This is a genomic window from Pseudomonas sp. NPDC099000 (assembly GCF_044759925.1).
In the GTDB taxonomy this organism is placed as follows: Bacteria; Pseudomonadota; Gammaproteobacteria; order Pseudomonadales; family Pseudomonadaceae; genus Aquipseudomonas.
In genome coordinates, this window is the sequence record NZ_JBIWAF010000020.1 from 55,437 (window position 1) to 107,154 (window position 51,718).

56 protein-coding genes (1 of these 56 running past the window's edge) are annotated in these 51,718 nt (G+C 59.2%); 22 read left to right on the top strand and 34 right to left on the bottom strand.

Features of this window, described 5'->3' with window-relative positions; all coding sequences use genetic code 11:
* Window positions 1–673, bottom strand: the 5' portion of a protein-coding gene (locus ACIQV9_RS20965) for a zinc ABC transporter substrate-binding protein (protein ID WP_403105265.1). Its footprint begins 248 nt before the window's first position; only the first 673 of its 921 coding nucleotides appear in the window; the start codon lies at window positions 671–673; its stop codon lies off the left edge, out of view.
* Between the two features lie 66 nt (window positions 674–739).
* Between ACIQV9_RS20965 and zur the strand changes: the two genes are divergently transcribed.
* The 4 genes from zur to ACIQV9_RS20985 are packed head-to-tail and all read left to right on the top strand — an operon-like array spanning window position 740 to window position 3,536.
* Complete coding sequence (gene zur, locus ACIQV9_RS20970; protein ID WP_403105268.1) at window positions 740–1,222, top strand: zinc uptake transcriptional repressor Zur; 483 nt, start codon at window positions 740–742, stop codon at window positions 1,220–1,222.
* Window positions 1,222–2,001 (top strand): zinc ABC transporter ATP-binding protein ZnuC, encoded by a 780-nt coding sequence (gene znuC, locus ACIQV9_RS20975; protein WP_403105271.1) that lies wholly within the window; start codon window positions 1,222–1,224, stop codon window positions 1,999–2,001. The genes zur and znuC overlap by 1 nt, the downstream gene beginning before the upstream one ends.
* On the top strand, window positions 1,994–2,782 hold the full coding sequence (znuB, locus tag ACIQV9_RS20980) for a zinc ABC transporter permease subunit ZnuB (protein WP_017341765.1): 789 nt from the start codon (window positions 1,994–1,996) through the stop codon (window positions 2,780–2,782). Before znuC ends, znuB begins: the two co-directional genes overlap by 8 nt.
* 37 nt (window positions 2,783–2,819) lie before the next feature.
* Window positions 2,820–3,536 carry a PA5502 family lipoprotein gene (locus ACIQV9_RS20985; RefSeq protein ID WP_403105275.1) on the top strand — a complete coding sequence of 239 codons (717 nt, stop codon included), beginning with the start codon at window positions 2,820–2,822 and terminating at the stop codon, window positions 3,534–3,536.
* Window positions 3,537–3,657: 121 nt separating this feature from the next.
* Here ACIQV9_RS20985 and katE read toward each other — a convergent pair whose 3' ends face one another.
* Complete coding sequence (gene katE / locus ACIQV9_RS20990; RefSeq protein ID WP_403105278.1) at window positions 3,658–5,796, bottom strand: catalase HPII; 2,139 nt, start codon at window positions 5,794–5,796, stop codon at window positions 3,658–3,660.
* Between the two features lie 260 nt (window positions 5,797–6,056).
* Between katE and ACIQV9_RS20995 the strand changes: the two genes are divergently transcribed.
* The 3 genes from ACIQV9_RS20995 to ACIQV9_RS21005 are packed head-to-tail and all read left to right on the top strand — an operon-like array spanning window position 6,057 to window position 8,571.
* Window positions 6,057–7,064, top strand: coding sequence for a methionine ABC transporter ATP-binding protein (locus ACIQV9_RS20995; RefSeq protein ID WP_403105281.1), 1,008 nt, complete (start codon window positions 6,057–6,059; stop codon window positions 7,062–7,064).
* Window positions 7,064–7,738 carry a methionine ABC transporter permease gene (locus ACIQV9_RS21000; protein WP_403105284.1) on the top strand — a complete coding sequence of 225 codons (675 nt, stop codon included), beginning with the start codon at window positions 7,064–7,066 and terminating at the stop codon, window positions 7,736–7,738. The genes ACIQV9_RS20995 and ACIQV9_RS21000 overlap by 1 nt, the downstream gene beginning before the upstream one ends.
* A gap of 59 nt (window positions 7,739–7,797) precedes the next feature.
* Window positions 7,798–8,571: a MetQ/NlpA family ABC transporter substrate-binding protein gene (locus ACIQV9_RS21005; protein WP_403105287.1), complete on the top strand. Its 774-nt coding sequence runs from the start codon at window positions 7,798–7,800 to the stop codon at window positions 8,569–8,571.
* A gap of 175 nt (window positions 8,572–8,746) precedes the next feature.
* Here ACIQV9_RS21005 and ACIQV9_RS21010 read toward each other — a convergent pair whose 3' ends face one another.
* The 5 genes from ACIQV9_RS21010 to ACIQV9_RS21030 are packed head-to-tail and all read right to left on the bottom strand — an operon-like array spanning window position 8,747 to window position 12,670.
* A complete protein-coding gene (locus ACIQV9_RS21010; protein ID WP_403105290.1) occupies window positions 8,747–9,382 on the bottom strand; it encodes an SCO family protein in 636 nt (211 codons plus the stop codon).
* Complete coding sequence (cyoE, locus tag ACIQV9_RS21015) at window positions 9,379–10,278, bottom strand: heme o synthase (RefSeq protein ID WP_403105293.1); 900 nt, start codon at window positions 10,276–10,278, stop codon at window positions 9,379–9,381. The genes ACIQV9_RS21010 and cyoE overlap by 4 nt, the downstream gene beginning before the upstream one ends.
* Window positions 10,266–11,345, bottom strand: a complete 1,080-nt coding sequence (locus ACIQV9_RS21020) for a heme A synthase (protein WP_403105296.1) — start codon at window positions 11,343–11,345, stop codon at window positions 10,266–10,268. The genes cyoE and ACIQV9_RS21020 overlap by 13 nt, the downstream gene beginning before the upstream one ends.
* Window positions 11,346–11,355: 10 nt before the next feature.
* On the bottom strand, window positions 11,356–11,964 hold the full coding sequence (locus ACIQV9_RS21025; protein ID WP_403105299.1) for a hypothetical protein: 609 nt from the start codon (window positions 11,962–11,964) through the stop codon (window positions 11,356–11,358).
* Window positions 11,930–12,670 (bottom strand): SURF1 family protein, encoded by a 741-nt coding sequence (locus ACIQV9_RS21030; protein WP_403105301.1) that lies wholly within the window; start codon window positions 12,668–12,670, stop codon window positions 11,930–11,932. Before ACIQV9_RS21030 ends, ACIQV9_RS21025 begins: the two co-directional genes overlap by 35 nt.
* 70 nt (window positions 12,671–12,740) lie before the next feature.
* Between ACIQV9_RS21030 and ACIQV9_RS21035 the strand changes: the two genes are divergently transcribed.
* Entirely contained in the window at window positions 12,741–12,944 is a 204-nt protein-coding gene (locus ACIQV9_RS21035; RefSeq protein WP_094469789.1) for a twin transmembrane helix small protein, read from the top strand.
* Between the two features lie 4 nt (window positions 12,945–12,948).
* On the opposite strand, the gene ACIQV9_RS21040 is transcribed toward ACIQV9_RS21035, so the two are convergent.
* The 4 genes from ACIQV9_RS21040 to coxB form a co-directional block, all read right to left on the bottom strand.
* Window positions 12,949–13,836 carry a cytochrome c oxidase subunit 3 gene (locus ACIQV9_RS21040; RefSeq protein ID WP_109627106.1) on the bottom strand — a complete coding sequence of 296 codons (888 nt, stop codon included), beginning with the start codon at window positions 13,834–13,836 and terminating at the stop codon, window positions 12,949–12,951.
* A gap of 25 nt (window positions 13,837–13,861) precedes the next feature.
* A complete protein-coding gene (locus tag ACIQV9_RS21045; protein WP_403105306.1) occupies window positions 13,862–14,413 on the bottom strand; it encodes a cytochrome c oxidase assembly protein in 552 nt (183 codons plus the stop codon).
* Between the two features lie 180 nt (window positions 14,414–14,593).
* Window positions 14,594–16,180 (bottom strand): cytochrome c oxidase subunit I, encoded by a 1,587-nt coding sequence (ctaD, locus tag ACIQV9_RS21050; protein ID WP_403105309.1) that lies wholly within the window; start codon window positions 16,178–16,180, stop codon window positions 14,594–14,596.
* Between the two features lie 82 nt (window positions 16,181–16,262).
* Window positions 16,263–17,390 carry a cytochrome c oxidase subunit II gene (gene coxB, locus ACIQV9_RS21055; protein WP_403105312.1) on the bottom strand — a complete coding sequence of 376 codons (1,128 nt, stop codon included), beginning with the start codon at window positions 17,388–17,390 and terminating at the stop codon, window positions 16,263–16,265.
* Between the two features lie 372 nt (window positions 17,391–17,762).
* Here coxB and ACIQV9_RS21060 point away from each other — a divergent pair, with 372 nt between their 5' ends.
* Window positions 17,763–18,413, top strand: a complete 651-nt coding sequence (locus ACIQV9_RS21060) for a hypothetical protein (protein WP_109627114.1) — start codon at window positions 17,763–17,765, stop codon at window positions 18,411–18,413.
* Between the two features lie 97 nt (window positions 18,414–18,510).
* On the opposite strand, the gene ACIQV9_RS21065 is transcribed toward ACIQV9_RS21060, so the two are convergent.
* From ACIQV9_RS21065 to ACIQV9_RS21075, 3 genes are all read right to left on the bottom strand, one after another.
* The gene (locus ACIQV9_RS21065; protein WP_403105316.1) at window positions 18,511–20,037 is read right to left on the bottom strand and encodes a SulP family inorganic anion transporter; all 1,527 of its coding nucleotides are present in this window, start codon (window positions 20,035–20,037) and stop codon (window positions 18,511–18,513) included.
* Window positions 20,038–20,121: 84 nt separating this feature from the next.
* Window positions 20,122–20,853, bottom strand: a complete 732-nt coding sequence (locus ACIQV9_RS21070; protein WP_403105319.1) for a carbonic anhydrase — start codon at window positions 20,851–20,853, stop codon at window positions 20,122–20,124.
* 243 nt (window positions 20,854–21,096) lie between these two features.
* Entirely contained in the window at window positions 21,097–22,155 is a 1,059-nt protein-coding gene (locus ACIQV9_RS21075) for a PA0069 family radical SAM protein (protein ID WP_403105322.1), read from the bottom strand.
* 184 nt (window positions 22,156–22,339) lie between these two features.
* On the opposite strand from ACIQV9_RS21075, the gene ACIQV9_RS21080 reads away from it, so the two are divergent.
* Window positions 22,340–22,984: a tyrosine-protein phosphatase gene (locus ACIQV9_RS21080; protein ID WP_403105325.1), complete on the top strand. Its 645-nt coding sequence runs from the start codon at window positions 22,340–22,342 to the stop codon at window positions 22,982–22,984.
* Between the two features lie 3 nt (window positions 22,985–22,987).
* Here ACIQV9_RS21080 and ACIQV9_RS21085 read toward each other — a convergent pair whose 3' ends face one another.
* From ACIQV9_RS21085 to prlC, 3 genes are all read right to left on the bottom strand, one after another.
* Window positions 22,988–25,036 (bottom strand): M3 family metallopeptidase, encoded by a 2,049-nt coding sequence (locus tag ACIQV9_RS21085; RefSeq protein ID WP_403105328.1) that lies wholly within the window; start codon window positions 25,034–25,036, stop codon window positions 22,988–22,990.
* 112 nt (window positions 25,037–25,148) lie between these two features.
* Window positions 25,149–25,436 (bottom strand): YheV family putative zinc ribbon protein, encoded by a 288-nt coding sequence (locus ACIQV9_RS21090; RefSeq protein WP_403105331.1) that lies wholly within the window; start codon window positions 25,434–25,436, stop codon window positions 25,149–25,151.
* Window positions 25,433–27,484: an oligopeptidase A gene (prlC, locus tag ACIQV9_RS21095; protein WP_403105341.1), complete on the bottom strand. Its 2,052-nt coding sequence runs from the start codon at window positions 27,482–27,484 to the stop codon at window positions 25,433–25,435. The genes ACIQV9_RS21090 and prlC overlap by 4 nt, the downstream gene beginning before the upstream one ends.
* An 89-nt stretch (window positions 27,485–27,573) precedes the next feature.
* Here prlC and ACIQV9_RS21100 point away from each other — a divergent pair, with 89 nt between their 5' ends.
* The 3 genes from ACIQV9_RS21100 to ACIQV9_RS21110 all read left to right on the top strand — a co-directional run bounded on the left by ACIQV9_RS21100 (window position 27,574) and on the right by ACIQV9_RS21110 (window position 29,444).
* Entirely contained in the window at window positions 27,574–28,119 is a 546-nt protein-coding gene (locus tag ACIQV9_RS21100) for a gamma carbonic anhydrase family protein (RefSeq protein ID WP_403105344.1), read from the top strand.
* 43 nt (window positions 28,120–28,162) lie between these two features.
* Window positions 28,163–28,813: an HAD family hydrolase gene (locus ACIQV9_RS21105; protein ID WP_403105347.1), complete on the top strand. Its 651-nt coding sequence runs from the start codon at window positions 28,163–28,165 to the stop codon at window positions 28,811–28,813.
* Between the two features lie 172 nt (window positions 28,814–28,985).
* Window positions 28,986–29,444, top strand: coding sequence for an REP-associated tyrosine transposase (locus tag ACIQV9_RS21110; RefSeq protein WP_403105349.1), 459 nt, complete (start codon window positions 28,986–28,988; stop codon window positions 29,442–29,444).
* A gap of 102 nt (window positions 29,445–29,546) precedes the next feature.
* Here the strand turns inward: ACIQV9_RS21110 and ACIQV9_RS21115 are convergent, their stop codons facing one another.
* A complete protein-coding gene (locus tag ACIQV9_RS21115) occupies window positions 29,547–30,623 on the bottom strand; it encodes an aminopeptidase (protein WP_403105351.1) in 1,077 nt (358 codons plus the stop codon).
* Window positions 30,624–30,683: 60 nt separating this feature from the next.
* Here ACIQV9_RS21115 and ACIQV9_RS21120 point away from each other — a divergent pair, with 60 nt between their 5' ends.
* Together ACIQV9_RS21120 and ACIQV9_RS21125 are read left to right on the top strand one after the other, a co-directional pair.
* A complete protein-coding gene (locus ACIQV9_RS21120) occupies window positions 30,684–31,106 on the top strand; it encodes a hypothetical protein (protein ID WP_403105354.1) in 423 nt (140 codons plus the stop codon).
* A gap of 40 nt (window positions 31,107–31,146) precedes the next feature.
* Complete coding sequence (locus ACIQV9_RS21125) at window positions 31,147–31,569, top strand: hypothetical protein (protein WP_403105357.1); 423 nt, start codon at window positions 31,147–31,149, stop codon at window positions 31,567–31,569.
* A 6-nt stretch (window positions 31,570–31,575) separates the two neighbouring features.
* Here the strand turns inward: ACIQV9_RS21125 and ACIQV9_RS21130 are convergent, their stop codons facing one another.
* Both ACIQV9_RS21130 and ACIQV9_RS21135 read right to left on the bottom strand, forming a co-directional pair.
* Window positions 31,576–31,809 (bottom strand): DUF1161 domain-containing protein, encoded by a 234-nt coding sequence (locus ACIQV9_RS21130; protein ID WP_403105360.1) that lies wholly within the window; start codon window positions 31,807–31,809, stop codon window positions 31,576–31,578.
* Between the two features lie 237 nt (window positions 31,810–32,046).
* A complete protein-coding gene (locus ACIQV9_RS21135; protein ID WP_008152515.1) occupies window positions 32,047–32,478 on the bottom strand; it encodes an OsmC family protein in 432 nt (143 codons plus the stop codon).
* 242 nt (window positions 32,479–32,720) lie between these two features.
* Here ACIQV9_RS21135 and ACIQV9_RS21140 point away from each other — a divergent pair, with 242 nt between their 5' ends.
* The gene (locus ACIQV9_RS21140; protein ID WP_403105363.1) at window positions 32,721–33,722 is read left to right on the top strand and encodes an LLM class flavin-dependent oxidoreductase; all 1,002 of its coding nucleotides are present in this window, start codon (window positions 32,721–32,723) and stop codon (window positions 33,720–33,722) included.
* 64 nt (window positions 33,723–33,786) lie between these two features.
* Here the strand turns inward: ACIQV9_RS21140 and ACIQV9_RS21145 are convergent, their stop codons facing one another.
* The gene (locus tag ACIQV9_RS21145; protein ID WP_403105366.1) at window positions 33,787–34,011 is read right to left on the bottom strand and encodes a DUF1161 domain-containing protein; all 225 of its coding nucleotides are present in this window, start codon (window positions 34,009–34,011) and stop codon (window positions 33,787–33,789) included.
* 123 nt (window positions 34,012–34,134) lie between these two features.
* Window positions 34,135–34,350 (bottom strand): dodecin, encoded by a 216-nt coding sequence (locus tag ACIQV9_RS21150; RefSeq protein WP_310263027.1) that lies wholly within the window; start codon window positions 34,348–34,350, stop codon window positions 34,135–34,137.
* A 156-nt stretch (window positions 34,351–34,506) separates the two neighbouring features.
* Between ACIQV9_RS21150 and ACIQV9_RS21155 the strand changes: the two genes are divergently transcribed.
* Window positions 34,507–34,833, top strand: a complete 327-nt coding sequence (locus ACIQV9_RS21155; protein WP_010465712.1) for a YqjD family protein — start codon at window positions 34,507–34,509, stop codon at window positions 34,831–34,833.
* On the opposite strand, the gene ACIQV9_RS21160 is transcribed toward ACIQV9_RS21155, so the two are convergent.
* Window positions 34,830–35,723 (bottom strand): LysR family transcriptional regulator, encoded by an 894-nt coding sequence (locus ACIQV9_RS21160; RefSeq protein ID WP_403105371.1) that lies wholly within the window; start codon window positions 35,721–35,723, stop codon window positions 34,830–34,832. The two genes, ACIQV9_RS21155 and ACIQV9_RS21160, sit on opposite strands and share 4 nt — an antisense overlap.
* Window positions 35,724–35,835: 112 nt before the next feature.
* Here ACIQV9_RS21160 and trpB point away from each other — a divergent pair, with 112 nt between their 5' ends.
* The 3 genes from trpB (at window position 35,836) to ACIQV9_RS21175 (ending at window position 38,448) form a co-directional block, all read left to right on the top strand.
* The gene (gene trpB, locus ACIQV9_RS21165; protein WP_403105374.1) at window positions 35,836–37,071 is read left to right on the top strand and encodes a tryptophan synthase subunit beta; all 1,236 of its coding nucleotides are present in this window, start codon (window positions 35,836–35,838) and stop codon (window positions 37,069–37,071) included.
* A complete protein-coding gene (gene trpA, locus ACIQV9_RS21170) occupies window positions 37,071–37,883 on the top strand; it encodes a tryptophan synthase subunit alpha (protein ID WP_403105377.1) in 813 nt (270 codons plus the stop codon). The genes trpB and trpA overlap by 1 nt, the downstream gene beginning before the upstream one ends.
* Before the next feature lie 121 nt (window positions 37,884–38,004).
* A complete protein-coding gene (locus ACIQV9_RS21175; protein WP_403105380.1) occupies window positions 38,005–38,448 on the top strand; it encodes an anti-virulence regulator CigR family protein in 444 nt (147 codons plus the stop codon).
* A gap of 54 nt (window positions 38,449–38,502) precedes the next feature.
* On the opposite strand, the gene ACIQV9_RS21180 is transcribed toward ACIQV9_RS21175, so the two are convergent.
* The 11 genes from ACIQV9_RS21180 to ACIQV9_RS21230 all read right to left on the bottom strand — a co-directional run bounded on the left by ACIQV9_RS21180 (window position 38,503) and on the right by ACIQV9_RS21230 (window position 48,606).
* Window positions 38,503–40,464 carry a DUF4105 domain-containing protein gene (locus ACIQV9_RS21180; protein WP_403105382.1) on the bottom strand — a complete coding sequence of 654 codons (1,962 nt, stop codon included), beginning with the start codon at window positions 40,462–40,464 and terminating at the stop codon, window positions 38,503–38,505.
* Window positions 40,461–40,781: a DUF2388 domain-containing protein gene (locus tag ACIQV9_RS21185; RefSeq protein ID WP_094469762.1), complete on the bottom strand. Its 321-nt coding sequence runs from the start codon at window positions 40,779–40,781 to the stop codon at window positions 40,461–40,463. Before ACIQV9_RS21185 ends, ACIQV9_RS21180 begins: the two co-directional genes overlap by 4 nt.
* A 28-nt stretch (window positions 40,782–40,809) precedes the next feature.
* Window positions 40,810–41,127, bottom strand: a complete 318-nt coding sequence (locus tag ACIQV9_RS21190) for a DUF2388 domain-containing protein (protein ID WP_403105385.1) — start codon at window positions 41,125–41,127, stop codon at window positions 40,810–40,812.
* Between the two features lie 106 nt (window positions 41,128–41,233).
* Entirely contained in the window at window positions 41,234–41,551 is a 318-nt protein-coding gene (locus ACIQV9_RS21195; protein WP_010465729.1) for a DUF2388 domain-containing protein, read from the bottom strand.
* 143 nt (window positions 41,552–41,694) lie between these two features.
* Window positions 41,695–41,784 carry a hypothetical protein gene (locus tag ACIQV9_RS21200; protein ID WP_403105389.1) on the bottom strand — a complete coding sequence of 30 codons (90 nt, stop codon included), beginning with the start codon at window positions 41,782–41,784 and terminating at the stop codon, window positions 41,695–41,697.
* Between the two features lie 381 nt (window positions 41,785–42,165).
* Window positions 42,166–42,381, bottom strand: a complete 216-nt coding sequence (locus ACIQV9_RS21205) for a DUF1127 domain-containing protein (RefSeq protein WP_007902752.1) — start codon at window positions 42,379–42,381, stop codon at window positions 42,166–42,168.
* Between the two features lie 319 nt (window positions 42,382–42,700).
* Window positions 42,701–44,194 (bottom strand): acetyl-CoA hydrolase/transferase family protein, encoded by a 1,494-nt coding sequence (locus ACIQV9_RS21210; RefSeq protein ID WP_403105393.1) that lies wholly within the window; start codon window positions 44,192–44,194, stop codon window positions 42,701–42,703.
* A gap of 180 nt (window positions 44,195–44,374) precedes the next feature.
* A complete protein-coding gene (locus ACIQV9_RS21215) occupies window positions 44,375–45,811 on the bottom strand; it encodes an NAD(P)(+) transhydrogenase (Re/Si-specific) subunit beta (RefSeq protein WP_403105396.1) in 1,437 nt (478 codons plus the stop codon).
* Window positions 45,811–46,134 carry an NAD(P) transhydrogenase subunit alpha gene (locus ACIQV9_RS21220; protein WP_003187010.1) on the bottom strand — a complete coding sequence of 108 codons (324 nt, stop codon included), beginning with the start codon at window positions 46,132–46,134 and terminating at the stop codon, window positions 45,811–45,813. The genes ACIQV9_RS21215 and ACIQV9_RS21220 overlap by 1 nt, the downstream gene beginning before the upstream one ends.
* A 15-nt stretch (window positions 46,135–46,149) precedes the next feature.
* Window positions 46,150–47,271 (bottom strand): Re/Si-specific NAD(P)(+) transhydrogenase subunit alpha, encoded by a 1,122-nt coding sequence (locus ACIQV9_RS21225; protein WP_403105400.1) that lies wholly within the window; start codon window positions 47,269–47,271, stop codon window positions 46,150–46,152.
* Window positions 47,272–47,706: 435 nt separating this feature from the next.
* Window positions 47,707–48,606: a LysR family transcriptional regulator gene (locus ACIQV9_RS21230; RefSeq protein ID WP_403105402.1), complete on the bottom strand. Its 900-nt coding sequence runs from the start codon at window positions 48,604–48,606 to the stop codon at window positions 47,707–47,709.
* Between the two features lie 157 nt (window positions 48,607–48,763).
* Between ACIQV9_RS21230 and ACIQV9_RS21235 the strand changes: the two genes are divergently transcribed.
* Both ACIQV9_RS21235 and ACIQV9_RS21240 read left to right on the top strand, forming a co-directional pair.
* Entirely contained in the window at window positions 48,764–49,945 is a 1,182-nt protein-coding gene (locus tag ACIQV9_RS21235; protein ID WP_403105405.1) for an acyl-CoA dehydrogenase, read from the top strand.
* A gap of 13 nt (window positions 49,946–49,958) precedes the next feature.
* Window positions 49,959–51,179, top strand: coding sequence for a CaiB/BaiF CoA transferase family protein (locus tag ACIQV9_RS21240; RefSeq protein WP_403105406.1), 1,221 nt, complete (start codon window positions 49,959–49,961; stop codon window positions 51,177–51,179).
* Window positions 51,180–51,718: the final 539 nt, after the last annotated feature.

Sequence of the window (51,718 nt, forward strand, 5' to 3'; positions counted from 1 at the left end):
CAGTGACGCTGAATACGCCAGTGTGCTTGAGCCCGTAGGCGTCTTCGAAGTAGTCGAAAGCCTCGTGGAACACGAAGTAGGGCTTGCCCGCGATACCGGCTAGACGCGCCTTCAAGCGCAAGTCCAGCGCATCCAGCCGCTCGTCAAACGCCTTGAGATTGCTCTGATAACGCGCGGCATTGGCTGGATCGGCTGCACTCAGGTCAGCGGCCATTTTGCCGGCGATCACCCGAGCGTTTACCGGGGACAACCACAAATGCGAGTCCAGGCTGCCTGGGCGATGATCGTGGTCATGCTCATCGGCTTCTTCCGCGTGGGAATGGTTTTCGTCGGCGAAACGACGCAGTTTCAGCCCCGGCAAATCCTGCACGGCGACGCTCGGCAGCGTTCGACCGTTCAGCACGCGAGGCAGGAAACCTTCCATGTCCGGACCAATCCAGTAAACCAGATCCACCGATTGCACCTTCCGCACGTCGGATGGACGCAAGGCATAGTTATGCGGCGAAGCACCCGGTGGCAGCAGCACTTCCGGAATCGCCACGCCGTCCTGCACCGCAGCGGCAATCAGCTGTAGCGGCTTGATGCTGGTGAGGACTTTGACGTCGGCTTGAGCTGAGCCAATGAACAGAAAACTTGCGACAAATGTGACAAAGATAGAAAAAAGTCGGGACACGATGACCACTCGAAGAGGCGAGAACGGGTAACATAATAACGTCTCTCACAAAACTCGTCGCTGCTCATGCCTAAAACACCGATTGCCAGCCGTCCCCACGACCACTCTCATTGCGTGCACAGCGCACTGACTGAGGCCGATGCCTTGTGCGCACGTCAAGGCTTGCGCCTGACCGCCTTGCGTCGGCGGGTGCTGGAACTGGTGTGGCAAAGCCACAAGCCGCTGGGTGCCTATGACATTCTCGCGGTACTCAGCGAGCAGGACGGCCGCCGTGCCGCGCCGCCAACTGTGTACCGAGCGCTGGATTTCCTGCTGGAAAACGGCCTCGTCCACCGCATCTCCTCGCTGAACGCCTTCGTTGGCTGCAATCACCCGGAGCATGCCCACCAGGGCCAGTTCCTGATCTGCCGCGAATGCCACGCCGCCATCGAGCTCGAACAGAAGTCCATCAGCGACGCCATCATCAGCAGCGCCAAGGATGTCGGGTTCGTCGTCGAAAGCCAGACGGTCGAAGTGGTCGGCGTCTGTTCGGGTTGCCAGGGGGCTTGATGAGCAATGCGCTGATCCGCCTTGAGCAGGTTGCCGTCACCTTTGCCGGGCAGAACGTGCTGGATAACATCGAGCTGAGCGTCGAGCCGGGGCAGATCGTCACCCTGATCGGCCCGAACGGCGCGGGCAAGACCACGCTGGTGCGCGCCGTGCTCGGCCTGTTGAAGCCGGACAGCGGCAGCGTCTGGCGCAAGCCGAAACTGCGGGTCGGTTACATGCCGCAAAAACTTCACGTCGATCCGACGCTGCCGCTGTCCGTGCTGCGCTTCTTGCGTCTGGTGCCGGGCGTGGACCGCGCCAGGGCCTTGGCGGCACTCAAGGAAGTCGGCGCCGAGCAGGTGATCGACAGCCCGGTGCAAAGTGTTTCCGGTGGTGAAATGCAGCGTGTGCTGCTGGCTCGTGCCCTGCTGCGTGAGCCGGAACTGCTGGTGCTCGACGAACCGGTGCAGGGCGTCGATGTGGCCGGCCAGGCCGAGCTCTACAGCCTGATTACTCGGCTGCGCGACCGTCATGGCTGCGGCGTGTTGATGGTTTCCCACGATTTGCACCTGGTCATGAGCACCACCGACCAAGTGGTTTGCCTGAATCGTCATGTCTGCTGCTCCGGGCACCCGGAACAGGTCAGTGGCGACCCGGCTTTCGTCGAGCTGTTCGGAAAGAACGCACAAAGCCTGGCGATTTATCACCACCACCACGACCACGCCCATGACCTGCATGGTTCGGTGGTCAGCGCGGCCCCGACGGCCCATGTCCATGGAGATAGCTGCAAGCATGGCTGATTTTCTGCTCTACGCCCTGCTTGCAGGTCTGGCTTTGGCGCTGGTCGCAGGACCCCTGGGTTCGTTTGTGGTCTGGCGGCGCATGGCCTATTTCGGCGACACCTTGTCCCACGCGGCCTTGCTCGGCGTGGCGTTGGGCTTTCTGCTGGATGTCAGCCCGACCGTGGCCGTCACCGTCGGCTGTTTGCTATTGGCGGTGCTGCTGGTGACGTTGCAACAGCGTCAGCCGCTGGCGTCCGACACGCTTTTGGGAATTCTCGCACCGAGCACGCTCTCTCTGGGCCTGGTCGTACTAAGCTTCATGCACGAAGTGCGGATCGACCTGATGGCGTATCTGTTCGGCGACTTGCTGGCGATCAGCCCGACCGATCTGGCCTGGATACTCGGCGGCAGTGCGGCCGTACTCGCGTTGCTGGTGACATTATGGCGGCCATTGCTGGCGATCACGGTGCATGAAGAACTGGCCAGAGTGGAAGGTTTGCCCGTGCCGGCGCTGCGCCTGACCCTGATGTTGCTGATCGCGGTGGTGATCGCTGTGGCGATGAAAATCGTCGGTGTGTTGCTGATTACTTCGCTGTTGATCATCCCGGCGGCTGCGGCACAACGTCACGCCCGCTCACCGGAGCAGATGGCGCTGGGCGCGAGCCTGCTGGGCATGCTCGCGGTCTGCGGCGGGCTGGCGCTGTCGTGGTTCAAGGACACCCCGGCAGGCCCATCGATTGTTGTGACGGCCGCCGCACTGTTTCTGCTGAGTTTTGTCCTGCCCCGTCGAGGGGTGTAGACTTGCTCGTTTTTTGCGCAAATAGAGAGTCGCAGGAATGAAGCTGTTAGCCTCCCGTTATCTGCTCCTTGTCGCATTTTCGCTGCTACTGGGCGCTTGCCAAAGCACGCCATCGGCCACCACTAAGGCGACCGATGCCCGGGCCACGGCCATCGCGCAGCTGGAACAAAACCTGGCCAGCAGCGAGCTGGCCACTGCCGAAGATCAACTGGCGACCTTGCAGGCCCAGTCGCCCGACGATCCATCCCTTGTGCAATATCAGCGGCAACTGGCCGAAGCTTATCTGCGCCGCAGCCAGATCGTGTTGCAGAAGGGCGATGTGAATGCGGCCGCCACGGCGCTGGCTCGGGCTCGGGCATTAATGCCAAAGGCTCCGGCGCTCACGGGTGGGGTCAACAACGCCATCGTCAATGCCCGTAAAGCCGAGCTGGACAGGGCTGAAGCTGCGCTCCTGGCTGCCGAGGCCAAGCCACAGGCCAAAGTCATCGATCCTACGGCTGAAAGCACCACCATTGCGTTGAACCTCACCGATATGACCAAGCTTCGTCGTCAATTGGATGCGATCGCCGCCGATGTAGTGAATTACCAGTGCGATGTCAGCATCCAGGCGCCGCGCACCCAGGATTACCCTTGGTTGGCCACATTGCTAACCAAACGGGTGAAGAAGCTGGATTCGAATTTTGATATGAATCTGCAGAAGCAGATCCTGCGTAACGTTCCGGCGCAGATCGTCTTGAGCCCGCGTAAACCTTAAAAGCTTCGCGGGCAAGCCTCGCTCCTACAAGAATCGTGTCGTTCGCTTGTGTTACGAACGACGCAATTCTTGTAGGAGCGAGGCTTGCCCGCGAAGGCGTCCTCTCTACCTACACCAATCCTTAAGCCGGAATCGCCTTGGCCTTAGGCTCCCGATCCCAAACCCGATGCTGCCCGATCGCCGCAAAGAACGGTTTGATCAACTTGGCATCCGCCCCCACGATCAGCCCCGCGTCCACCTCAAGCTTCAACACATCCAGCAATTGCTTCGCCTCGCCATGCAGCGCAATGGCCTTCAAGTGCTTGTACGCCTCCAGCAGGTAATGCAGCGCCACGCCATCAGTGCTCAACGCTTTGATCGACGCCGCGCCACCGGGCACGAATACCGCATCGAATGCCACCGAAGGCAAGCCTTCCATCGAAGCATCCACCGGCAGTGTTTTGCCATCGGCGGTGGTCACCGGCGCGGAGGTCGGGCCGAGCAATTTGGCGTGCGCACCTTCGGCCTTCAGCGCCTTCTTCATCGCATCAATCGCAGCACCATCGACACCGTTGGCCGCGAGAATCGCCACTTTCCGGGTTTTGATATCCGCCGGCAGCAGGTTGGCCTGGCTCAAGGCCGGTGAGCGGTCCAGGGAAGTTTTACGCACGTCGACGGTGCCAGCCTTCGGCGCCGGCAAACCAAGGTTCAGGGCCACGCGCTTGGCCAGTTCCAGGTCGATGTTGGCCAGGATCTCGTTCACTTGACGCGCACGGATGAATTCACGCTCGACCTTGCCCAGTTCAAAGCTGTAGGCCGAGATGATGTGTTCCTGCTCGTGCTTGCTCATGCTGTGGAAAAACAGCCGCGCCTGGGAGAAATGATCGCTGAACGACTCGCTGCGCTGGCGAATCTTGTTGGCGTCGATGCGCTCAGGGTAGGTCTCGAATCCACCATCCTGCGCGGCGGGCGGCGTTTCTTTCGGCCAGCCGCCATCGATGGAATTCGGCTCGTAGGAGGCGCGGCCCTTGTCGATGGTAGTGCGATGCAGCGCATCCCGTTGGCCGTTATGGAACGGTGCTACGGGACGGTTGATCGGGATTTCGTGAAAGTTCGGCCCACCGAGTCGGCTGATCTGCGTATCGGTGTAGGAAAACAGCCGCCCCTGCAGCAAAGGATCGTTGGAGAAGTCGATGCCCGGCACGATATGGCCGGGGCAGAAGGCAACCTGTTCGGTTTCGGCGAAGAAGTTGTCGGGGTTGCGGTTGAGGGTCATTTTGCCCAGCGGCGTAATCGGTACCAGCTCTTCCGGAATCAGCTTGGTCGGGTCGAGGATATCGAAGTCGAATTTATGTTCGTTTTCTTCCTCGATGATCTGCACGCCCAACTCCCATTCCGGGTAGTCGCCCATCTCGATCGACTCCCACAGATCGCGGCGGTGGTAATCGGTGTCTTTGCCGGCGAGCTTCTGCGCCTCATCCCACACCAGTGAGCAAGTACCGGCGGTTGGGCGCCAATGGAATTTGACGAAGCGCGACTTCCCTTCGGCATTGATCAAGCGGAACGTGTGCACGCCAAAGCCCTGCATGCTGCGCAGGCTTTTCGGGATCGCTCGGTCGGACATGGCCCAGATCACCATGTGCGCGGATTCCGGCACCAACGAAACGAAGTCCCAGAACGTGTCGTGGGCCGAGCCGCCAGTAGGGATTTCGTTGTGTGGCTCCGGTTTTACCGCATGCACGAAGTCAGGGAACTTGATCGCGTCCTGAATGAAAAACACCGGCATGTTATTGCCCACCAGGTCGAAGTTACCTTCGTCGGTGAAGAACTTCACGGCGAAACCTCGCACGTCCCGCACGGTATCGCCTGACCCACGTGGGCCTTGCACCGTGGAAAATCGCACGAAGACCGGAGTTTTCTTGCCCGGATCCTGCAGGAAACCGGCCTTGGTCAGTACGGAATGGTTTTCATAGGTCTGGAAGAAGCCATGGGCACCGGTACCGCGGGCGTGAACGATGCGCTCCGGGATCCGCTCATGGTCAAAATGCGTGATTTTTTCACGCATGATGAAGTCTTCCAGCAACGATGGCCCGCGAGCACCGACCTTCAAGGTGTTCTGATTGTCCGAAACCTTCACGCCCTGATTGGTGCGCAGGGCTTGGTCGGTGGCGTCGGAGCGGAATTTTTCCAGGCTATCGAGCTTGGTGTTGGTGTTGCCGCGGTCCAGGGTATCGGTCCCGGCCAGTGCGCTTTTGGGTGCGGCAGGCTTTTTAGTGCTCATCAGTCGTAAACTCCTCGTTGCGATCCCGTAGCCAGGACTTATATGCATTCCCCAGGCACGGCACCGGGGGCGTTTTCGAGTTGCCTTATTAGTGACTGGCGAGCTTTTTAGCCGTTCCTTTTTTCTAACCTTTGATCGCGTTATTGCCAAATGGAAGGATGAATGCGGAATAAATGCTAATAACCTCTATACGGACAGGCTAAAATGCGCGCCCGGCTAACCGCTGATCCTTTTCCAACGCGCCCCACAAGGTTCGCTACGTGATCGAGTTTCAAAACGTCCACAAAACCTACCGCGTCGCCGGTAAGGATATCCCCGCCCTGCACCCGACCACTCTGACGATTGAGAACGGTCAGGTCTTCGGCCTGATCGGTCATTCCGGTGCGGGAAAAAGTACCCTGCTGCGTCTGATCAATCGCCTGGAAGAGTCCAGCGGCGGCAAGATCTTCGTCGACGGCGAAGAAGTCACCGCGCTCGACGCCAACAGCCTGCGCCGCTTCCGCCAGCAGGTCGGGATGATTTTCCAGCACTTCAACCTGCTGGCTTCCAAGACCGTGGCCGACAACGTCGCGCTGCCGCTGACCCTGGCCGGCGAACTGTCGCGCAGCGAGATCGACCAGCGTGTCGCCGAGTTGCTGGCGCGGGTCGGCTTGTCCGACCACGCCAAAAAGTACCCGGCGCAGCTGTCCGGTGGCCAGAAGCAGCGTGTCGGCATCGCCCGCGCCCTGGCGACCAAGCCGAAAATTCTGCTGTGCGATGAAGCCACCAGCGCACTGGACCCGCAGACCACTGCATCGGTCCTGCAATTGCTGGCCGAGATCAATCGCGAGCTGAAACTGACCATCGTCCTGATTACCCACGAGATGGACGTGATCCGCCGGGTCTGCGACCAGGTCGCAGTCATGGACGCGGGTGTGATCGTCGAGCAAGGTTCGGTCGCCCAGGTGTTCCTGCATCCCAAGCACCCGACCACCAAACGTTTTGTGCAAGAAGACGAACAGATCGATGAAAGCGAACAGCGTGACGATTTCGCTCACGTGCCGGGCCGCATCGTGCGTCTGACCTTCCAGGGCGAAGCGACCTACGCGCCATTGCTGGGTACCGTCGCTCGGGAAACGGGCGTGGACTACAGCATCCTGGCCGGTCGTATCGACCGCATCAAAGACATTCCCTACGGGCAATTGACCCTGGCCGTCACCGGTGGCGACATGAAGGCGGCGTTCGCCCACTTCACCGCGGCTGACGTCCACATGGAGGTCCTGCGCTGATGGAAGTCCTGACAAGTTTCTTCGTCAATATCGACTGGTTCGAAATCTGGCTGGCCACCGGCGATACCTTTCTGATGCTCTTCGGTTCGCTGTTGTTCACCGTTTTGCTGGGTCTGCCCCTGGGCGTGCTGTTGTTCCTCTGCAGCCCGCGTCAGTTGCTGGAAGCCAAAGGCGTCTACGCGATGCTGTCGCTGGCGGTGAACATCCTGCGTTCGCTGCCGTTCATCATTCTGCTGATTGTGATGATTCCGTTCACGGTGTTGATCACCGGTACGTCCCTGGGTGTCGCCGGTGCGATTCCGCCGCTGGTGGTGGGCGCTACGCCATTCTTTGCGCGACTGGTGGAAACCGCCCTGCGTGAAGTGGATCGCGGCATCATCGAGGCAACTCAGGCAATGGGCGCGACGACGCGGCAGATCATCACCAATGCCTTGCTGCCGGAAGCCCGCCCGGGCATCTTCGCCGCGATTACGGTGACAGCCATTACACTGGTGTCCTACACGGCGATGGCGGGTGTGGTCGGTGCGGGTGGTTTGGGCGACCTGGCGATCCGGTTCGGTTACCAGCGTTTCCAGCCTGATGTGATGGTCGTGACGGTGATGTTGCTGCTGGTGATCGTTCAGGTTCTGCAAACCGTTGGCGACAAGTTGGTTGTGCACTTCTCTCGTAAATGACAATTGAGCCGGCCATTCGCTGGCAGGCGCCAAACGGGCGCCCACAAGGAGTTAGCTGAATGAAAAAACTACTCGTCGCGTTCGCTGCCGTTGCAGCCTTTTCCGCTCACGCTGCCGACACCCTGACCGTCGCGGCCACCCCGGTCCCGCACGCAGAAATCCTCGAATTCGTGAAACCGGCCTTGGCCAAAGAAGGCGTGGACCTGAAGGTCAAAGTCTTCACCGACTACATCCAGCCGAACGTGCAGGTGGCCGAAAAACGTCTGGACGCCAACTTCTTCCAGCACCAGCCGTACCTCGATGAATTCAACAAGGCCAAGGGCACCAACCTGGTCGCCGTTGCCGGCGTACACCTGGAACCGCTGGGCGCTTACTCCAGCAAGTACAAAGCACTGACCGAACTGCCGGGCGGCGCCAACGTGGTGATCCCGAATGACGCCACCAACGGCGGTCGCGCGCTGTTGCTGCTGGCCAAGGCTGGCCTGATCAAGTTGAAGGATTCGAACAACATCCTGTCGACCGTGAAAGACATCACCGAGAACTCCAAGGACCTGAAATTCCGTGAACTGGAAGCCGCGACCATCCCGCGCGTGCTGACCCAGGTCGACCTGGCGCTGATCAACACCAACTACGCGCTGGAAGCCAAGCTTGATCCGTCCAAGGACGCGCTGGTCATCGAAGGCAACGACTCGCCTTACGTGAACATCCTCGTTGCCCGTCCGGACGACAAGGACAGCGAAGCGATGAAGAAGCTGATTGCTGCCCTGCACAGCCCGGAAGTGAAAGCCTTCATCCTCGAGAAGTACAAAGGCGCGGTATTGCCGGCGTTCTGATTTGACCCGCTACACCTGATCGTTCCCACGCTCTGCGTGGGAATGCCTCACTGGACGCTCTGCGTCCGCTCTTGGGACGCGGAGCGTCCCTGGCTGCATTCCCACGCAGAGCGTGGGAACGATCAGGTACAAAAAAACCGCAGCCATGGGCTGCGGTTTTTTTTGGCCTGTCGATTTATTTGCGGTTAAGCATCACCGGCAACTGCGCCACCAACTTGGCGTTATTCAGCGGTGCTCGAATGAACCCACGCTGCGTCCCGTCCGGCCCGATCACCGCGAGGTTGCCGCTGTGATCAACCGTGTAGTTCGGCTTGCTGGTGTCCGCCGGAATAAACGGAATGCTCACCGCATTGGCCAGTTTCTGAATGTCTTCAACCGACGATGCCGTCAGCCCCTGGAACTGCGGATCGAAGTAGCCCAGATACTGTTTGAGCTGCTTGGGCGTGTCGCGGTTCGGGTCGACGCTGACCAGGATGATCTGCAATTTATCCACGGCCTCTGGCGGCAGTTCGCTTTTGATCTGGCGCAACTGGGCGAGAGTGGTCGGGCAGATGTCGGGGCAGAAGGTGTAGCCGAAGAACAGCAGTGACCATTTGTCTTTCAGCTCGTTGACCATCACCGGCTTGCCGTCCTGATCGGTCATCGTCACGTTTGGCAGGTTGCGGCTTTGCGGCAGCAAAATGATCCCGGCGTCGATCAACGCCGTCGGATCGCCCTGGCCTTTGCCGGACAGCACTTTGTTGATGGTCAGGCCCAGAACCAGCGCGATCAGGGCGACGAGGATGAAGACGGTTTTCTGAGTTCGAGTCATAGGTTCAACAGTAAGTAGTGGTCTACGAGCAGCGCGATAAACAGCAGGAACAAGTAGTAGATAGAGTACTTGAAGGTGTTGATCGCCGCGTGCGGCCGAGTGCCACGGTACAGCACCACGGCCCATTGCAGAAACCTTGCGCCCAGTCCCAGGGCGCAAATCAGGTAGAGCACGCCGCTCATGTGGATCACGTAGGGCATCAGGCTGACGGCCAGCAGCGCGAAGGTATAAAGCAGGATGTGGACCTTGGTGTAATGCTCGCCATGGGTCACCGGCAGCATCGGGATGTCGGCCTTGGCGTATTCCTCTTTGCGGTGAATGGCCAGGGCCCAGAAGTGTGGCGGGGTCCAGGCGAAGATGATCAGCACCAACAGCAAGGGTTCGGCGCTGATATGACCGGTGGCAGCGGTCCAGCCGAGCAACGGCGGGGCAGCGCCGGCCAGGCCGCCGATGACGATGTTCTGCGGCGTCGCGCGCTTCAGGAAACCGGTGTAGACCACCGCGTAGCCGAGCAAGGACGCGAGGGTCAGCCAGGCCGTCAGCGCATTGGTGAAGGCCAGCAGCACGGCTTGCCCCAGCACAGCCAATACCAAGGCAAACGTCAGCGCCGCCGCCGGTGAAACCCGGCCTTCAGCCAAGGGACGTTTGTGGGTGCGCGCCATCACCGCATCGATACGCCGGTCCACCACATGGTTCACCGCCGCCGCACCCCCGGCACACAACGCGATCCCCAGATTGCCGAACACCAGCACCGTCCACGGCACCCCGGCGCGGGTCGCGAGAAACATCCCGACCAGCGAGGTGATGAGCATCAGCACCACCACTTTCGGCTTGGTCAGCTCCAGGTAGTCACGCCAGATCGCCTGACTGTGACGTTCGCCGATCAGAGTCGCCATGGCATCTCTCCTTTTATTGTTATGGGCCCGGCTGAGTGTTTGCGCGGGCTGAACCGCCAGCGCGCAGGGTTTTGCTGTTTGACCCGAACCAGGCTGGTTCGCGCGTGATAATTGACCAGCACCATCGTCAGTAGCAGCGCTGCGCCGCCCGCGTTGTGCGCCACCGCGACGGGCAGCGGCAAGTGGAACAAGACGTTGCTGATGCCGAGGGTGATTTGCGCGGCGAGTGCGATCAGCACCAGCCCGGCCAAGCGCGTCATGCCAACCACTTTCAGTTGCCAGGCCAGCCCCAGCAGCACCAGTGTCACCAACAACGCGCCGATGCGGTGAGTCAGGTGAATCGCCGTGCGGGCATCGCTGTCCAGTTGCCCGCCCAGGTAATTGGGGCCGATATGTTGGGTCAGGTGAAAACCGTTGGCGAAATCAGCCGGTGGCAGCCATTGCCCGTGGCAGGTCGGGAAGTCGATGCACGCCACGGCTGCATAGTTGGAACTGACCCAGCCCCCAAGGGCGACTTGCAGGATTACCAGCAGCAACCCGGCCGTCGCCCAGTGCTGCAAACGCCGTGGCACGGTCAGCGCCGGCAATACGCCGGACAATCGCAATGTCAGCAAAAACAACAGACTCAATGTCGCAAACCCGCCGAGCAAATGCCCGGTCACCACCTGCGGCCAGAGCTTGAGCGTCACCGTCCACATGCCGAACGCCGCTTGGGCGATCACCACCGCCAGCAGAAACAGCGGCAACTTCACCGGTTGCCCCGGATGCCGGCGATGCACCCAGGCGCGACCGGCCAGCACCGAAATCAGCAACCCCAGCGTGCCGGCGAAATAGCGGTGGACCATCTCGTTCCAGCCTTTGTGGGCTTCGACGGGCGCATCGGGAAAATGCAATTCGGCATGGGCCAGTTGGGCTTCGCTTTTCGGCACGCTGATAAAGCCGTAGCAACCCGGCCAGTCCGGGCAGCCGAGGCCGGCGTGGGTCAGGCGGGTGTAGGCGCCGAGCAACACCACAATCAGGGCCAGCAAAGTGGCAAACAGCGCGAGGCGAAATCCAGGTTTGGCCATGACGATGCCCTTATCCGATGTTCGACAGTTTCAGCAGATGACGCAGGTCGTTGAGCAAGTCCTTGCCCTTCACCGTCGGGTCATAGCGCAGCACCAGATTGCCGTGCGGATCGATGATCCACAGTTGCGGTGCGGCTTTGTCGCCGGCCGCGCTTTTTTTATTGAAAGCGCTGAAGGTGGTCAGGTCCATTGGGTAACGTTGCAGTTGCGGGTATTCGCGGGTCAGCTTGGCGTCGTAATCACTGCTGAGCGGTTGCGCCGCAGCCAACGCGTGACTGGCGCGCCCGGCATCGCGGCCGAGGCCGATCTGGATCTGCCGCGCCAGATAAACCAGTTGCTGGCAGTCCACCGAGCACTCCTTGGGCGCCGTGACCAGCAATTGCCAACGCTCCTCCTGCGCCTGCACGCCGAGGTCGGCGCGGGTCTGGCCGTTGCCGATCAGCTCGCCGTGATAACTGCGGCCCTCCGGCACCCAGAACTGCAATTTGTACATGCCGGTGGCGAGGATCATCGGACCGATCACCCCAAGCACGATCAGCAATAACTGCAACCGGCCCTTGCGCCGACTCGCCGGCGTTTTCGCCTCAGACATGCTGGGTGGATTCATGGCCGCTCCCATGGTGTTTCTCCTTTGCGTTGTGCCAGCCGAGATAGAGATAAAGACCGAACAGGGCGATCGACATGGCGAACCACTGCACGGCATAAGCGATATGTTTTTCCGGCCCCATGGCCACCACCGGCCAATCGGCCTGGTAGGACGCGGGGCCGGTTTCTGCGCGTAATTCGTAGGCAAAACCGTCACGATCGAGCGCCGTCCACAGCTTGGCCGGTTCGACGGCGGTGATCAGTTGGGGCCAGGTGGTGGTGCTTGGGTCGGCGTGCAATTGGAAGGTGGCGCCAGGGGAGACGTAGACCCAGGCATCCAGGCTCAGGGCCTGAGTCGGTGTAGTGAACTGCGGCGGGGTGCGCCGATCCGGCCACGGCAGCCAGCCGCGATTGACCAGCAGCCAGAGCCCGGTCGCCTGATCCTGAAACGGTTGCAGCAGTTCGACACCAACCTTGCCGTCGCGCTGACGGTTATCCAGCAGCAGGCTGTGCGCAGCATCAAAGTGGCCATGAATTCGAACCCGGCGAAAGGCGGGATCCTCGGTGTGTTGCAGCTCGGTACTGGCCATCGGTTCAGCCGCGCGGCGCTCGGTGTAGCTTTGCAGCAGCGCGCTTTTCTCCGCGCCCCGGCTCAATTGCCAGAACCCCAGTGACACCAGCATGGGCAGCAATAACGCGACCACCAGGGTCGGCACGATGCCCGGCCGGAAGCGCTTCATGGCGTCGCCAGAAAGTCGCTGGTTGCGATAGCTATACTCAAGTGCATCGCCATTCCCCCGGAGTCTCACCATGCTCAAAGCAGCCATCGTCCTGATGCTGATTGCCACGGTTGTCAGCCTGTTCAGCGGCCTGTTTTTTCTGGTCAAGGACGACAGCAGCTCGAACCGCCTCGTCATTGCCTTGAGTGTGCGTGTTGCCCTGGCCGCCATTACCGTCGGCTTGATTGCCTGGGGTTTTTTCAGCGGCCAGCTGGTTTCTACTGCGCCTTGGTAAAGCCTCAGAGCACGTAGACGAAAACGAACAGCCCGATCCACACCACGTCCACGAAGTGCCAATACCAACTCGCCGCTTCAAACCCGAACTGGTGCTCGTTATCGAAGTGCCCGCGTAGGACCCGCATCAGCATCACAAACAGAATGATGGTGCCCATGGTCACGTGGGCGCCGTGGAAACCGGTGAGCATGAAGAAGGTCGCACCGTAGATCCCCGAACCCAGGGTCAGGCCCAGTTCCTGATAGGCGTGGATGTATTCTTCAGCCTGAAAACCGAGGAACGCGCAGCCCAGCAGCACGGTGATCGCCAGCCAGATTTTCAGTGCACCGCGATGGCCCTTTTTCAAGGCGTGGTGGGCGATGGTAATGGTGACGCTGGAGCTCACCAGCAGCACGGTATTGAGCAGCGGCAGGCCCCATGGACTGATGACGTCCTTGGGTGCCGGGAAGAGTTTCGGGTCCGGGTTGTTCAGCAGCGGCCAGACGAACTCGAAGTTCGGCCACAGCATGTGGGCGAGGCCTTTGGCGCCGTCACCGCCCAGCGATGGGCCAGTGATGTTGCGCACATAAAACAATGCGCCGAAGAAGGCGATGAAGAACATCACCTCCGAGAAGATGAACCAGCTCATGCCCCAGCGGAACGAGCGATCCATCTGCGCGCTGTACAACCCCTGACGACTTTCCTTGATCACCGTCCCGAACCAGCCGAACAGCATGTAGGCCAGCAGCAGGCCACCGACGAAAAAGATCAGCGGACCGTGAGATTCGGGGCGCGCAGCTTTCAGGTCGTTGAACCAGGTAGCCAGGCCGAACACGGTGACGAACATACCGACGGTGGCGATGATCGGCCATTTGCTCTGGGCCGGTACGTAATAGTGTTCATGAGTTGCCATTTATTGTTCTCCTTATCGGGCACGCTCAGCCGCCAGTGTTTACAGCCACCGGGGGATGTCGGGCGGTGATATCGAACAGCGTGTAGGACAGCGTCAGGTGCTTCACTTCCTTGGGCATGTCGCGGTCAACGATGAAACGTACCGGCATCTCGATCCGTTGACCGGGCTGCAGCACTTGCTGGGTAAAGCAGAAACACTCGGTCTTGTGGAAGTACGCCGCGGCATTGCTGGGCGCGATGCTCGGCACCGCCTGGGCGCTCATCGGGCGATCGGTCGGGTTGTGCGCGATGAAAATCATCTCGTTCACCGCCCCCGGGTTGGCCGTCAGCTCGTCACTCTTCGGATAGAAATCCCAGGACATGTCGGCGGCATTGGTCGACAGGAACTGCACGCGCACCTGCCGCGACGTGTCGACCGTCTGCTCGCCTTCGTACTGCCCGGAGGTCTTGCCATTGATGCCGAACGCCTTGCACATCACGTCGTAGATCGGCACCAGGGCAAACCCGAAGACAAACATCGCCACCACGACCAACAACAGGCGGGTGACCAGCTTCTTCATCGAAATCGAGTCAGCCATGACTATTCACCTCTGGCGCAAATCCTGTGGCGAGGGGATTTATCCCCGTTGGGCCGCGAAGCGACCCCAAAACCTGCCGCCGCGGATTATCAAGACCACCGCGTCGGTAGATTTCACGACTGCTCCGCAGCCGAACGGGGATAAATCCCCTCGCCACAATGGTGTCGCCGATTGCAGTGTTCATTTCACTTCCGGCGGTGTGGTGAAGGTGTGATACGGCGCCGGTGACGGGATGCTCCACTCCAGGCCTTCCGCGCCATCCCACGGTTTGGCCGGTGCCGGCTCGCCGCCGCGGATGGTCTTGATCACGATGAACAGGAAGAAGATCTGCGTGGCGCCGAACATGAACGCGCCGATCGACGACACCATGTTGAAGTCGGCGAATTGCAGGTTGTAGTCCGGAATCCGCCGTGGCATGCCCGCCAGCCCCACGAAGTGCATCGGGAAGAACGCCATGTTCATGCCGATGAACGAGAGCCAGAAGTGCAGCTTGCCGAGGGTTTCGTCGTACATGTGGCCGGTCCATTTCGGCAGCCAGTAGTAAGCCGAGGCGAAGATCCCGAAGATCGCCCCCGGCACCAGTACGTAGTGGAAGTGCGCGACCACAAAATACGTGTCCTGGTACTGGAAGTCCGCTGGGGCGATGGCCAGCATCAACCCGGAGAACCCGCCAATGGAGAACAGGATCACGAACGCCACCGCGAACAGCATCGGCGTCTCGAAGGTCAGCGAGCCCTGCCACATGGTGCTGGCCCAGTTGAACACTTTCACCCCGGTCGGCACCGCGATCAGCAGCGTGGCGTACATGAAGAACAACTCGCCCACCAGCGGAATGCCGACCACGAACATGTGGTGCGCCCAAACGATGAACGACAGGAACGCGATGCTCGCCGTGGCATAGACCATCGAGGTGTAGCCAAACAGCGGCTTGCGCGAAAAGGCTGGAATGATCGAGCTGACGGCACCGAAGGCCGGCAGGATCATGATGTACACCTCGGGGTGACCGAAGAACCAGAACACGTGCTGGAACAGCACCGGATCACCGCCACCGGCGGCACTGAAGAAACTGGTGCCGAAGTGGATGTCCATCAGCATCATCGTCACGCAGCCGGCCAGTACCGGCATCACTGCAATCAGCAGGAACGCGGTAATCAGCCAGGTCCAGACGAACAGCGGCATTTTCATCAACGTCATGCCGGGGGCACGCAGGTTGAGAATGGTGGCGATCACGTTGATCGCGCCCATGATCGAACTGATCCCCATCAAGTGGATGGCAAAGATGAAGAACGTCACGCTTTCCGGTGCATAGGTCGTCGACAGCGGGGCGTAGAACGTCCAGCCGAAGTTCGGTCCGCCACCGGGGGTGAACAGGGTCGACACCAGCAGGATGAACGCCGCCGGCAACAGCCAGAAGCTGAAGTTGTTCATCCGTGGCAGGGCCATGTCCGGCGCACCGATCATCAACGGGATCATCCAGTTGGCGAGGCCGACGAACGCCGGCATCACCGCACCGAAGACCATGACCAGGCCGTGCATGGTGGTCATCTGGTTGAAGAATTCCGGCTGGACGATTTGCAGTCCCGGCTGGAACAGCTCGGCGCGAATCACCATCGCGAACGAGCCGCCCAACAGGAACATGGAGAACGCAAACCACAGGTACAGCGTGCCGATGTCCTTGTGGTTGGTGGTCAGCACCCAGCGCATCAGGCCTTTGGCGGGGCCGTGGGCGTGGTCGGCATGACCATGGTCATCGATGACGGCGCTCATGGCGTGTCTCCTGCAAACAGATGGGCTGGGCAGGCCAGGGCGCGCAGCCCCGGCCAGTTCCTTACGTGCGCAATAGACCGGGTCATTTGCTTTCCGCCTGTTTCAGCTCCAGCACTTCTTTAGGAGTGACCATGTCGCCCTTGTTGTTGCCCCAGGCGTTACGTTCGTAGGTCACGACCGCCGCGATATCGACTTCCGAGAGCTGCTTGCCGAATGCCGCCATGGAAGTGCCGGGCTTGCCGTGGAAGACAATGCTCAGGTGATCCTTGATCGGTCCGGTAGCGATTTTCGAGCCCTTGAGCGCCGGGAACATTGGCGGCAGGCCCTGACCTTCGGCCTGGTGACAGGCGACGCAGGCGGTGTGATAGACCTTGTCGCCGCGCTCTTTGAGCTCGTCGAGGGTCCATTCCTTGCTGGTCAGCTCTTTAAGCTGCAGGGCTTCAGCCTTGCGCTCGCCCAGCCATTTTTCGTAATCGGCCTTTTCCTTGACCTCGACCACAATCGGCATGAAGCCATGGTCCTTGCCGCACAGTTCGGCACACTGGCCACGGTAGATGCCGGGCTTGTCGACGCGGGTCCAGGCTTCGTTGACGAATCCCGGAATCGCATCGCGCTTGACCGCAAAGGCCGGCACCCACCATGAGTGGATGACATCGGCAGACGTCACGAGGAAGCGCACCTTGGCGCCAATCGGCAGCACTAAAGGCTTGTCGACCTCGAGCAAGTAATGCTCGCCCTTGGTTTCCTTGTTGTGGATCTGGTCGGCGGGGGTCGTCAGGTTGCTGAAGAACTCGACGTCCTGGCCCAGGTATTTGTAATGCCACTTCCACTGATAGCCGGTGACCTGGATATCGATATCCGGCTCACTGGCGTCGTACATCTTGATCAGGGTTGCCGTCGCAGGAACCGCCATGGCCACCAGGATGAGGAAGGGCACGATGGTCCAGAGGATTTCAACGGTGGTGCTTTCATGAAATTTTGCGGCCACCTGCCCTGTGGAGCGGCGGTGGACCATCATCGACCAGAACATGGCGCCGAAGACGATGATGCCGATCACTACACAGATCCAGAAAATGGTCATGTGCAGGTCAAATACTGCGTGACTGATTTCAGTCGCTCCCGGCGCCATATTCACAGTCCAGGCGGCTTGCGCCTGGCTGAAAATCGACCACAACAGGAGGCCCATCCAGACGTGTGGATGTCGCATCATTGCGGGTTCCCCTTATCGTTCTTGTTATCCCGCCGGCTTTCACCTGCGGCAAGGGAGCGGCTTTTTCAGACTACGAAACTTGAATCGCCGAGCCTTGCTGCGTGTGCAGTCGGACGTCATCAGCTAACTCCATTCCCACCCGAGTATAGACAGCGACTGCTACCTCGCAACGTGATGGCGTAAATGATCTGAAACAGCTGGGACTTGCGTTCAGGGTCACGAATGGAGAAGGATGCAGACGAGTGGTGGCAAATCGATATAACGGAGGCGTCTCAAGGATGAAACAATTATGACAAATGCGTCTTAGCATTTTTCATAAGCCAGCTAAGTTATGTCTTCCCTATTTCATTGCCTTTGTTTCCTGGAGTTTTCATGAACACCGCCGCATTGCGCGAGCAGATCCAAAAAGCCCAACAACATGAGGCCGAAACCGGCCTGCTGACTCGTCAGCTTGAAACTCAATTGCCACACCTTCACTCCGCCATCCAATTGCCGGATGTCGACGCCAACGGCGTGATGACGCGTTTTGTGGCCGCGTATATAGAGCAAGTGCCGGACCTGCTGGACGCAGCCAATGAAGTCGCCAGGGAAGCGGGTATCGAATCACAGATCAAGCCGGTGCTGAACATCGCCGAGCAGTTCTTCCTCCAGCCACCGGCAATCATGGCCGGTCATGTTGGTCTGGACAGCCTGCTGGACGAAGCCTATCTGGCGCATCGGTTGGTTGAAGAGGTCAATGACCTGTACATCAAGCACTTTGGCCAGCCACTGATCCCCTTGGACATGACTGTCGCCAACCTGATTGCCCACCAACTGATCGGCGAGGAATTCGCCAATCAACTGGATGAGGCGGTGCATCACGCCGTGGACGAGATGCTTAATGAAGACAGTTTCGCACTGGAGTCCGTGGAGGCGTACCGCGAAAAACTCAACAGCCCGGACACCGGCGCTGCGTGGAAACGCTGGCCGTGCCTGTCGCGCCAGCTGGGCGTAGGGCTGGAGCTGGATCAGCCAGCGGCCTAACGCAATATCCCCCTGTAGGAGCGAGGCTTGCCCGCGAAGCTTTTGGCGTATTTGAAGACGCCTTCGCGGGCAAGCCTCGCTCCTACAGGAGGGCGATTTATGTGGCGGAACCGACTCCGGTAGTGGTCCGCAACCGCCCCTCCAACCTGCGCTTCAACCCCCGCGCTTCAATCAGCAGCTTCGACCCCTTGGCCGCATTGGCCCGGCCCCACTCCTCAAGCAACTCCAGACACGAGTGATCGATGTAGCTCAAGTTATTGAGCGGCACATGCACCGTCGCGCCTGCGGGAATGGTCCCCAACACCTGGGTTAACGCCGGCACCTTGAGAAAGGTCGCGGCACCGGTCAGTCGTAACTCCATCTCACCTTCCGCCGGCAGGTCGATCAGGCTGATTTTCAACCGTGAAGCCTTCCAGGCCAGTTTGGCCAAGGTCAATCCGAAGCCGATCAGCACGCCGGTCAGCAGGTCGGTGAAGATGATTGCCAGCGCCGTCGCCGCGTAAGTGAACATCGGCATCCGGCCATAACGGCCCAGGCCGCGAAAGGCCTTGAGGTCGACCAGTTTGAAACCGGTGTACACCAGAACACCTGCCAGGCTCGCCACTGGAATGCTTTGCAGCACGCTGGACAGCAGCAAGACGAAAGCCAGCAACCACAGACCGTGGAAGATCGCCGACATTCGCGTGGTGGCGCCGGCCTGGACGTTGGCCGAACTGCGCACGATCACACCGGTCATGGGCAGCGCGCCCAGCAGACCGCAGAGCATGTTGCCGACGCCTTGTGCCGACAATTCCCGATCGAAATCGGAGCGCTGGCCGCTGTGCATGCGGTCCACTGCCGCTGCGGAGAGCAGGGTCTCGGCGCTGGCAATAAACGCCACGGCAAATGCGGCGATCAGTAAAGTCGGGTCAGCCAGATTGAGCAAGTCGGCGGGCTTCAGCCAGTCGATGGCTTCTGCCAGGTTGGCCGGGACTTCCACGCGTTTGACCTGCAAGGCGAGCATCAGACTGGCGACCGTCGCCAGACCTACGCCAAGCAGCGCGCCGGGAATGAAACGCAGGGAATGAGGGCGGAATTTCTCCCACAGCCACATCACCGCAATCGTCGACAGCCCAAGCAACCCGGCTTGCCAGCCAAGGGAGGGCAAGGCCTGGATGACCGCCGCCGGGAAGGCTGCGAGGTTATCCAGCCCTGAGGGCTTGGGCACGGCGTCGAGCATCACATGCACTTGTGACAACACGATCAGCACGCCAATCCCGGCAAGCATGCCGTACACCACCGCAGGCGCCGTGACCCGAAACCAGCAACCCAGCTTCAAGCGCCCGGCCACCAGTTGCAGAAAACCCGCCAGTAGCAGGATAGGCCCGAGCATGGCAATGCCATGCTGGCGCACCAGTTCGAACACCAGAACCGCCAGACCCGCCGCCGGGCCACTGACTTGCAGCGGTGAGCCGGCAAGCCAGCCCACGACCAGTCCACCGATGATCCCGGTGATCAAACCCTTGGCCGGTGGCAGGCCCGAGGCGATGGCGATGCCCATGCACAAGGGCAGGGCGACCAAAAACACGACCACGGATGCCAGCAGCTCCCGTGGCAGAACAGCCTTAAATTGCGCAGCACGCATGATGATTCTCCCGAAGTTTTCTTCAGGCATGGCAAAGCCAGGCTGCTCGACCAGCAGCCTCGGCTAAACCACACCTGGGAGGATTTAGAAGCGCGCTTTGGGCGTCGCCACGGGAATCGGATGGCTGCCATCGAGCGGCAGGAAACAACCTTTGTCCGCGTCGTAAGCTTTGATTTCGCTGGTTTCGATGCTGTAGACCCAACCATGGATAAACAGCTGACCGTTGGCCATGCGCGAGGCCACGGAAGGGTGCGTGCGCAGATGCTGCAGCTGAGCGATCACATTCTCTTCGGTGAGGATGTGCATGCTTTCGCTCTCGTCAGCGCAATGGCAGTTTTCCTGGACCATGGTTTTCGCCACTTCCGCATGACGCAGCCAGGCTTTGACCGTGGGCATTTTTTCCAGGCTTTGCGGATTGAGCACGGCGCGCATCGCGCCACAGTCGGAGTGCCCGCAGATGATGATGTGTTGCACGCCGAGGGCCAGGACTGCGTATTCGATCGCCGTGGAAACACCGCCGTTCATTTGCCCATATGGCGGCACAACGTTGCCGACGTTACGGGTCACGAACAGGTCGCCAGGGGAGCTTTGGGTGATCAGCTCAGGAACGATGCGCGAATCGGCGCAGGCGATGAACATCGCTCGGGGGCTCTGGGCCGTGGCGAGTTTTTTGAAGAGCTCTTCCTGCTGGGGAAAAACCTCGTGATGAAAATGCAAAAAGCCGTCAACGATATGCTTCAGCGCTGCATCGGCGGTTTCCGCCTCGGGTTGGGCTGAAGCCGACGCAGCCAACGGCTGTTTATCCTTGTCACTCATGATTCATCCTCTTTGGCGGAGTCAGGGAATTTTCCCGTTTTGTCCGGTGTGAAGCCAGTGGCTGTTTAAAAAACATCCAGGCCGAGAATCTCAACCCGTCAGTCACTCGATGAATAAGGTAACTGCCGAAACTTAACTCAAACTGAATCAAGCGCTCTAGGACGTGTGTTCCAGGTCGCTAAAAACGTGACCGGCGTAATGGCCAAGTGCATTTCCCACTACTCAACCATAGTCCAATTGTCCTCAAATCAACGACATCTGGCGACCCGGCGGACAGAAGGCGTCGCAGTCCAGGTCGAATCCTTCCCGACGATTGAGCCCCAGGCGCTTGATGGTTTTGGCAAAGCGTTGCGCCAACAGATCGGCAAACGGCCCTTCACCGCGCATCCGGCTGCCAAACCGGCTGTCGTAAAGCTCCCCGCCACGGCTCTGACGAATCAGGCTCAACACATGAGCGGCACGCTGCGGATAGTGGGCGGCCAGCCATTCTTCGAACAGCGGCGCCACTTCCAGCGGCAGGCGCAACATCATATAGGCGGCACTCTGGGCGCCGGCGGCATGTGCCTCGGCCAGCAGGCTTTCGAGTTCGCTGTCGTTGATCATCGGAATCATCGGCGAACACAGCACGCCCACCGGGATCCCGGCTTCGCGCATCACCCGGATGGCGCGCAACCGGGCCTTCGGCGCAGCCGCGCGCGGTTCGAGGATGCGCTTGAGTTCATCGTCGAGGGTGGTGAGGCTGATCATCACCGCCACCAGCCTTTGCTCGGCGAGTTCGGCCAGCAGGTCCAGATCCCGAAGAATCAGCGAGCCCTTGGTAATGATGGTTACGGGGTGCCGGTAACGCAGGAGCACTTCAAGGGTCTTGCGGGTGATTTTGTGTTCGCGCTCTATCGGCTGATAGGGATCGGTGTTGGAGCCCAGATTGATCGGCGCGCATTGATAGCCGCGTTTGGACAGCTGTTCTTCCAGCACATCGGCGGCGTTGGTCTTGGCGATCAGCTTGGTTTCGAAATCCAGCCCCGGTGACATGTCCCAATAGGCGTGGCTGGGGCGCGCGTAGCAGTAGATGCAACCGTGCTCGCAGCCACGATAGGGATTGATCGAGCGATCAAAAGGCAAGTCCGGGGAATTGTTGCGGGTGATGATGGTTTTCGCCGTTTCGATGCGCACTTCCGTGCCCTGCGTGACGGGCGCTTCCTGATACCAGCCGTCATCCTCGGCCACCGAGCGATTTGGGGCAAAGCGGTTGTGCGGGTTGGTTGCGGTGCCGCGGCCGCGTGGGGGCAAGGGCGTGCTCATTTGCTCAATACTCTTTGCTGTATGTGCATACAGTATTCGAGATCGGCCACGGCGACCAGTGCCGTTCGGCATCTGCATGCGCAGGGTCGGATTCACGATTCTTTGACTGCGGCCTCACAGGCCTTTGACTGCGGAAGGTTGAATCTGGGGCCTCTCCTCAACTCCCGAACGGTCACCTTCGAGCATGTTCCTACCGCGCCTTTCCACCGTGATGTGTCTTTCGATCATCGCATTGCTCAATCTGACCCTGGCACGCGCAGATGACGCCGATATGCAGCGCCCGGCGGAATGGGCCCAGCCGGTCGAAGTGCAATACAACCTCTATCAAATGTCCCCGACGCTTTACCGCAGCGCCTTGCCCGACAGTGGAGCCATACCGTTGTTGAAGAAACTCAACGTCGCGACCGTTATCACTTTTCTGCCCGAGGCGGATTCAAGCTGGTTGTCCATGCCGGGCATTGCTCAGGTGCAGTTGCCCTATCGCACCAGTCACGTGGATGACGCGCAGGTGCTCAAAGCCCTTCGTGTCATCCAGACCGCCGAATCCAATGGCCCGGTGCTCATGCACTGCAAACACGGTTCGGACCGCACCGGGCTGATGGCGGCGATGTATCGGGTGGTGGTGCAAGGCTGGAGCAAGGAAGACGCCCTGAACGAAATGACCCAGGGCGGTTTCGGTGACAGCACACATTTCAAGGATGGCGTGCGTTACATGATGCAGGCCGATGCCGACAAGCTTCGGACCGCGCTCGCCAATGGCGATTGCAGCACTAGCCCGTTTGCGGCCTGCTCGATGAAGAGTTGGTTCCAATCTGCCCACGTCGAATAAGCATCAGTTCAGCGGGCAGCGGCTGCTGGACAGCGTTGCGAAAAAGCTGTCGGCGATCGGTTGTCCGAGGAATTCTTCCAGGGCGACCAACAGTGAGCGCGAATCGCCCGGTGAAAAAAAGGCTTCGCGAAAAGCCCTGCCGGTTTGCGGGTTGAACACCCAGTGCTGCTGAAACCGTTTGAACGCTTCGCTCGCCAGTACGCCCGACCATTTGTAGGCGTAAACCGACGCCGCGTACCCGGTCACCATGTAATCGAAGCTGTTGGCGAACCGACAGTAGGGCGGCAGTTGCAGGTGGGGAATCTCGCGCTGTATGTCATCGAAGATGTCTGCAACGCGGCGGCCATCACCTTGCCTGCGGTGCAATTCGAAGTCGAACAACGCGCCCAGTAACAGCTCTGCAGTTTGCCGAGAGGTCTGGGTTTGAATGGCTGCCAATGCTGCATCGACTCGCGCTTCGACCAGACGCTCGCCGGTCTGGTGGTGAGCGGCCAGCCACAACAGAAACTCCCCTGACAGGCACCAAAGCTCGAACAATTGCCCCGTGAACTCTGCGGTATCGCGTCCCAGCTGGGTAATACCGGACAGGCGATGGTGAGGCGAGCGGGTCAGAACGTGCTGCAGGCAATGGCCGAATTCATGGAACAAAACGCGCAGATCCTTATGGGCGAGAAGGCAAGGATGCTCGGCATTCCCGGGCGTGAAGTTGCCATGAAGCACGGCGATCGGCAGGGTCAATCGACCTTCGGCGTCCACCCGTCGATTTCGCGGCGTGGCGGTCCAGGCAAAGTCCGGCGCTTCATCCCGATGAAAAGGGTCGAGGTAAATGTGTCCGACGACCTGGCCATGCTCGCTAATTTCAAACAGGCGCACGCTGTCATGCCAGCGGCTGCATTCCTTCTGTTCGACGATCTGGATGCCAAACATGCGCTCGCTGAACAGGCAAAGTCGATGCAGCGTCCCGTCCAGCGGAAAGTAAGATCTCAGGTCTTTCAACGCCCCGCCGAGACGTTGCTGGCGCAATTGTTCGGCGAGAAACTCGTGGTCCCAAGGGTGGACCTCAGTCATGCCGCGCTCAAGCGCAAACGCCTTGAGTTCGTGTGCGTCTTTCTCGAGTTCCGGTGTTGCCTGCACGATTTGCCGCCGCAGGAAACCGGTGACTTGCTCGGTGGATTCGGCCATTTCCGTTACAAGGCTGAGTTGCGCGAAGTTCTCATACCCCAGCAACCTGGCTTTCTGGTGACGCATGGACAACAGCAGCTCCAGCACTGGACCATTATCGAACTGCCCATCGTGGGGGCCTTGATCGGAAGCCCGGGTGGAGTAGGCGACAAAGTATTCTTCGCGCAGGGACCGGTCTTCGGCATAGGCCATGACGCGAGTGTAGGTGTCCTGATCCAGACGCATCAGCCAGCCTTCGTGCCCTGCCTGTTGCGCGTTGAGTGCCAGACGCTCCAGTGTCGCCGCAGACAAACCGTGCAATTGCGAGGCGTCGTCGATGCGCTTGCTCCAGGCTGCGCTGGCGCGTTCCAGGTTGGTCAGGAACAGGCTTTGCAGCACACCGATGTCGCGATTCAGCCGGGCCAGCGTCTGCTGTTGGTCGATGGGCAGGCCGATGCCGGACAAGCGAAACCTGCGCAGAATCTTGTTCAAAACCGCTTTGCGCGGCTCATCGTAATTCACCGCAGCCGGACTCTGCGCCAGCCGCTGATAAGCCTGGAACAGTGCGTGATTTCCCATCTTTTCAGATTTGTACTGCGCAGCGGCATCGCTGCAAGTCGCGCTGGCCGCGTCCCAAGCCTTGCCCTCATGTTTCACCAATGAAAGGGTTTCGATGATGCCCATAGACTCATCCAGGCGCGCATCGGTTTCATCAACGGCCAATACCAGATCGTCCCAGTTCGGGGTTGCGGATTGGCTAGCGATAATTTCGGCAATGGCCTGGCGGTTGTCGGCAATAAGGGTGTGGATGGCAGGCACCAGGTGCTCGGCGCGGATGTCCGGCCAGGGCGGGAGGTCCCAGTGCTGTAGCAGCGGATTGTTATCAGGCATGGCGTCTTCCTTGAGTAGGGCTGAGGGATTCAGCCTAAGGAGGAAGCGCGGGGGAAGGGTGGTAAATAGATACCACCTTCCACCCCGTGACAGGGTGGAAGGTGGATTTGACTCAGTGTGGCTCGTCAGGCTTTTTCTTCAACTTCGGGTTCGGGAAAAACTGCACCGCTTGAACCTTGGCGTCCGGCACCTTCAGCGCCGAAGTGTTGACCCGCGTGCCCAATTCCTTGGGCACCGACAGGCCTTGTTCATTGAGCGTGTCCGAATAACCGCATGCCACGCATTCGCGATGCGGGACCTCGTCTTCGTTCCACATCATCAATTTGTCCGGCTCGCTGCATGCCGGGCAGACCGCCCCGGCGATAAAGCGTTTTTTCGTGATCACAGGCCTCTCGCTCATGCTGCCGCGTCCTCACTCAGGCCGCTATGGCGCAAGAGTGCGTCAATCGATGGCGCACGGCCACGGAAGTCGACGAACAGCACCATGGGTTCCTGAGAACCGCCACGCGCCAGGATCGCTTCGCGGAACGCACGACCTGTTTCGGCATTGAGCACGCCGTCTTCTTCGAACTTCGAGAAGGCGTCGGCCGACAGCACTTCAGCCCACTTGTAGCTGTAGTAACCCGCCGCGTAACCGCCGGCGAAGATGTGGGCAAAGCTGTTCGGGAAGCGGTTGTAGGCGGGTGGGCGCATGACCGAGACCTCGTCACGCACACCTTCGAGCACTTGCAGCACGCTGCGACCGTCGCCGTGGGTGGCGTGCAGTTCGAAGTCGAACAGCGAGAACTCCAGCTGACGAACCATCATCAGGCCGGACTGGAAGTTCTTCGCCGCGAGCATCTTGCCCAGCAGGTCCTGCGGCAGCGGTTCGCCGGTTTCGTAGTGACCGGAGATCAGCGCCAGACCTTCCGGCTCCCAGCACCAGTTCTCCATGAACTGACTTGGCAGCTCCACCGCATCCCAGGCCACGCCGTTGATGCCGGACACGCCGGCGTGTTCGACGCGGGTCAGCAGGTGATGCAGGCCGTGGCCGAACTCGTGGAACAGGGTGGTGACTTCATCGTGAGTCAGCAGCGCCGGTTTGCCGCTGTCGGCTGGGGTGAAGTTGCACACCAGATTGGCCACCGGGCTTTGCAGTACGCCGCTGATCGTGCGGCGACGGTCGCGGGCGCCGTCCATCCAGGCACCGCCACGCTTGTTGGCGCGGGCATAGAGGTCGAAGAAGAAGCGGCCGACGTGCTGGCCGTTTTCCTTGATTTCGAACAGGCGGACATCCGGGTGCCAGGCGTCGAAGCCTTTCAGTTCGGCGATCTCGATGCCGTACAGGCGCTGGACGATAGCGAACAGGCCGCCCAGCACTTTGTCGATCGGGAAGTAAGCGCGCAGTGCTTCTTGAGCCACGCTGTAACGTTGTTCGCGAAGCTTTTCGCCGTAGAAACCGCTGTCCCAGCTTTGCAGGTCCGGGCAGCCTTGTTCGGCGGCGTAGGCCTTGAGTTGTTCGAGGTCCTGGGCGGCGAACGGTTTGCTGCGTTTGGCCAGATCGCGCAGGAAGCTGAGGACCTGATCGCTGGATTCGGCCATTTTGGTGGCCAGGCTCAGTTCCGAGAAACTGGCGAAGCCAAGCAGCTTGGCCAGTTCCTGACGCAAGTCGAGGATTTCTTCCATGACCGGGCCGTTATCGTTCTGGCCGGCGTTCGGGCCTTGGTCCGACGCACGGGTGCAATAGGCCGCGTAGACTTCTTCGCGCAGGGCACGGTCCTGGGCGTAGGTCATCACCGCGTAGTAGCTCGGGAATTCCAGGGTAATGAGGAAGCCGTCCAGATCTTTGGCCTGGGCAGCGGCGGCCATCTGCGCCTTGGCCGAATCGGTGAGGCCGGCGAGGGTGGCTTCATCGGTCACGTGCTTGGTCCAGGCTTGAGTCGCGTCGAGCAGCTGGTTGGAGAAGCGGCTGCCCAGCTCCGACAATTTGCTTTGCACTTCGGCGTAGCGCTTCTGTTCGGCTTCCGGCAGGTCGATACCCGACAGACGGAAGTCACGCAGGGCGTGTTCCAGGATAGTTTTCTGCGCCACGTCGAAACCGGCAGCTTCCGGGCTGTTCGCCAAGGCTTCGAAGGCCTCGAACAGCTCACGGTTCTGGCCCAGCTCGGTGGAATAGGCGCTCAAGGCGGGCAGGCAGGACTCGTAGGCTTCGCGCAATTCGGCGCTGTTGCACACGGCATTCAGGTGGCTGACCGGGCTCCAGGCCGCGCCCAGACGATCGTTCAGTTCGTCCATCGCCAGCACCAGGCCGGCCCAGGTCGGTTGTTTGCCCTGGCTGTCGAGGATCTCGATAATGGCGGCGCGGTTGTCAGCCAGGATCTGTTCAATGGCCGGTTGCACGTGTTCGGCACGGATCGCCGAGAACGGCGGCAGGTCGTAGGACTGCAAAAGAGGGTTGTTCACGCTCACGGTTGGCACCTTGGCTGGAAGAAACATGCGGCCATCTTAATTACAATCGACGCTCACCGCAGCTATCAGCAACAGAGAGAAACCCTATCGTGAACCTTCGCAAGTACCAGAACCACACGCCGCTGTTGGGCAAAGGCGCTTTTGTCGACGGCTCGGCGGTGGTGATCGGCGACGTCGAAATCGGCGAAGACAGCTCCGTCTGGCCGCTGACGGTGATTCGTGGCGACATGCACCGCATCCGTATCGGTGCGCGCACCAGTGTCCAGGATGGCTGTGTGTTGCACATCACCCACGCCGGGCCGTTCAATCCCGATGGCTTTCCCTGCTTGATCGGAGACGACGTGACCATTGCCCATAAGGTCATGCTGCACGGCTGCAGTGTCGGCAACCGGATTCTGATCGGCATGGGCAGCATCGTCATGGATGGCGCGGTGATCGAGGACGATGTGATTGTCGGCGCCGGCAGCCTGGTGCCGCCGGGCAAGCGTCTGGAAAGCGGCTTCCTTTATGTGGGTAGCCCGGTGAGGCAAATCCGCCCGCTGACGGACAAGGAAAATGCCTTTTTCACCTATAGCGCGGCGAACTACGTGAAGCTCAAGAATTTGCATCTGGCTGAAGGCTACGACCAGCTCTGAACACTTTTTATTAAAAGCCGTCCGCACTTGGCCAGGAATTTACATGCACTACCAAACCGTACTGTTCGACCTCGATGGCACCCTGACCGACCCGCGCGAGGGCATCACCCGTTCGATCCAGTTTGCCCTGAGCAAACTGGGCATCGATGAACCCGACCTGACCAAGCTCGAACACTTCATCGGCCCGCCGTTGTTGCAGGCGTTCATGCAGTTCTACGACTTCGACGAGCCCAAGGCCTGGGAAGCGGTGAATTTCTACCGCGAACGCTTCAAGGTCACCGGCCTGTATGAAAACCGTGTGTTCGACGGCGTCACACCGTTGCTGGAAACCCTCGGCGGGCAAGGGCGACAGTTGTTCATCGCCACCTCAAAGCCGTGGGTGTTCGCCCGGGAAATCGCCCGGCACTTCGACTTCGCCAGGCACTTCAAAGTGATTTACGGTAGCGAACTGGACGGGACACGCACCAACAAAGTCGAGTTGATTGCCCACCTGATGGCCGAAGAAGGCCTGGACCCGGCCAACACCCTGATGATCGGCGACCGCAAACACGACCTGATCGGCGCGCGCAGCAACGGGCTGGATGCGGTGGCGGTCGGTTATGGATTTGGTAGCCGGGAAGAGTTGAGCGCAGAAGCGCCGGCTTATCACTTTGAAACGCTGGATGAGATGCATCAGGCGTTTTTGCGGCGTTAGTCGAATCGCCTTCGCGGGCAAGCCTCGCTCCTACAAATCACATCGGCCCGTAGGAGCGAGGCTTGCCCGCGAAGAGGCCCGCCCAGATACATCCTGTGCAACAGTTACCACCCAAGTCCCTTCTAATCGTCCTAGGCTCAAAGTCTGAGGTCACGATCAAGGAGGATCATGAATGTCAGAGCTAAAACATGCTCATCGATTGCGCACCGGCCGATATTCGGAGCCCGGACAGATTTACCTTCTGACAGCCGTCGTTTTGAACCGGCAACCGTTGTTCCATGACTTCAAGAGTGGGCGACTGGTAGTCGATGCCCTGAAAACTGCTGAGCAAGAAGGGTTTGCGACGTCACTGGCCTGGGTCGTCATGCCCGATCATTTCCATTGGCTGATCGAGTTACAGAATACTCAGCTATCCAAGTTGATGGCTCGAACCAAATCACGCATCGCAGTAACGCTTAATCGCTCGGCAGGCCGCCAAGGTCCGGTTTGGCAACATGGCTATCACGATCGCGCCATTCGGAAGGAAGAGGATCTACAGGCGGTTGCTCGCTATATCGTCGCCAATCCGTTGCGAGCTGGCTTGGTCAAGAGGGTCGGAGATTATCCGCTGTGGGATGCGATCTGGTTGTGAGGTTGAAAACGCCTTCGCGGGCAAGCCTCGCTCCTACAAAAGCAACGTAGATCCCGTAGGAGCGAGGCTTGCCCGCGAAGAGGCCCGCCCAGCCACCAGATTTTATGAACCCGCCAAAGCCTTCAATGCCACCTTGCGCTCAACCACCGGCATCGCCCCCAGCTTCTCGACGGCCGCATAAAACTTCAGCCAATCCCCACCCTCCTGCCCGAACAACGCTGCAAACGCCGGCACCCATTGGTCATACAATCCAAACGGCAATAACCGGGCGTTGTTCATCGGCGCATTGATCCACGCGTCATAGCGTTTATCCCCGGCCCAGCGGCTGTCGCGCAGTTGTCGATATTCAAGACGCAGTCGCTCGAACTCCGCTGCTTTGCGCTGGCGCATCTGGTCGGTGGGCAGCGGCAGCGCGTAGAGCTTTTCGAGTCGCGTGCGAGTGTCCAGAACCAATTGAATGAACAGGTCCCGCTGCTGCGCCTGTGCGCCGTCGTCCGGTGCCAGACCACGCGATGCACGCCATTGCCGGGTGCCTTCCTGCTCGACGAAGGTGGCGAAAGACTCGTTGAACTCGGTGTCGTCCTTCACATAAAAACGCTGGTGCGCGAGCTCATGGAAGATCAGCGTCGCCAGCCGCTCGTCGCCCCAACCCATCATTGAGCTGAGAATCGGATCGTTGAACCAGCCGAGCGTCGAATAGGCCTCGACGCCGCCAATCGACACGTCCATACCTTTCAAACGTTGCAAGGCAGCTTCGCCGCGGGCGGCACTCTGGCTGTAATAGCCGCGATAGGCGACGCAACCGGCGATGGGGAAGCAATGGTTTTGCGGTGTCAGGGAAAATTCCGGCGTGGCAAAGACGTTCCAGACCACGAACGGCCGGCCAATGTCGGCGTACAGACGGTAGCTCTGGTTATCTGGCAGATGCAGCTGTTGACTGGCGAATGTCCGGGCCTTTTGCGATTGGGTCAGGTGCGCACGCAGCATCGGATCGCGAGACGGATCGGCAAGCACGTCGGCCACCGGCTCCCTGGCCCGCAGCAATTGCAGCTGTCCACTGGCCAATTGGCTGTAATAGCTGACGCCTGCGCAACCACTGAGTAATAAAAGCAACACACCCGGAAACAAAAACCGCAAAACGCGATCAAGTAACCCAAGGCTTGGAAGCGGCCTGATCAAAATAAAATCATCCCTGGAGAGTCTGCCCGCAAGACTATCCCGCCTGACTGGAGCTCCGCTATGCGCAAATTGATGCTGACGGGAGGCTTGTTGATGCTGACCGGCTGTGCCGGATTTGGATTACCTCATCACGATCCGTCGCAAGCGTGGATCGACCTGGACTCACAGCAAGAAGACACCGCCCTGCAAGCGCTGGAAGTCGATGACAAGGCCTCTACCGACAAGCGCTATTTCGAAGTGCATCCGGGCAGTCATGAGCTGACGGTGCGTTACCAGTTTCCGGTCCAGCCCACCAACATCGGCCCCGACGCCGAGCCGCTGTGGCGTGACTGCCAGCTAAATGTGAAATTCAACGATTTCAATGCCGGTCAGCGGTATCAGCTGCAAGCGGGGAATATCGGCTTCCGGCCGTGGGCAAAGCTCTATGACCAGCAACGAAAAGTGATTGGTCAAGGCACGCCGGCGGGCTGCCAACGTAGCTAATCGGCGTTATGCTGAATGAACATCCTTTGGGACATTCATCATGCGCAGGTTGATGCTGTTGCTCGCGGCAGGTTTGGTTGCTGGCTGCCAGAGCCCGTTGCCGGCGGTTAATCCGCAGATGGCCTGGATCGAATTCTCGACACCATTCCCCAACGACAAGTTGCTGATGGCGGAGCGACTGGACAAGCAGCGATTGCGTGACGGGCGTTATTTCCAGGTGACGCCCGGCAGCCATGAACTGGTGGTCAGATTCGACTTTGAAGTGCCCGGTGGTGGGGGATTAGGTGTGATGAACGGTCCCTCGGAACGGCTGTGCTACCTGACGATCAACTACGATCATTTCGAAGCCGGCCAGCGTTATGTGCTGGAAGGCCGTTCCATAGCGTTTACTCCCGGTGCCCGGTTGTACAACGCCAAGCGGGAAATCGTCGCAGAAGATCGAGAGTCTTACTGCCTCATGTGAGGCGGATCAGCGGTCGTTCTTCTGATAGATGATTTTCTTGGTGCCGTTTTCGCACGAGCCAACGACCATGTTCTTATCGTGAACTTCGTCATTGGTGACGATTTCCAGGGTGTAGGACGAGACGTTATTGGCCTGGATCTTGGCCTCAATCTCGGCCTTGAGTTCTTCGCATGATTTCGGTGCCGCCAGGGCCGAGGTGGCCAGCGCACAACAGATAATCGCCAAGGCAAAACGTTTCATGGTTGAAGCTCCATTGAGGCAGCGCGCAGGGGGCTGCGTTTTTGCTGCTGTCATTTATTCGACCACAGTTTGGCAAAGCGAGTTCTGACATCGCTCACAAAGCGCAGGTTTAGCCGTTGGGAGGGTGTCGCTTACAAGATCGCCTTCGCGAGCAGGTTTGCTCCCGCTTTTAGGATGCATTCCATATGTGGGAGCAAGCCTGCTCGCGAAGGCGTCAGTACATTCAGCGCATGATCATCAGCTAACCAACGTCGCATCCAGACTGATCTTCGCATTCAACACTTTGGACACCGGGCAGCCTTCTTTGGCCTTGTTGCTCAGCTCCTCGAACTGCGCCTGAGTGGCCCCGGGGATTTTCGCCTTGAGGATCAGTTTCACCGCAGTGATCGCAAAACCACCATCGACCTGATCCAAAGTGACTTCGGCATTGGTATCGATGCTGTCAGCCTTGAGCCCGGCATCGCCCAGAATCATCGAAAACGCCATTGAGAAACATCCCGCATGCGCCGCGCCGATCAGCTCTTCCGGATTGGTGCCTTTGCCGCCTTCGAAACGTGCCTTGAAGCCGTACGGCGCTTCTCTGAGCACGCCGGTTTCAGTGGAGATCGAGCCGATGCCGGTTTTCAGATCACCTTCCCAATGAGCCGATGCTTTCTTCGTAATAGCCATGTCTGCCTCCTCAAGATCCGGTGCGAAACGTCGCACCTTCGTGGTTTTCGGTTGCTAGGGTTCTGAGGATAGACGGTGGTGCAAAGTTCACCTCATCTCATTAGTCCTACCGTTTTCGTAGGTTTTTTTCGTCTGGCTATTGAAACTCGGGTATATGCCCTCATTGCATGAAGCACGCTTATAGATTCGGCAGGTTTTCGTTCGCAAGAAAAACCTGCGCCCACCCTTGGAGAAGCAGGCTTATGAAACGACTGTCCGATATCAAGTTCTCGACCCTTGATCTGGTGCCCGTGCGAGAGAACGGCAGCGCGGCCCAGTCGCTGCGTAATTCCCTGGACCTGGCACAGCATGTCGAAAAATTCGGCTACAACCGCTTCTGGGTTGCCGAACACCACAACATGGACGGCATCGCCAGTTCGGCGACCTCGGTACTGCTCGGTTACCTGGCCGGTGGCACTTCGACCATTCGTGTCGGCTCCGGCGGCGTGATGCTGCCCAACCACGCGCCGCTGGTGATCGCGGAGCAATTTGGCACCCTCGAAAGTCTGTATCCGGGCCGGATCGATCTGGGCCTGGGCCGCGCCCCCGGTTCCGATCAAATGACGGCCCGCGCCCTGCGTCGCGAACGATCCGGCAGCGCCGACGAGTTTCCGGAAGACGTCGCGGAGTTGATGCGTTACCTCGGTCCACGCACGCCTGACCAGCGGATTATCGCCATGCCGGGCACCGACACCAATGTCCCTGTCTGGCTGCTGGGTTCGAGTCTATTCAGTGCACAACTGGCTGGCGAACGCGGTTTGCCCTACGCCTTCGCCTCGCATTTCGCACCGCGCTTCATGCATGAGGCGATTCGCGTCTACCGCAATCACTTCAAGCCTTCGGCGGTGCTGGATAAGCCTTATGTGATGCTCGGTGTGCCGCTGGTGGCCGCTGACACTGACGAACAGGCGGACTACCTGGCGACTTCGGTCTATCAGCGCATCCTGGCGTTGATGCGTGGCCAAAGCCTGGTGCAGCGCCCGCCGGTGAAAACCATGGATGGCTTGTGGCTGCCCCATGAGAAAGAAGCCGTTGGCGATTTCCTCGGACTGGCGATGGTGGGGAGCCCGCAGAAAATCCGCGCCAAGCTTGAGGTGCTGATCGAGCAGACTCAGGCAGATGAACTGATTTTCACCTGCGACCTGTACGAACATGCGGATCGGGTGCATTCCTATGAGCTGCTGGCGCAGGTCATGAAGGGCTGACGCTCAAATAGCGAGCACAAAAAAGCCGACGTCATTGCGTCGGCTTTTTTACTTTGGAGGGAGGTCAGCCCTGCTTGTAGACGATTTGCTTAGAGCCTTTTTCACAGGTGCCGACGACTTTCCCGTCGGCGGCAGCGCCTTTCTCGACGATTTCCAGTGAATAACCGGCAACGCCCTTGGCATCAAGTTTCGCCGCGATTTCGGCTTTCAGCTCTTCGCACGATTTGCCAGCAGCAAACGCTGTACCCGCAAGGCTCAACAAACCTACCGCTAAAATAAAATGCTTCATCGGTCGCATTCCCTGGTCGGATCAAAGGGAGCTTCCAGCCATCAGCCGGAGGCACTCATGTAGCGCTTTGCTATTTCCCTATGGCATTCGGCCAGCGCGCAAGTTCAGAAGACTAGCTCAAACTCAGCTGCTGGCAATCCGGAACCCGACCTTAAGCGTTACCTGAAAGTGGGCGGCCTTGCCGTCCTTGATGTGCCCGCGGGTTTCGGTCACTTCGAACCATTCCATGTGCTTGAGACTTTTGCTGGCCTCGGCCAATGCGTTGTTGATGGCGTCTTCAATGCTGGTGGTGGACGAGCCGACAAGCTCGACTTTCTTGTAGGTGTGGTGGTCAGTCATGGCGTTCTCCTTGGGTGTGATTTACAGCCTAGCAGTGATTTTTCGTATTACTTCTGTCGGCTCTTGCAATGCAGAAGTTCAGATTTACTGCACTTTCTCGAACCCCTGAAGTCCCAACCAACACACGCTACTCATCATCAATGAAGGAGAGCCACCATGGCCAACACCTCTTTACGTAAAGCCTCATTGCAAAGCATGGAAGCCGAGATCGAGAGTCTGCTGAAATCTTTGGAAAACCTGAAAGACGACGCCTCGGACGAGTCGCGTAAAACCCTCAAAGCGCTGAAAGGCAACGCCGAGAACGCGCTGAAGCATTCGCGCCATCTGCTTAGCGATGCGTATGAAGAAGTCAAAGTCAAAACCCGCGAAACCGGGATTGCCACTCGGGACTACGCCCAGGAACACCCTTGGACCACCGCGGGCGTCGCTGTGGGCGCACTGGGTCTGCTCGCGGCGTACCTGCTGTTCAAACGCGGCGACTAATCGGTCTGGCGCAGCTCAGTCTTGAGCCACTGCGCCAACTGCCGAGCGCGCCCGTCCGCGGCGCGCTTGGGTAGCCACAAGGCCAGTTGCGCCGGGGTTTCACTGAATCCCCAAGGTGCAACCAGGCGACCGGCCTTCAAGTCCTCAGTCACCAGCGGCTCCGGTGCAATCGCCACCCCCAGGCCCGCCACTGCGGCTTCCAGCAAATAATACAAATGCTCGAAACCTTGACCGTACTTCAACGCCTTGGCGTCGAGGCCGCTTTGCTGTGCCCAGCTCGGCCAGGCCTGTGGGCGCGAGGTGGTGTGCAGCAAGGGTTCGTTCAATAACGCTGTGGCGGGAGCGCCTTGCAGCCTTTCGTAACCCGCGAAACGTGGGCTCATCACCGGGCCGATTCGTTCGCTGGCCAACTCATAGACTTGCATGTCTGCCGGCCATGGTGGTTCCGCAAACACCAGCAGGGCATCGAGCCCCGGCCGTCGAGGATCGAGATCGCCTTCCCCGGCCGACAGGTGCAGGCGCAGGTCTGGCAGATCGGCATTAAGTCGTCCAAGGCGTGGAATAAACCAGCGCGCCAACAAACTGCCCGAGCAACCCAGTACGAACGGCGCGTCGGCGGTGTTTTGGGTCAGCTCTGCGCACACAGTCCGCAGACGCTCAAAGGCTTCCCCACTGGCATCACGCAAACGCACGCCGGCATCTGTGAGTTTCAGGCCGCGTCCATCCTTGATGAACAGGCTTACACCCAAGTGTTCTTCAAGCACCTTGAGTTGCCGGCTGACCGCGCCATGAGTGACGTGCAACTGTTCGGCAGCCTGACTGACGCTGTTCAGCCGGGCTGTGGCTTCGAAGGCGCGAAGGGCGTTCAGCGGGGGAAGGTCGTGGCTCATGGGATCTGTGAGTTTTCCTGACAGGTTGTGGCGATCTTATCGGTTTTCAGGCTTGGGCGTCAGGGGTAGAGTGACCGTCATTGTCATCTCACGAATCCCACTGGAGCGACCCATGACCCAGACTAATCTGCGCAACGGCCCCGACGCCAACGGCCTGTTTGGCTCGTTCGGCGGCCGTTACGTCGCCGAAACCCTGATGCCGTTGATCCTCGACCTGGCCCGTGAATACGAATTGGCCAAGGAAGATCCGGCGTTCAAAGAAGAATTGGCCTACTTCCAGCGCGACTACGTCGGACGTCCAAGCCCGCTGTATTACGCCGAACGCCTGACCGAATTCTGCGGCGGCGCAAAGATTTACCTTAAGCGCGAAGAGCTGAACCACACCGGCGCGCACAAGATCAACAACTGCATCGGCCAGATCCTGCTGGCGCGGCGCATGGGCAAGAAACGCATCATCGCCGAGACCGGCGCCGGCATGCACGGCGTTGCAACGGCGACTGTGGCTGCACGTTTCGGCCTGGATTGCGTGATCTACATGGGCACCACTGACATCGAACGTCAGCAAGCCAACGTATTCCGCATGAAATTGCTGGGCGCCGAAGTGATCCCGGTCGTCGCCGGCACCGGCACCCTGAAAGACGCGATGAACGAAGCGCTGCGCGACTGGGTGACCAACGTCGACAGCACCTTCTACCTGATCGGCACCGTGGCCGGTCCGCATCCTTATCCTGCGATGGTTCGCGACTTTCAGTCCGTTATCGGCAAGGAAACCCGTGATCAACTGCAAGCCCAGGAAGGTCGTCTGCCGGACAGCCTGGTGGCGTGCATCGGTGGCGGTTCCAACGCCATGGGCCTGTTCCACCCGTTTCTTGATGACAAAAGCGTCGAGATCATTGGTGTGGAAGCCGCCGGTTACGGCATCGAAACCGGTAAACACGCCGCCAGCCTGAACGGCGGCGTTCCGGGTGTGCTGCACGGCAACCGTACTTTCTTGCTGCAGGACGACGATGGCCAGATCATCGACGCTCACTCGATTTCCGCCGGCCTCGACTATCCAGGCATTGGCCCTGAACACGCCTGGTTGCATGACATCGGCCGCGTTCAGTACACCTCGGTAACCGACGACGAAGCCCTCGACGCGTTCCACAAATGCTGCCGTCTGGAAGGGATTATTCCGGCACTGGAAAGCGCCCACGCCCTGGCCGAAGTGTTCAAACGCGCACCGACCCTGCCGAAAGATCACCTGATGGTGGTCAACCTGTCCGGCCGCGGCGACAAAGACATGCAGACCGTGATGCACCACATGGAAAACTCTAAACAAGAGCAGTCCCAGCAGGAGAAACACTGATGAGCCGCCTGCAAACCCGTTTTGCCGAACTCAAGGAACAGAATCGCGCCGCCCTGGTGACCTTCGTCACGGCTGGCGATCCGAGTTATGACACTTCCCTGGCGATCCTCAAAGGCTTGCCCGGTGCTGGCGCCGATGTGATCGAGCTGGGCATGCCCTTCACTGATCCGATGGCGGACGGCCCGGCCATCCAGTTGGCCAACATCCGCGCCCTCGGCGCCAAGCAGAACCTGGCGAAAACCCTGCAAATGGTGCGCGAGTTCCGTGAAGGCAATACCGACACGCCACTGGTGCTGATGGGGTACTTCAACCCGATCCACATGTACGGCGTGCCGCGTTTCATTGCTGACGCTAAAGAGGCCGGGGTTGATGGTTTGATCGTGGTCGACCTGCCACCGGAACATAACGGTGAGCTGTGCGACCCGGCCCAGGCTGCGGGCCTGGACTTCATTCGCCTGACCACGCCGACCACCGATGATGTGCGTCTGCCGACCGTTCTGAATGGCAGCTCGGGCTTCGTCTACTACGTCTCTGTTGCCGGTGTGACTGGCGCTGGCGCGGCGACACTGGAACATGTTGAAGAAGCGGTTGCCCGTCTGCGTCGCCACACCGACCTGCCGATCAGCATCGGTTTCGGCATTCGTACACCGGAGCAAGCGGCGTCCATCGCGCGTCTGGCCGATGGTGTGGTGGTGGGTTCGGCATTGATCGATCACATCGCCAATGCGTCGACTCCGGATCAGGCTATCGATGGCGTGTTGAGCCTTTGCTCGGCGCTGGCCGAAGGCGTGCGTAAAGCCCGCGTCAGCTGAAGGTAAAGTTCCTGATACAGAGGAATTAGAGCCTCGCGGCACAGACTAAACAGCAAGACCGAGGGCTTCAGGACTACGTTCTGAAGCCCTTTTTGCTGTATGTGCAGTGAGGAAAGACCTGATGAAAATGCCGAAACGTCTGATTGTCAGCCTGGGCGTACTGATGCTCAGCGCCACGCCGTTGCTGCATGCGAGCGCCGATCAGCGCGACGATCACGACCGCGGCGGCCCGCAGCAGGGCTATTACGATAATCATGGCAATGACCACCGTGGCCCGCAGGACAATCATCGCGGCGGCCCTCCACCACGGGACTTCGGCCCAGTGCGTCAGACTATCCACGATAACCACGGCTACTTTGTACGCGGCGCACCGCCACCGCCTGGCATTCATCTGGTGCGCGGCCGGCCATTGCCTCACGGTTATTACGGTGAGCGCCTGGACAATCGTGCCTTGGGACGGCTGCCGTATTACCCAGGCTACGAATGGCGCCGTGCCGGGGGCGACATTGTGCTGATCGCCGTAGGAACCGGGATCGTCTATGAGATTCTGGAAGGCGTGCTTTGATTTAACGTGCGGGCAAAAAGAAGGCTTCGTGGATGATCCACGAAGCCTTCTTTTTTATGGCAACTCCAGTCCGCCCGCGGCTTTATGCAATTTGCGCAAATGTTCACCCACCTGTTTCAGGTTGGCTTCGTTGGCGGCCATCTCGGCCGCACGGCCCGGTTCGAGCAGCGCTCTGACTTCCTTGTCCAGATCGCCGGTCAGCACTTGAAGCTGCTTCTGGCGCAGGCTGCTTTCCGATTCCAGGCGCTGCCATTCATTCGGTTGGGGCAATCCATATCCGCCGGTGCCGAGCAGCTCCGCTGGACGACTCAGGAAGCCGCTGTTGGCGAGAATCTGCTGCAAGGTCGCGTTCGCCTTGTCCATGCCGCCGTTCTTCAATTCCCGAGCACCCAGATAGCGCTGCTTCACTTCATCCTGGGCCAGCACCAACTGTTGACGGAAGCTCGCCTGCTCCAGCAACAGCAACGCTGCACTGGTGCGCAGGTCAGCCTGCTCAAACCATTGCCGACGTTCTTCAGCTTTCAGTGCCAGCCAGTCTTCGACTTTTTCCTGCTTGATCGGCAAGTGCTTCTTCAGCACTTCGAACATCGCTTGATAACGATCACGGAAGGAGTCGAAGCGATAACCCAGGCGCAACGCTTCGCGTGGGTCATCCAGAACGCTGGTATTCGCCAGTCCGCGGCCCTTCATCACTTCCAGCAAGCCGTTGGGCATGATGCTGTCGAGCCCGACCAGTTTCGCGTTGTTGCTGCCGCTGCGCAGCAGTTTCAGGCCTTCCACCGCGCAGTTGTTGGACAGAAAATAGTAGTTGCCGTCATAACTCCAATGCATCTCGGCAGCGTGTTCCACCACGTCTTCAATTTCGTTGCGCGACAGGTTCAGCGGTACCGAGGCCAGGCTGCGCAGTTCTGTCTTGGTGTACTCGTCGATCACTTGGGCCAACGGCAATACAAACAGGCGCGACGGGTATTTACCCACCAGTCCATCCCAGCTCGAGAGCTGTACGTCGCCGACGAAGGCGCGATAGGACAACACCAGATGCTGGTCGAGATCCAGTCGACAATCAGGCCCACGGGGCCGGCCCGGCGCGCAGATCACCAGGCGCAACATGCTGTGTCCCCAGCGGCTGACCCAGTTCTGGTTGGCTTCGGCTAGCAGATAGTCGACGGCGTACACCCGTTCCGGATCGACCTGGCCCAGCGGTTGTTTGGCAAAGTCGTTGCCGGCATTGAGGAAGGCAAAGGATTTGCTGCAGACGTCCTTGGCGGCAGGCGCCCAGCCGAAATGTTCTTTGTAGTAGCGATACAGCGCGGGGCGACGGCAGGCATAGCTCGGGTCGAGGAGGAAATACTCCATGTTGACCGCGACAAACTCTTTGGGGCTGCTTGTTTCGTAGATGTCCGGGCTGCGGGCGATTTGCCGGTTGTGCTGCTCGCGCTCGCCACGGCGACCGACGTATTGCGGCCAGCCAGCCAGGTCGAGCAGGCGCGGGTCATCGCTCAGGGTAAAGCGGCGGTCGGATTGACCACGGCATTCATCCGGGATGCCAATCAGGCCGGAACTGTTGTTGCGCCGGGTACAGCGCTGGATCAGCGTGCGCTCCGCGTCCGGCCACAGGCGCGAACGGTCGTAAATATGGGTGAGTTCGTGCAACACCGTTGCGAGCATCTCGCGGCGGACGGTGCCATGGGGGCGATAGGTTTTCTTGGTGGCGGCACTGCCGTCCGTGAGGCTGACGAGCAAGTTACGGTTCAGGTCGAGTTCGGACACCAACGATGCCTGGCCATAGGCATTGCTCGGCATGTCGTCGGTCCAGCCGACGTCAATGCGCCGGTCCAGTTGTTCGATGAAGCGTGGCGGCAGGGCCTGCATGGCTTCATCGAGCAATGCTTGACTGGCTTGCTGTTGTTCGGGGCTCAGACCCTCGGTCTTGAGCCGTAATTGCAGGCCAGCCTGGGCCGTGTTGCACAGCAGCAACATCAGCCCGGCCAGCAGCCAGGCGCTTGGCGACCTCACAGTGCGAGGATGGCTTCGGCGAGCACCTGATCACTCGCGTCCCGGGCTTCCGGCACGCGGGTGCGCAACGTGTTGATGGCCGCTTCAAGGTGCGCGCCGCGTATGTCGCCATCACTGGCAACGAAACTGGCCGCATCGTCGTGGGCTTCACGGATGATCTTCGAATCGCGGATCGACGTGGTGGTATCGGACGTGAAATCCAGGGTGCGCTGAGTGGCATTGATGATGATGTTACTGGTGGCGACCAAGGTGTGCGCCTGGGTCACATCGGCCAATAAAAGCAGGCCAAGGGCAACAGCAATCAGAGGGCTACGCATGGAACGACTCCGCAAGGACAAAGGATAACTATTGGACGAGAATTGCCTGCGCCAGTTCAAGGTCGCTTGCATGAAGTTTTGCCTGGCTGAGGCGCAGGTAAATCAGCGCGGACTCAAGCGCCGCTCCGCGTAATTGGCCGTCGCTGGCAATGAACGCCGCGGCGTCATCGTGTGCCGCGATCAGCAGCTTACGGTCGAAGGGGGCGGCGGTCACCATGCTGGTGGCGTAACCGGTGACCACAATTCCTTGGGTCGACAGGTTGAACGCGTCGTAGGCATAGGTCGGGCCCGACCAGCAGGCCGCGAGAAATACTGAGGTGAAAAACTGTTTTGAAAGAAAACGCATGAGACTCGATTGCTGAAAACGAGTCCAAAGGCTAGCGCAATGCCCGGGCTAGAGCCAGTGCCGAAACATTGGGACACGACAAGCGTGTCCCACGTGACAGCGTTGCTTAGATGGTCAGGATGGCCTGGGCCAGCTGTGCATCCGTCGCGTTCAGCTGAGGAGCCTGGTGGCGAATGTGGTCGAGGGCGCTTTCCAGTTTCACGCCACGAATGGCGCCTTCGCTGGCGACGAAGCTGGCGGCGTCGTCACGGGCAGCGCGCACGATCTTGTCATCGCGGAAGGAAGAAGTGACATCTGAGGTTGCATCGGAACTGGACTTTAGCGCGCCGACGACGGCATCCGTGGTCACGATGAAGCTGGTCGCGTGGGAATTGGCAGCCACGGCAAGCAGGGCTGCAGCGCTGAGCAGACGAAGACGGGACATGGTGTAACTCCTTTGGATAACCGATTGAGAGGTGATGAGGCAGCTGTTGGATCAGACGCCTGTCGTACAGCGCTCGCCACGTTCTAGTTGATATTAGGCCTGCTTTTATCGGTTCGAATAGTCCCTTCCGTTAAAGCAGGACCCTAGGGCAAGAACGGTTTATCCAATTCATTGAGCTGATCGGCGTGGCTGATGCCCAGGTCTGAGAGTTGCTGATCATTGAGCTGGCCCACCAAACGCCGGGTGCGAGCTCTCTAATGGGCGGCGGCGAGCGACTTCAGCAATCGTTTAAGCCTGTGGAGTCGAGGCTTCTTTAGAAGGGCGGGGGACAGAAACATTCAGTAAGTTATCCATGGCGCGCAGTCCTTTTGCCGGAGAGTCAGTACTTCATGTTGGGCGTTGCGAGTCTGGACCTACAGATACACCGCTGTGAAATTGTACTGGTTCAATCTGATAAATATTTAAACTGTACTTATTGTCGGTTATTCCTTTTGTGCGGCCACCGACCAAGGCCGAAAACGACAAAGCCCGTCGTGGTTTCCCACGACGGGCTTTGTTTTTTCAATTTGGAGTGCTGGCGGTGGACCAGGTGGGTCAGAGCCAGCGACGCTAACTTAGCGCCAGAACGGCTTGCTCAGCTCTTCGTAGCGTTGTGCTTCGCTAATCCCGGCATCAGCCAGCAGACGCGAATCCAGACGGGCCAGTTGATGGCGGCTGGAGATGCGGCGCTGCCACAGCATCAGGTTGGCAATAACGCGAAGAGGCATGGAAGCCTGGGTTTTTGCAGCGGTATCTTCGAAGAACAGTTCGGAACTGAGTGTACGTTCCATGGTTGACATCCTTCCGCTTGTGGCGGGATTAGGTAGTGGTTTAACTGATGCCAATGATCCTCTCGTTTGGCTAGTCTCTGTAGATACAGTTCACCTGTATTGTGAGGGACCAGTTAACTGTTAATAGGGGGTGTACTGGTCGAAATTGAGGCAACTGTACCTATCGGCACTACATTGGTGCGATTTTGAGGTTTTGGCTTGAATGTGTAGGCAAATACGGTAGGAAATGACCAGTACAGCAGTACAGTTTTAAGCAGAATCTACTGTGGCCAATGCCAGCTGACGCAACTGTGTTTGCGTCAGCTGTTTTTTCGTTGAATCAGACCGCCAGCATTCGCCCGGTTTCTTCCAGGTTGATGTGCCAGCGCAGGGCATCGCGCAGGATATGCGGGGTGTGCCCGCCCAATGCGCAGGCCGCCGTAAAGTAGTCATCCAGCGCCTGGCGATAGTCCGGGTGCACACAGTTGTCGATGATCACCCGTGCTCGCTCCCGTGGTGCCAGGCCGCGCAGGTCGGCCAGGCCGATCTCCGTCACCAGGATGTCGACGTCATGCTCGGTATGGTCGACGTGACTGACCATCGGCACCACGCTGGAGATCGCGCCACCCTTGGCGATCGATTTGGTAACGAAGATCGCCAGGTGCGCGTTGCGCGCAAAGTCCCCTGAACCGCCGATGCCGTTCATCATGCGTGTGCCGCAGACGTGGGTGGAGTTGACGTTGCCGTACAGGTCGAATTCCAGCGCGGTGTTGATGCCGATGATGCCCAGGCGCCGCACCACTTCCGGATGGTTCGAGATTTCCTGCGGCCGCAGAACCAGTTTGTCCTTGTAGCGCTCCAGGTTGCCGAAAACATCGGCATTGCGCCGGCTCGAAAGGGTGATCGAACTGCCCGAAGCAAAGCTCAGCTTGCCGGCGTCGATCAGGTCGAAGGTCGAGTCCTGAAGCACCTCGGAGTACATGGTCAGGTCTTCGAATGGCGAATCGATCAGTCCGCACATCACCGAGTTGGCGATGGTGCCGATACCGGCCTGCAATGGGCCGAGCTTGTTGGTCATGCGCCCGGCAGCCACTTCCTGCTTGAAGAAGTCGATCAGATGGTCGGCAATGGCCTGAGTGTCAACGTCCGGCGGCAGCACAGTGGACGGCGAGTCAGACTGATTGGTGAGCACGATAGCGACGATCTTCTCCGGCGGAATCGGGATGGCAGTGCTGCCAATGCGATCGTCGACCTTTACCAGGGGAATCGGCGTGCGGGTCGGCCGATAGGTCGGGATATAGATGTCGTGCAGACCTTCGAGGTTCGGGTTGTGCGCGAGGTTGATCTCGACGATCACCTGTTTGGCGAAAATTGCGAAGCTCGCCGAGTTGCCAACCGAAGTAGTCGGCACGATATGGCCCTGCTCGGTGATCGCCACGGCCTCAATCACGGCGATGTCCGGGAGCTTGAGCTGCTGGTTGCGCAATTGCTCCACGGTTTCCGAGAGATGCTGGTCAATGAACATCACTTCGCCGGCGTTAATCGCCTTGCGCAAAGTGCTATCGACCTGGAAAGGCATGCGTCGCGACAGTACGCCGGCTTCGGTGAGCTGTTTATCCAGGTCGTTGCCCAGGCTGGCGCCGGTCATCAAAGTGATTTTCAGCGGGGTGATTTTGGCGCGCTCGGCCAATGCGTGGGGCACGGCTTTGGCTTCGCCGGCGCGAGTGAAGCCACTCATGCCGACGGTCATGCCGTCCTGAATCAGAGCGGCAGCGTCAGCGGCGCTCATCACCTTATCCAACAACGAAGGCAAGCGAATACGATCACGGTACATGGATGGTTATCTCGGGCAACGGAAGCAAGGTGTGCAGTCTAGTGATTTGAAAAAAATCCGTCCCGCTACCATGGTCGAATGCAAAGGCCTGATTTAGAGCCTTTGGTCGGGTTTCACGGGGAATAAAAAAACCCCAGCCTACTAAAGGCTGAGGTTTTGGGTATTGCGTTGGAGCAGGTTTTACTCGACAGCTTTGACCATGTCTTCGATGACTTTCTTGGCGTCGCCGAAGACCATCATGGTTTTGTCGAGGTAGAACAGTTCGTTGTCCAGACCGGCATAGCCGCTGGCCATCGAGCGCTTGTTGACGATAATGGTCTTGGCCTTGAACGCTTCCAGAATCGGCATACCGGCAATCGGCGATTTCGGGTCGTTCTTGGCGGCCGGGTTGACCACGTCGTTGGCGCCCAATACCAGCACCACGTCGGCCTGGCCAAACTCGGAGTTGATGTCTTCCATCTCGAACACCTGGTCGTAAGGCACTTCGGCCTCGGCCAGCAATACGTTCATGTGGCCAGGCATACGACCGGCAACCGGGTGGATCGCGTACTTCACGGTCACACCGCGATGGGTCAGCTTCTCGGTCAGCTCTTTCAGCGCGTGCTGCGCCCGCGCTACCGCCAGGCCGTAGCCCGGAACGATGATCACGGTGTCGGCGTTGGTCAGCAGGAAGGTCGCGTCGTCAGCCGAACCGGATTTCACCGGGCGGGCTTCTTTCGAGCCGGCCGGGCCCGCCGCGTCCGCCGTGTTGCCGAAACCGCCGAGCAGCACATTAAAGAAGGAGCGGTTCATCGCCTTGCACATGATGTACGAGAGGATCGCACCGGACGAACCCACCAGGGAGCCGGCGATGATCAGCATCGAGTTGTTCAGCGAGAAGCCGATACCCGCCGCGGCCCAGCCGGAGTAGCTGTTGAGCATCGACACCACCACCGGCATGTCCGCGCCGCCGATCGGGATGATGATCAGCACGCCCAGCACGAAGGCCAGGGCCAGCATCAACGCGAAGGCGCTGAGGTTGCCGGTCAGCATGAAGGTGATACCCAGCGCCAATGTTGCAAGACCAAGCAACAGATTCAGCTTGTGCTGTCCACTGAACTGTACCGGTGCGCCCTGGAACAGGCGGAACTTGTACTTGCCCGACAGCTTGCCGAAAGCAATCACCGAACCGGAGAAGGTGATTGCACCGATGGCAGCGCCGAGGAATAGCTCCAGACGGTTACCGGCAGGAATTGCATCGCCCAGTTGCTTGACGATGCCCAGGGATTGCGGTTCAACAACAGCTGCGATCGCAATGAACACCGCGGCCATACCGATCATGCTGTGCATGAACGCGACCAGTTCCGGCATCTTGGTCATTTCAACGCGCTTGGCCATGATCGAGCCGGCAGTGCCGCCGACCAGCAGGCCGACGATGACGTAACCGATACCAGCGGTGGCCAGCTCAGCGCCCAGCTTATAGACGAGGCCCACGGTGGTGAGGATCGCCAACGCCATGCCGAGCATGCCGTACACGTTGCCGCGTCGCGATGTGGTTGGGTGCGACAGGCCTTTGAGGGCCTGGATAAAGCAGATCGACGCGATCAAGTAGAGCGTCGTGACAAGATTCATGCTCATTACTTGGGCGCCTCTTCTTTTACGGCTTTCGGGGCTTTTTTCTTGAACATCTCAAGCATCCTGCGGGTCACCAGGAAGCCACCGAACACGTTCACCGCCGCCAGAGCCACCGCGAGGGTGCCCATGGTCTTGCCCAGTGGCGTCACGGTCAAAGCCGCAGCGAGCATGGCGCCGACGATGACGATCGCCGAGATCGCGTTGGTCACCGCCATCAATGGCGTGTGCAGTGCAGGTGTAACGTTCCAGACCACGTGATAACCGACATAAATCGCCAGCACGAAGATGATCAGGTTGTAGATACCGGGGGAGATAAGCTCTTCCATCGTCTGAATCCCTGCTTAGGCGTTTTTGCGGATGACTTGGCCGTCGCGGCACATCAGGCACGCGGCGACGATGTCGTCTTCGAGGTTGATCTCGAACTGGCCTTCTTTGTTGAAGACCAGCTTCAGGAAGTCCAGCAGGTTGCGTGCGTACAGGGCCGAAGCGTCTGCCGCGACCGCGCCGGCCAGATTGGTCGGGCCGCAAATGGTCACGCCATTCTCGATCACGACTTGGTCGGCCACGGTCAGCGGGCAGTTGCCACCCTGGGCTGCCGCGAGGTCGATGACCACCGAGCCAGGCTTCATCTGCGCCACGGTTTCCGCGCTCAACAGCGTCGGCGCCTTGCGGCCCGGGATCAGTGCCGTGGTGATGACGATGTCAGCCTGCTTCGCGCGTTCGTGCACGGCCAGGGCTTGGCGTTGCATCCAGCTGGCGGGCATTGGCCGGGCGTAACCGCCGACACCGACAGCGCACTCGCGCTCTTCATCGGTTTCATACGGCACGTCGACGAACTTGGCGCCGAGGGATTCAATCTGCTCCTTCACCGCAGGACGAACGTCAGACGCTTCGATCACTGCGCCCAGACGCTTGGCCGTGGCGATCGCCTGCAAACCCGCAACGCCGGCGCCCAGAATCAGCACGCGCGCCGCTTTCACGGTGCCCGCAGCCGTCATCAGCATCGGCATGAAGCGTGGGTAGTGGTGAGCGGCTAGCAACACGGCTTTATAGCCGGCGATGTTCGCTTGGGAGGACAGCACATCCAGGCTTTGAGCACGGGAGGTGCGCGGAGCCGCTTCCAGCGCGAACGCGGTAATGCCGCACTCAGCCAGCCTGGCAATGGTTTCATTGCTGAACGGGTTGAGCATGCCCACCACAACAGTGCCGCTTTTAATCAGCGTCAGCTCGCTGTCGCTGGGGGCGACCACCTTGAGAATCAGCTCGGCACCAAAGGCATCGTTGGCGCTGCCAATCATTGCGCCTGCCGCTTCATAGGCACTGTCGACAACGCTGGCGTTAATGCCGGCGCCGCTTTGCACAGTGACCTTATGACCCTGGCCGATCAGCTTCTTGATGGTTTCCGGGGTTGCAGCAACCCGTGTTTCACCCGTCTGGGTTTCGAGAGGAACACCAATGTGCACGTCAAATCTCCTGCGTGATCTTATTGAGTAAACCCAGGCACTTCGGATGGTGCGGCTGGGGCGGCCGATCAGCACGATCCCGCCAAATCTGGGCGGGGCGCGGCATTTTGCAGGCGAACTTTGTGCCCTTCAAGGGATTATGACGGGTGACGGAAAATTAACTACAAGTCACCCCGTGACCGAATGTCGCAACCGACCGCCTCAATCCCTTACAGGCCGTGCCTTGTAAGGATTTTGGCCAAATTTCAAGAATTTACACATCGGCACGGTGAATGAGGCGTCATTGCTGGTGAATAGAGGCTCAAAGCCACGTCGGCAGGCACTTGTGGGACGTTTGTACTGCTTGTCGGTACAGTCTGCGAATATGCGACAAAAACGTATATCTGTAGGGCTTTGTATTTGCTGACTACGGGGTCAGTTAAGTCGTGAAAGCCTTTATCCTTCTAGGTTGTAGCTTTGTGCCTGGGTGACCAGCCAATCGCGAAATGCCCGTAAAGAGGCCGATTCGATCTTTCGCTCTGGAATCATCAGGTAATAGGCCTTGATGCTCGACAGCGCTTGAGCGTTGGCTATCACCAGGCGTTTCTCCGCCAGTTCGCGTTGAATCAGGAATGGCGGAATCAGCGCGATCCCCATGTCGTGCATCGCCGCTTGGGCAAGCATGGAGAATAGCTCGTAGCGCGGTCCTGTCATGTCACGCGGGACATTTAGGCTCTGAGAGTTGAACCACTGGCGCCAGGCATAAGGACGCGTGGTCTGTTGCAGCAGGGGCAGTTCGGCGATTTCATCGGGTGTCAGGCTGGTTTTTTTGCCCAGTAGCGTGGGGCTGCATACCGGCATCGGATTTTCGCCCATCAACCTGTGGGATTCGGTACCCGACCAATCCGCATCACCGAAGTAAATCGCGGCATCGAAGTCGGTATCGGCAAACAGGAAGGGGCGTGTGCGGTTGGTGAGGTTGACCGTCACTTCCGGGTGTTTGTGCTGGAAGTCCTTGAGCCGTGGCAGCAGCCATTGGGTGCCAAAGGTCGGCACGACGGCCAACTCGATCACATTGGCGCCCTGTTGCCCCATCACGGACAAAGTGTCCCGCTCAACCGCGTCGAGCTGGGTGGCTACACGGCGGCTGTAGGAAAGTCCGGCTTCTGTCAGCTTCACTCCGCGCCGCGAGCGTCGGAAAAGTTCTACGCTGAGGAACTCCTCGAGACTGGCGATCTGTCGGCAAATGGCGCCTTGAGTGAGCGAAAGCTCCTGCGCCGCTTTGGTAAAGCTCTCGTGGCGCGCTGCCGCTTCAAAGCTGATCAGGGCGGTGGTGCTAGGGATTTTCCGGCGCATGTACTCCAACCTCACTAATACATCGCATAAAGGCTATTTCGCGACGTTACGGAGTGAGAAATTAGCACAACAGTATGCAAAATCCTCGTTTGCCGTAATGCCGAGGCAGGCCTAGGATCAGTCCACGTTATTTGACCCGATTCGAGAGGACACACTCATGGGCGGTAAAGCTAGCTTCAACTGGATCGATCCCCTGCTGCTGGATCAACAGCTCACCGAAGAAGAACGCATGATCCGCGACACTGCCGAGCAATTCGCTCAGCAGAAGCTCGCACCGCGCGTGCTTGGAGCTTTCCGCCATGAAAAGACCGATCCGGCGATCTTCCGCGAGATGGGCGAAGTGGGCCTGTTAGGTGCGACCATTCCCGAGCAGTACGGTGGCAGCGGCCTGAACTACGTCAGCTACGGGCTGATCGCTCGTGAAGTCGAGCGTGTCGACTCTGGCTATCGCTCGATGATGAGTGTGCAGTCCTCGCTGGTCATGGTGCCGATCAATGAGTTCGGCACTGAAGCCCAGAAGCAGAAGTACCTGCCGAAACTGGCCTCGGGCGAGTGGATTGGTTGCTTCGGTCTGACAGAGCCTAACCACGGTTCCGACCCGGGCGCGATGATTACTCGTGCACGCAAAGTGGAAGGTGGCTACAGCCTTACCGGCAGCAAGATGTGGATCACCAACAGCCCGATTGCCGATGTGTTCGTGGTCTGGGGCAAGGACGATGCGGGCGACATCCGTGGTTTCGTTCTGGAGAAGGGCTGGAAAGGCCTGAGTGCTCCGGCGATCCACGGCAAGGTTGGCTTGCGTGCATCGATCACTGGCGAGATCGTCATGGACAACGTATTTGTCCCTGAAGAAAACATCTTCCCTGACGTCCGTGGGTTGAAAGGCCCTTTTACTTGCCTCAACTCCGCGCGCTACGGCATTTCCTGGGGCGCACTGGGCGCAGCAGAATTCTGCTGGCACACCGCTCGCCAGTACACCCTGGATCGTCAGCAGTTCGGTCGCCCGTTGGCTGCCACTCAGCTGATCCAGAAGAAACTGGCCGACATGCAGACCGAAATTACCCTGGCGCTGCAAGGCTGCCTGCGTCTGGGTCGTATGAAAGATGAAGGCACAGCGGCCGTCGAGATCACCTCGATGATGAAGCGCAACTCCTGCGGCAAGTCCCTGGACATCGCGCGCATGGCACGTGACATGTTGGGCGGTAACGGCATTTCCGATGAGTTCGGTGTTGCCCGCCACCTGGTCAACCTGGAAGTGGTGAATACCTATGAAGGTACGCATGACGTCCATGCACTGATCCTCGGCCGCGCGCAGACCGGCATCCAGGCGTTCTACTAATAGGAGAACGTCCATGGGCGCGCTTTCGCATCTACGGGTACTGGATTTATCGCGGGTGTTGGCCGGACCTTGGGCCGGGCAGATCCTTGCGGACCTTGGCGCCGAAGTGATCAAGGTCGAGCGCCCGGGCAATGGCGACGACACGCGCGCCTGGGGGCCGCCCTTCCTGAAAGACGCCTATGGCGAGAACACCAGCGAGGCCGCCTATTACTTGTCGGCCAATCGCAACAAGCAATCGGTGACCATCGACTTCACGCGTCCAGAGGGGCAAAAGCTGGTGCGTGAGCTGGCAGGCAAGTCGGACATCCTGATCGAGAACTTCAAGGTTGGTGGCCTGGCGGCTTATGGGTTGGACTATGAATCGCTTAAAGCCATCAATCCGAATCTGATTTATTGCTCGATTACCGGGTTTGGCCAAACCGGGCCTTACGCCAAGCGTGCGGGCTATGACTTCATGATCCAGGGCCTGGGTGGGCTGATGAGTCTGACCGGTCGGCCTGAGGGGGATGAGGGCGCAGGGCCGGTGAAAGTCGGTGTGGCGCTGACAGACATCCTGACCGGGCTCTATTCGACGGTGGCGATCCTTGCGGCGCTGGCCCATAGGGATCATGACGGTGGCGGTCAGCATATCGATATGGCGTTGCTTGATGTTCAGGTTGCCTGTCTGGCCAACCAGGCGATGAACTATCTGACTACGGGTAATGCGCCCAAGCGCTTGGGTAATGCTCATCCGAACATCGTGCCTTATCAGGATTTTCCTACGGCGGATGGCGACTTCATCCTCACCGTGGGTAATGACGGGCAGTTCCGCAAGTTTGCGGAGGTGGCTGGGCAGCCTCAGTGGGCGGATGACCCACGCTTTGCGACCAACAAGCTGCGGGTGGCGAATCGTGCGGTGTTGATTCCGCTGATCCGTCAGGCGACGGTTTTCAAGACCACGGCTGAATGGGTGTTGCAGTTGGAGCAGGCGGGTGTGCCATGCGGACCTATCAACGACTTGGCGCAAATGTTTGCTGATCCTCAGGTCAAGGCGCGTGGTTTGGCGATCGAGCTACCCCATGTGCTGGCTGGGATGGTGCCGCAGGTAGCGAGCCCTATTCGTCTGTCGGAAACCCCGGTGGAATATCGTAATGCGCCTCCGTTATTGGGCGAGCACACACTGGAGGTTCTGCAGCGGGTGTTGGGTCTGGACGCAGATACGGTCGCCGCTTTCAAAGAGGCAGGGGTGCTCTGAAGATTCCTTCTATATAGAGGGAGTGGTTTTGCTTTCCTATATAGAAGGGAATCGGCCTGTTTTCCGGCTTTCTGCAAGTTATTGATAAAAAAGCCAAATTAGGTGTTGACGGCAGATTCTGGAAGTCTATAATTCGCCCCACTTCCGGCGCAGTCGAAACGGAAAACTCCTTGGTAAACAAAGAGTTACGCAGTTTTCGACAGCGAGTTGCTTCAGGTCATCGAAGCCCAGAAGGAGTTGATCAAGCGGGGTTGTTTGGCTTGATTGACGGTTCGATCTTCTCGGTCGAAAGCGGAGAAAAAGAGGTGTTGACAGCAGCGAGTAACGCTGTAGAATTCGCCTCCCGCTAACGAGAGATCGGAAGCGCAAGTGGTTGAAGTTGCAAAGGAAACTTTGAAAACTTCTGAAAATAACCGCTTGACAGCAACAGAGGCTGCTGTAGAATGCGCGCCTCGGTTGAGACGAAAGATCTTAACCAACCGCTCTTTAACAACTGAATCAAGCAATTCGTGTGGGTGCTTGTGGAGTCAGACTGATAG

What these genes read in the sequence shown, in the direction of transcription:
- trpB (WP_403105374.1), top strand. Translation starts at nt 35,836, where the DNA reads ATGACCCAGACTAATCTGCGCAACGGCCCCGACGCCAACGGCCTGTTT.
- ACIQV9_RS21090 (WP_403105331.1), bottom strand. Translation starts at nt 25,436, where the DNA reads ATGAGCGAGAGGCCTGTGATCACGAAAAAACGCTTTATCGCCGGGGCG.
- ACIQV9_RS21120 (WP_403105354.1), top strand. Translation starts at nt 30,684, where the DNA reads ATGCGCAAATTGATGCTGACGGGAGGCTTGTTGATGCTGACCGGCTGT.
- ACIQV9_RS21005 (WP_403105287.1), top strand. Translation starts at nt 7,798, where the DNA reads ATGAAAAAACTACTCGTCGCGTTCGCTGCCGTTGCAGCCTTTTCCGCT.
- ACIQV9_RS21105 (WP_403105347.1), top strand. Translation starts at nt 28,163, where the DNA reads ATGCACTACCAAACCGTACTGTTCGACCTCGATGGCACCCTGACCGAC.
- ACIQV9_RS21155 (WP_010465712.1), top strand. Translation starts at nt 34,507, where the DNA reads ATGGCCAACACCTCTTTACGTAAAGCCTCATTGCAAAGCATGGAAGCC.
- ACIQV9_RS21150 (WP_310263027.1), bottom strand. Translation starts at nt 34,350, where the DNA reads ATGACTGACCACCACACCTACAAGAAAGTCGAGCTTGTCGGCTCGTCC.
- ACIQV9_RS21240 (WP_403105406.1), top strand. Translation starts at nt 49,959, where the DNA reads ATGGGCGCGCTTTCGCATCTACGGGTACTGGATTTATCGCGGGTGTTG.
- ACIQV9_RS21075 (WP_403105322.1), bottom strand. Translation starts at nt 22,155, where the DNA reads ATGAGCACGCCCTTGCCCCCACGCGGCCGCGGCACCGCAACCAACCCG.
- ACIQV9_RS21125 (WP_403105357.1), top strand. Translation starts at nt 31,147, where the DNA reads ATGCGCAGGTTGATGCTGTTGCTCGCGGCAGGTTTGGTTGCTGGCTGC.
- ACIQV9_RS21220 (WP_003187010.1), bottom strand. Translation starts at nt 46,134, where the DNA reads ATGGAAGAGCTTATCTCCCCCGGTATCTACAACCTGATCATCTTCGTG.
- ACIQV9_RS21080 (WP_403105325.1), top strand. Translation starts at nt 22,340, where the DNA reads ATGTTCCTACCGCGCCTTTCCACCGTGATGTGTCTTTCGATCATCGCA.
- ACIQV9_RS21185 (WP_094469762.1), bottom strand. Translation starts at nt 40,781, where the DNA reads ATGCGTAGCCCTCTGATTGCTGTTGCCCTTGGCCTGCTTTTATTGGCC.
- cyoE (WP_403105293.1), bottom strand. Translation starts at nt 10,278, where the DNA reads ATGGCGACTCTGATCGGCGAACGTCACAGTCAGGCGATCTGGCGTGAC.
- coxB (WP_403105312.1), bottom strand. Translation starts at nt 17,390, where the DNA reads ATGATGCGACATCCACACGTCTGGATGGGCCTCCTGTTGTGGTCGATT.
- ACIQV9_RS21190 (WP_403105385.1), bottom strand. Translation starts at nt 41,127, where the DNA reads ATGCGTTTTCTTTCAAAACAGTTTTTCACCTCAGTATTTCTCGCGGCC.
- ACIQV9_RS20985 (WP_403105275.1), top strand. Translation starts at nt 2,820, where the DNA reads ATGAAGCTGTTAGCCTCCCGTTATCTGCTCCTTGTCGCATTTTCGCTG.
- ACIQV9_RS21085 (WP_403105328.1), bottom strand. Translation starts at nt 25,036, where the DNA reads ATGCCTGATAACAATCCGCTGCTACAGCACTGGGACCTCCCGCCCTGG.
- ACIQV9_RS21140 (WP_403105363.1), top strand. Translation starts at nt 32,721, where the DNA reads ATGAAACGACTGTCCGATATCAAGTTCTCGACCCTTGATCTGGTGCCC.
- ACIQV9_RS21040 (WP_109627106.1), bottom strand. Translation starts at nt 13,836, where the DNA reads ATGGCAACTCATGAACACTATTACGTACCGGCCCAGAGCAAATGGCCG.
- ACIQV9_RS21135 (WP_008152515.1), bottom strand. Translation starts at nt 32,478, where the DNA reads ATGGCTATTACGAAGAAAGCATCGGCTCATTGGGAAGGTGATCTGAAA.
- ACIQV9_RS21205 (WP_007902752.1), bottom strand. Translation starts at nt 42,381, where the DNA reads ATGGAACGTACACTCAGTTCCGAACTGTTCTTCGAAGATACCGCTGCA.
- ACIQV9_RS21060 (WP_109627114.1), top strand. Translation starts at nt 17,763, where the DNA reads ATGAACACCGCCGCATTGCGCGAGCAGATCCAAAAAGCCCAACAACAT.
- ACIQV9_RS21110 (WP_403105349.1), top strand. Translation starts at nt 28,986, where the DNA reads ATGTCAGAGCTAAAACATGCTCATCGATTGCGCACCGGCCGATATTCG.
- ACIQV9_RS21210 (WP_403105393.1), bottom strand. Translation starts at nt 44,194, where the DNA reads ATGTACCGTGATCGTATTCGCTTGCCTTCGTTGTTGGATAAGGTGATG.
- ACIQV9_RS21070 (WP_403105319.1), bottom strand. Translation starts at nt 20,853, where the DNA reads ATGAGTGACAAGGATAAACAGCCGTTGGCTGCGTCGGCTTCAGCCCAA.
- ACIQV9_RS21130 (WP_403105360.1), bottom strand. Translation starts at nt 31,809, where the DNA reads ATGAAACGTTTTGCCTTGGCGATTATCTGTTGTGCGCTGGCCACCTCG.
- ACIQV9_RS21035 (WP_094469789.1), top strand. Translation starts at nt 12,741, where the DNA reads ATGCTCAAAGCAGCCATCGTCCTGATGCTGATTGCCACGGTTGTCAGC.
- ACIQV9_RS21235 (WP_403105405.1), top strand. Translation starts at nt 48,764, where the DNA reads ATGGGCGGTAAAGCTAGCTTCAACTGGATCGATCCCCTGCTGCTGGAT.
- katE (WP_403105278.1), bottom strand. Translation starts at nt 5,796, where the DNA reads ATGAGCACTAAAAAGCCTGCCGCACCCAAAAGCGCACTGGCCGGGACC.
- ACIQV9_RS21000 (WP_403105284.1), top strand. Translation starts at nt 7,064, where the DNA reads ATGGAAGTCCTGACAAGTTTCTTCGTCAATATCGACTGGTTCGAAATC.
- ACIQV9_RS21010 (WP_403105290.1), bottom strand. Translation starts at nt 9,382, where the DNA reads ATGACTCGAACTCAGAAAACCGTCTTCATCCTCGTCGCCCTGATCGCG.
- znuC (WP_403105271.1), top strand. Translation starts at nt 1,222, where the DNA reads ATGAGCAATGCGCTGATCCGCCTTGAGCAGGTTGCCGTCACCTTTGCC.
- ACIQV9_RS21215 (WP_403105396.1), bottom strand. Translation starts at nt 45,811, where the DNA reads ATGAGCATGAATCTTGTCACGACGCTCTACTTGATCGCGTCGATCTGC.
- trpA (WP_403105377.1), top strand. Translation starts at nt 37,071, where the DNA reads ATGAGCCGCCTGCAAACCCGTTTTGCCGAACTCAAGGAACAGAATCGC.
- ACIQV9_RS21145 (WP_403105366.1), bottom strand. Translation starts at nt 34,011, where the DNA reads ATGAAGCATTTTATTTTAGCGGTAGGTTTGTTGAGCCTTGCGGGTACA.
- ACIQV9_RS21160 (WP_403105371.1), bottom strand. Translation starts at nt 35,723, where the DNA reads ATGAGCCACGACCTTCCCCCGCTGAACGCCCTTCGCGCCTTCGAAGCC.
- zur (WP_403105268.1), top strand. Translation starts at nt 740, where the DNA reads ATGCCTAAAACACCGATTGCCAGCCGTCCCCACGACCACTCTCATTGC.
- ACIQV9_RS21175 (WP_403105380.1), top strand. Translation starts at nt 38,005, where the DNA reads ATGAAAATGCCGAAACGTCTGATTGTCAGCCTGGGCGTACTGATGCTC.
- ctaD (WP_403105309.1), bottom strand. Translation starts at nt 16,180, where the DNA reads ATGAGCGCCGTCATCGATGACCATGGTCATGCCGACCACGCCCACGGC.
- ACIQV9_RS21020 (WP_403105296.1), bottom strand. Translation starts at nt 11,345, where the DNA reads ATGGCCAAACCTGGATTTCGCCTCGCGCTGTTTGCCACTTTGCTGGCC.
- ACIQV9_RS21030 (WP_403105301.1), bottom strand. Translation starts at nt 12,670, where the DNA reads ATGAAGCGCTTCCGGCCGGGCATCGTGCCGACCCTGGTGGTCGCGTTA.
- ACIQV9_RS21195 (WP_010465729.1), bottom strand. Translation starts at nt 41,551, where the DNA reads ATGTCCCGTCTTCGTCTGCTCAGCGCTGCAGCCCTGCTTGCCGTGGCT.
- ACIQV9_RS21045 (WP_403105306.1), bottom strand. Translation starts at nt 14,413, where the DNA reads ATGGCTGACTCGATTTCGATGAAGAAGCTGGTCACCCGCCTGTTGTTG.
- ACIQV9_RS21065 (WP_403105316.1), bottom strand. Translation starts at nt 20,037, where the DNA reads ATGCGTGCTGCGCAATTTAAGGCTGTTCTGCCACGGGAGCTGCTGGCA.
- ACIQV9_RS21230 (WP_403105402.1), bottom strand. Translation starts at nt 48,606, where the DNA reads ATGCGCCGGAAAATCCCTAGCACCACCGCCCTGATCAGCTTTGAAGCG.
- ACIQV9_RS21025 (WP_403105299.1), bottom strand. Translation starts at nt 11,964, where the DNA reads ATGGGAGCGGCCATGAATCCACCCAGCATGTCTGAGGCGAAAACGCCG.
- znuB (WP_017341765.1), top strand. Translation starts at nt 1,994, where the DNA reads ATGGCTGATTTTCTGCTCTACGCCCTGCTTGCAGGTCTGGCTTTGGCG.